The organism is Actinospica robiniae DSM 44927 (assembly GCF_000504285.1).
GTDB lineage: Bacteria > Actinomycetota > Actinomycetes > Streptomycetales > Catenulisporaceae > Actinospica > Actinospica robiniae.
In genome coordinates this window covers 3,332,398-3,390,068 of sequence record NZ_KI632511.1, presented here as the reverse complement: position 1 = coordinate 3,390,068, position 57,671 = coordinate 3,332,398, and the positions used below count along the sequence as shown (strand labels likewise).

The 57,671-nt window shown below is 69.6% G+C and carries 43 protein-coding genes (2 of these 43 only partly in view); 23 read left to right on the top strand and 20 right to left on the bottom strand.

Translation table 11 applies throughout. The annotated features are described in order from the left end of the window. The 3 genes in view from ACTRO_RS14420 to ACTRO_RS14410 are tightly spaced (at most 36 nt apart) and all read left to right on the top strand, a layout consistent with a single transcriptional unit that may run on beyond the window. Positions 1–410, top strand: the 3' end of a protein-coding gene (locus tag ACTRO_RS14420) for a carbohydrate ABC transporter permease (protein ID WP_034263591.1). 550 nt of this gene lie to the left of the window's left edge; 410 of the gene's 960 nt are visible here — the last part of the coding sequence; the start codon falls outside the window, past its left edge; the stop codon is at positions 408–410. Positions 411–446: 36 nt separating this feature from the next. Continuing rightward, positions 447–1,292, top strand: coding sequence for a carbohydrate ABC transporter permease (locus ACTRO_RS14415; protein WP_034263590.1), 846 nt, complete (start codon positions 447–449; stop codon positions 1,290–1,292). Then, entirely contained in the window at positions 1,292–3,178 is a 1,887-nt protein-coding gene (locus ACTRO_RS14410) for a DUF5107 domain-containing protein (RefSeq protein ID WP_034263589.1), read from the top strand. The genes ACTRO_RS14415 and ACTRO_RS14410 overlap by 1 nt, the downstream gene beginning before the upstream one ends. Positions 3,179–3,280: 102 nt before the next feature. On the opposite strand, the gene ACTRO_RS14405 is transcribed toward ACTRO_RS14410, so the two are convergent. Beyond that, positions 3,281–4,546 (bottom strand): alpha-L-fucosidase, encoded by a 1,266-nt coding sequence (locus ACTRO_RS14405; protein ID WP_034263588.1) that lies wholly within the window; start codon positions 4,544–4,546, stop codon positions 3,281–3,283. A gap of 105 nt (positions 4,547–4,651) precedes the next feature. Here ACTRO_RS14405 and ACTRO_RS14400 point away from each other — a divergent pair, with 105 nt between their 5' ends. Next, the gene (locus ACTRO_RS14400) at positions 4,652–5,506 is read left to right on the top strand and encodes an AraC family transcriptional regulator (protein WP_051450831.1); all 855 of its coding nucleotides are present in this window, start codon (positions 4,652–4,654) and stop codon (positions 5,504–5,506) included. A gap of 1,549 nt (positions 5,507–7,055) precedes the next feature. Here the strand turns inward: ACTRO_RS14400 and ACTRO_RS50325 are convergent. Continuing rightward, positions 7,056–9,632 carry an RICIN domain-containing protein gene (locus tag ACTRO_RS50325; protein WP_051450830.1) on the bottom strand — a complete coding sequence of 859 codons (2,577 nt, stop codon included), beginning with the start codon at positions 9,630–9,632 and terminating at the stop codon, positions 7,056–7,058. Between the two features lie 191 nt (positions 9,633–9,823). Here ACTRO_RS50325 and ACTRO_RS14390 point away from each other — a divergent pair, with 191 nt between their 5' ends. Then, positions 9,824–10,660 (top strand): helix-turn-helix domain-containing protein, encoded by an 837-nt coding sequence (locus ACTRO_RS14390; protein WP_034263587.1) that lies wholly within the window; start codon positions 9,824–9,826, stop codon positions 10,658–10,660. Positions 10,661–10,748: 88 nt separating this feature from the next. Here ACTRO_RS14390 and ACTRO_RS14385 read toward each other — a convergent pair whose 3' ends face one another. Beyond that, positions 10,749–11,096 carry a VOC family protein gene (locus ACTRO_RS14385; RefSeq protein ID WP_034263586.1) on the bottom strand — a complete coding sequence of 116 codons (348 nt, stop codon included), beginning with the start codon at positions 11,094–11,096 and terminating at the stop codon, positions 10,749–10,751. A gap of 142 nt (positions 11,097–11,238) precedes the next feature. Further along, positions 11,239–12,042, bottom strand: a complete 804-nt coding sequence (locus ACTRO_RS14380) for a VOC family protein (protein WP_034263585.1) — start codon at positions 12,040–12,042, stop codon at positions 11,239–11,241. 143 nt (positions 12,043–12,185) lie between these two features. Between ACTRO_RS14380 and ACTRO_RS14375 the strand changes: the two genes are divergently transcribed. From ACTRO_RS14375 to ACTRO_RS14345, 7 genes are all read left to right on the top strand, one after another. Further along, the gene (locus ACTRO_RS14375; RefSeq protein ID WP_051450829.1) at positions 12,186–13,220 is read left to right on the top strand and encodes a LacI family DNA-binding transcriptional regulator; all 1,035 of its coding nucleotides are present in this window, start codon (positions 12,186–12,188) and stop codon (positions 13,218–13,220) included. A 225-nt stretch (positions 13,221–13,445) separates the two neighbouring features. After that, entirely contained in the window at positions 13,446–14,825 is a 1,380-nt protein-coding gene (locus ACTRO_RS14370; protein WP_051450828.1) for an ABC transporter substrate-binding protein, read from the top strand. Positions 14,826–14,921: 96 nt separating this feature from the next. Further along, positions 14,922–15,875, top strand: a complete 954-nt coding sequence (locus tag ACTRO_RS14365) for a carbohydrate ABC transporter permease (RefSeq protein WP_034263583.1) — start codon at positions 14,922–14,924, stop codon at positions 15,873–15,875. A gap of 3 nt (positions 15,876–15,878) precedes the next feature. After that, a complete protein-coding gene (locus ACTRO_RS14360; protein WP_034263582.1) occupies positions 15,879–16,772 on the top strand; it encodes a carbohydrate ABC transporter permease in 894 nt (297 codons plus the stop codon). A 126-nt stretch (positions 16,773–16,898) separates the two neighbouring features. Then, positions 16,899–18,572: a glycoside hydrolase family 13 protein gene (locus ACTRO_RS14355; protein ID WP_051452387.1), complete on the top strand. Its 1,674-nt coding sequence runs from the start codon at positions 16,899–16,901 to the stop codon at positions 18,570–18,572. Between the two features lie 12 nt (positions 18,573–18,584). Next, on the top strand, positions 18,585–21,188 hold the full coding sequence (locus ACTRO_RS14350) for a discoidin domain-containing protein (RefSeq protein WP_051450827.1): 2,604 nt from the start codon (positions 18,585–18,587) through the stop codon (positions 21,186–21,188). Positions 21,189–21,293: 105 nt separating this feature from the next. After that, the gene (locus tag ACTRO_RS14345) at positions 21,294–25,388 is read left to right on the top strand and encodes a discoidin domain-containing protein (protein WP_051450826.1); all 4,095 of its coding nucleotides are present in this window, start codon (positions 21,294–21,296) and stop codon (positions 25,386–25,388) included. Between the two features lie 66 nt (positions 25,389–25,454). Here ACTRO_RS14345 and ACTRO_RS14340 read toward each other — a convergent pair whose 3' ends face one another. The 3 genes from ACTRO_RS14340 to ACTRO_RS14330 form a co-directional block, all read right to left on the bottom strand. Further along, positions 25,455–25,892, bottom strand: a complete 438-nt coding sequence (locus ACTRO_RS14340; protein WP_051450825.1) for a VOC family protein — start codon at positions 25,890–25,892, stop codon at positions 25,455–25,457. Between the two features lie 76 nt (positions 25,893–25,968). Further along, positions 25,969–27,630 (bottom strand): TROVE domain-containing protein, encoded by a 1,662-nt coding sequence (locus ACTRO_RS14335; RefSeq protein WP_034263581.1) that lies wholly within the window; start codon positions 27,628–27,630, stop codon positions 25,969–25,971. Positions 27,631–28,411: 781 nt separating this feature from the next. Next, on the bottom strand, positions 28,412–29,047 hold the full coding sequence (locus ACTRO_RS14330; RefSeq protein ID WP_034263580.1) for a DUF4126 domain-containing protein: 636 nt from the start codon (positions 29,045–29,047) through the stop codon (positions 28,412–28,414). A gap of 404 nt (positions 29,048–29,451) precedes the next feature. Here ACTRO_RS14330 and ACTRO_RS14325 point away from each other — a divergent pair, with 404 nt between their 5' ends. After that, positions 29,452–30,720, top strand: coding sequence for a serine hydrolase domain-containing protein (locus tag ACTRO_RS14325; protein ID WP_034263579.1), 1,269 nt, complete (start codon positions 29,452–29,454; stop codon positions 30,718–30,720). A 1,476-nt stretch (positions 30,721–32,196) separates the two neighbouring features. Here the strand turns inward: ACTRO_RS14325 and ACTRO_RS14320 are convergent. From ACTRO_RS14320 to ACTRO_RS14305, 4 genes are all read right to left on the bottom strand, one after another. Continuing rightward, positions 32,197–33,834 (bottom strand): S53 family peptidase, encoded by a 1,638-nt coding sequence (locus tag ACTRO_RS14320; protein ID WP_169739895.1) that lies wholly within the window; start codon positions 33,832–33,834, stop codon positions 32,197–32,199. Between the two features lie 218 nt (positions 33,835–34,052). Continuing rightward, positions 34,053–36,320, bottom strand: coding sequence for an RNA polymerase sigma factor (locus ACTRO_RS45665; protein ID WP_084316257.1), 2,268 nt, complete (start codon positions 36,318–36,320; stop codon positions 34,053–34,055). 129 nt (positions 36,321–36,449) lie between these two features. Beyond that, the gene (locus ACTRO_RS14310; protein ID WP_034263578.1) at positions 36,450–37,427 is read right to left on the bottom strand and encodes an aldo/keto reductase; all 978 of its coding nucleotides are present in this window, start codon (positions 37,425–37,427) and stop codon (positions 36,450–36,452) included. Between the two features lie 63 nt (positions 37,428–37,490). Then, a complete protein-coding gene (locus ACTRO_RS14305) occupies positions 37,491–38,525 on the bottom strand; it encodes a zinc-dependent alcohol dehydrogenase family protein (protein ID WP_034263577.1) in 1,035 nt (344 codons plus the stop codon). 161 nt (positions 38,526–38,686) lie between these two features. On the opposite strand from ACTRO_RS14305, the gene ACTRO_RS14300 reads away from it, so the two are divergent. The 3 genes from ACTRO_RS14300 to ACTRO_RS14290 all read left to right on the top strand — a co-directional run bounded on the left by ACTRO_RS14300 (position 38,687) and on the right by ACTRO_RS14290 (position 42,677). Further along, positions 38,687–39,619 carry a helix-turn-helix transcriptional regulator gene (locus ACTRO_RS14300; protein ID WP_051450823.1) on the top strand — a complete coding sequence of 311 codons (933 nt, stop codon included), beginning with the start codon at positions 38,687–38,689 and terminating at the stop codon, positions 39,617–39,619. A 123-nt stretch (positions 39,620–39,742) separates the two neighbouring features. After that, on the top strand, positions 39,743–41,392 hold the full coding sequence (locus ACTRO_RS14295) for a Na+/H+ antiporter (RefSeq protein ID WP_245594377.1): 1,650 nt from the start codon (positions 39,743–39,745) through the stop codon (positions 41,390–41,392). 76 nt (positions 41,393–41,468) lie between these two features. Beyond that, positions 41,469–42,677, top strand: coding sequence for a hypothetical protein (locus ACTRO_RS14290; protein WP_157436190.1), 1,209 nt, complete (start codon positions 41,469–41,471; stop codon positions 42,675–42,677). Positions 42,678–42,701: 24 nt separating this feature from the next. Here ACTRO_RS14290 and ACTRO_RS14285 read toward each other — a convergent pair whose 3' ends face one another. Next, the gene (locus tag ACTRO_RS14285; protein WP_157436188.1) at positions 42,702–43,382 is read right to left on the bottom strand and encodes a hypothetical protein; all 681 of its coding nucleotides are present in this window, start codon (positions 43,380–43,382) and stop codon (positions 42,702–42,704) included. Positions 43,383–43,601: 219 nt separating this feature from the next. Then, positions 43,602–45,185: a bifunctional NAD(P)/FAD-dependent oxidoreductase/class I SAM-dependent methyltransferase gene (locus ACTRO_RS14280; RefSeq protein ID WP_034263574.1), complete on the bottom strand. Its 1,584-nt coding sequence runs from the start codon at positions 45,183–45,185 to the stop codon at positions 43,602–43,604. 129 nt (positions 45,186–45,314) lie between these two features. Here ACTRO_RS14280 and ACTRO_RS14275 point away from each other — a divergent pair, with 129 nt between their 5' ends. After that, positions 45,315–45,905, top strand: a complete 591-nt coding sequence (locus tag ACTRO_RS14275; protein ID WP_034263573.1) for a helix-turn-helix domain-containing protein — start codon at positions 45,315–45,317, stop codon at positions 45,903–45,905. 19 nt (positions 45,906–45,924) lie between these two features. Here ACTRO_RS14275 and ACTRO_RS14270 read toward each other — a convergent pair whose 3' ends face one another. From ACTRO_RS14270 to ACTRO_RS14260, 3 genes are all read right to left on the bottom strand, one after another. Continuing rightward, positions 45,925–47,160, bottom strand: a complete 1,236-nt coding sequence (locus ACTRO_RS14270; protein WP_051450822.1) for an MFS transporter — start codon at positions 47,158–47,160, stop codon at positions 45,925–45,927. Further along, complete coding sequence (locus ACTRO_RS14265; RefSeq protein WP_034263572.1) at positions 47,157–47,735, bottom strand: winged helix-turn-helix domain-containing protein; 579 nt, start codon at positions 47,733–47,735, stop codon at positions 47,157–47,159. The genes ACTRO_RS14270 and ACTRO_RS14265 overlap by 4 nt, the downstream gene beginning before the upstream one ends. A gap of 147 nt (positions 47,736–47,882) precedes the next feature. After that, the gene (locus ACTRO_RS14260; RefSeq protein WP_034263571.1) at positions 47,883–48,368 is read right to left on the bottom strand and encodes a hypothetical protein; all 486 of its coding nucleotides are present in this window, start codon (positions 48,366–48,368) and stop codon (positions 47,883–47,885) included. A gap of 277 nt (positions 48,369–48,645) precedes the next feature. On the opposite strand from ACTRO_RS14260, the gene ACTRO_RS14255 reads away from it, so the two are divergent. From ACTRO_RS14255 to ACTRO_RS14245, 3 genes are all read left to right on the top strand, one after another. Then, on the top strand, positions 48,646–49,641 hold the full coding sequence (locus tag ACTRO_RS14255) for a hypothetical protein (RefSeq protein ID WP_034263570.1): 996 nt from the start codon (positions 48,646–48,648) through the stop codon (positions 49,639–49,641). Between the two features lie 110 nt (positions 49,642–49,751). Then, on the top strand, positions 49,752–50,306 hold the full coding sequence (locus tag ACTRO_RS14250) for a dihydrofolate reductase family protein (protein ID WP_034263569.1): 555 nt from the start codon (positions 49,752–49,754) through the stop codon (positions 50,304–50,306). Positions 50,307–50,316: 10 nt separating this feature from the next. Then, entirely contained in the window at positions 50,317–51,243 is a 927-nt protein-coding gene (locus ACTRO_RS14245; RefSeq protein ID WP_034263568.1) for an RNA polymerase subunit sigma-70, read from the top strand. Between the two features lie 30 nt (positions 51,244–51,273). Here the strand turns inward: ACTRO_RS14245 and ACTRO_RS48070 are convergent, their stop codons facing one another. Further along, positions 51,274–51,450, bottom strand: a complete 177-nt coding sequence (locus ACTRO_RS48070; protein WP_169739894.1) for a hypothetical protein — start codon at positions 51,448–51,450, stop codon at positions 51,274–51,276. Positions 51,451–51,492: 42 nt separating this feature from the next. Then, positions 51,493–52,068, bottom strand: coding sequence for a TetR/AcrR family transcriptional regulator (locus tag ACTRO_RS14240; protein ID WP_034274824.1), 576 nt, complete (start codon positions 52,066–52,068; stop codon positions 51,493–51,495). A gap of 84 nt (positions 52,069–52,152) precedes the next feature. On the opposite strand from ACTRO_RS14240, the gene ACTRO_RS14235 reads away from it, so the two are divergent. Beyond that, positions 52,153–52,518, top strand: a complete 366-nt coding sequence (locus ACTRO_RS14235) for a DUF2218 domain-containing protein (protein WP_034263567.1) — start codon at positions 52,153–52,155, stop codon at positions 52,516–52,518. Between the two features lie 66 nt (positions 52,519–52,584). On the opposite strand, the gene ACTRO_RS14230 is transcribed toward ACTRO_RS14235, so the two are convergent. Then, complete coding sequence (locus ACTRO_RS14230) at positions 52,585–54,165, bottom strand: IS1182 family transposase (protein ID WP_084315930.1); 1,581 nt, start codon at positions 54,163–54,165, stop codon at positions 52,585–52,587. A gap of 227 nt (positions 54,166–54,392) precedes the next feature. Then, positions 54,393–55,559, bottom strand: coding sequence for a permease (locus ACTRO_RS14225; RefSeq protein WP_034263566.1), 1,167 nt, complete (start codon positions 55,557–55,559; stop codon positions 54,393–54,395). 318 nt (positions 55,560–55,877) lie between these two features. Between ACTRO_RS14225 and ACTRO_RS14220 the strand changes: the two genes are divergently transcribed. Both ACTRO_RS14220 and ACTRO_RS14215 read left to right on the top strand, forming a co-directional pair. Beyond that, positions 55,878–57,128: a mannosyltransferase family protein gene (locus ACTRO_RS14220; protein ID WP_157436184.1), complete on the top strand. Its 1,251-nt coding sequence runs from the start codon at positions 55,878–55,880 to the stop codon at positions 57,126–57,128. 128 nt (positions 57,129–57,256) lie between these two features. Continuing rightward, positions 57,257–57,671: the 5' portion of a WXG100 family type VII secretion target gene (locus ACTRO_RS14215; protein ID WP_034263564.1), read on the top strand. It continues 320 nt past the right edge of the window; 415 of the gene's 735 nt are visible here — the first part of the coding sequence; it begins with the start codon at positions 57,257–57,259; its stop codon lies off the right edge, out of view.

Here is a 57,671-nt window from a genome sequence, read left to right as displayed (position 1 = left end):
TGGTGTGGACCGCCACCGGCTACTACACCGCGATCATCATGGCCGCCGTCGACCAGATCCCGACCTACCTCTACGAGGCCGCGGAACTGGACGGCGCCAACGCGTGGCAGCGCTTCCGCCACGTCACCCTGCCGATGGCCTGGGACGTCATCTCGGTCTGCGCGGTGCTCTGGACGGTCAGCTCGGTGAAGGTCTTCGAGCTGATCCTGACTTACGGCGGCACCAACTCCTCGCAGCCCCCGGTGCAGACATGGAACACCGCGATGTACATCTACGCCGAGGCGTTCCCGCAGGCCTCGGCGCCGCAGCTGGGCCTGGCCACGGCCGCCGCCATCGTCAGCCTGCTGCTGGTCGCCGTCATCACGGTGCTGCTGCGCCGGGTGATGCGGCGCGACCGCATCGAGTACTGACGAGCGCCCGACCGCATCCGAGAAAGGGCACCATCCGTGCAAACCCGGCGTAAGAGAACAGGGCCGGCGACGAAAGTCGCGACCTGGCTGATCTGGCTGTTCGTCGCCGCCGACCTGGTGTTGATCCTCTGGGTCTTCATCTCCTCGCTGCGCAGCGGCACCGACGTCATGAACCACCCCTTCGGGCTGCCGACGCACCCGAAGGCCGGCAACTACGGCCAGGCCTTGAACGCCGGCGGGTTCGGCCGCGCGGCGCTCAACAGCGTCTTCGCCGCCGTCGCCTCCTCCGCGCTGGCCCTCGTGCTGGCCGCGCCGTGCGCCTATGCGCTGGCCCGCCGCCGCTCGCGCACCTCCAGCGCGCTAACCATGACCTTCGCCATGGGCCTCGGCGTGCCCGGCCAGGTGCTGGTCGTCCCGCTGTTCGTCGGCCTGGCCAAGGTCGACCTGACCGACAGCCTCTGGGGCCTGATCCTGGTCTACGTCGGCCTGGCCATGCCCTTCACCGTGTATCTGCTCACCGGCTTCTTCGCCGGCGTGCCGCAGGTGCTGGAGGAGGCCGCGGTCCTCGACGGCGCCGGCCCGCTGCGCACCTTCGTGCGGGTGATCGTGCCGGTCGCCCGCGGCGGCCTGATCACCGCGTTCCTGCTGCAGCTGATCAGCGGCTGGAACGAGACGCTGTTCGCGCTCGTCCTGCTGCACAGCCAGAACAAGGTCACCCTGCCCGTGGCGCTGGTCAACTTCGTCGCCGCCGAGCAGCTCGACGGCCAGAACTGGGGCGTGCTGTTCGCCGGCGTCTGCATCATCCTCGCCCCGATGCTCGCGCTCTTCTCGTGGCTCGGCACTCGCATCATCCAGGGCATGACGGTAGGAATCGGAAAATAATGAGCTCGTCTTTACGCACCGGCGTCCTTCGGATCGAAGGCGCCTCGGACCCGGTCGCCGGCGTGCTGCCGATCCTGCGCGGCATCACCCCCGTCGCCGTCGAGAGCGACGCGCTGGACGAGGAGATGCGCCGCAACCTCGGCTACGGCAATCCCAGCGCACTGATCCCGTACACGCGCCAAGGCGAATACGACCGGGTACGCGGCGAGCGCGAGCTGCCGAGCGTGGTCCTGGAGAACGAGCACCTGACGGCCACGTTCCTGCCGGGCTACGGCGGGCGGCTGTGGTCGCTGGTGCACCGGCCCACCGGCCGGGAACTGCTGCACCGCAACGCGATCCTGCAGCCGGCGAACCTGGCCCTGCGCGACGCCTGGCTGGCCGGCGGCGTCGAGTGGAACTTCGGCACCACCGGGCATTGGCCGCTGACCTGCGAGCCGCTGCACGCGATCCGGGCCACCGCGCCCGACGGCACTCCGGTGCTGCGCATGTACGAGTTCGAGCGGCTGCGGCGGATGGTCGTGCAGATCGACGCCTGGCTGCCGCCGGGCTCGCCCGCGCTCTACGTCCACGTCTCGCTGCACAATCGGAACGCGGAGGAGACGCCGGTCTACTGGTGGTCGAACATAGCCGTGCCGGAGACCGCGCACACACGCGTCGTCGCGCCGGCGGACCGCGCGTTCCAGTTCGACTACGTCAGCGAGATGAAGCACGTGGAGTTCCCCGTGCTCGACGGGGCCGATCGCAGCTATTCGGGTCGGGTCAGCCGGGCAGCGGACTACTTCTTCGACACCCCGGCCGCACAGCGCCGCTGGATAGCGTCGCTTGACGAGACCGGATCAGGGCTCGTGCAGACCTCCACGGACCGGCTGCGCGGACGCAAGCTCTTCTGCTGGGGGACGGCCAGCGGCGGGAAGCACTGGCAGGAATGGCTCTCCGGCCCTGAGGGGAACTACCTGGAGATCCAGGCGGGCCTGGCCCGCACTCAGCTGGAGCACCTGCCCATGCCGGCCGGCGAGACCTGGTCGTGGGTCGAGGCCTACGGGATGCTCGCGGCCGATCCGGCCGCCGTGCACGGATCCTGGGACGAGGCCCGCGAGGCCGCGGGCGCGGCGCTGGAGGCTCTCGTGCCCTCGTCGGCCCTGGAGCAGGCACTGGAGTGGGCGGCCGGCTTCGAAGAGACGTCCGAGTCGCTCTCCGCCGGTTCCGGCTGGGGCGCGCTCGAGATCGGGGTGGGGGAGCTCGACCCGTTGCCCGGACTGCCTTTCGGCGCTCTCGGCTCGCTGCAGCAGCCATGGGCGCAGCTGGCGTCCACCGGCCGGCTCCCGGTCAGCGACCCGCCCGCGGCACCGATCGCGGGCCCGCGCTGGCGTGAGGCGCTGGAGAAGAGCGCGGACGACTGGCACGCGTTCTACCACCTCGGCCTGCTGCGCCTGGCCGACGGCGAGCAGGACGCCGCGTTGGACGCCTTCCGCAGCTCGGTCCGGCAGTTGGCGACGCCGTGGGCCTTGCGGGCCCTGGCCTTCCTGGCCACGTCCGTCGACGAAGCCGCGGACCTGATGGAGCAGGCGCACCAGTTGCGCCCGGACCTAAGAGAACTGACGTTCGAAGTCCTCGATGCTCTTCTCGCCGCCGGCCGCCCCGCGCAGGCACTGGCCCTGATCGAAGCGCTCTCGGACGTCGACCGGGCCCACGGCCGCATCCGCCTGTCAGAAGCGAACGCAGCCCACGCGGGCGGCGACGACGAGCGCGCCCGACGCCTGCTGGCCGAGGGAATCCACGTCGACAACGTGCGCGAGGGAGAGTTCTCCCTGGATGCGCTCTGGCTCGCAGTCCATCCCGGCACCCCGGTTCCGGCCGAGTACGACTTCCGGATGACCGACTGCTGACCCCTCGGCGGCCGTCCGGATCCACGGCTTCGGACGAGCCTGTAAGCGCCGCGCCCCCGGTTCTGGACGGTAGATCCCGGGGGCGCGGCGCTCACGTTTCGGTCAGTAGTGCCCCATACCGCGGTAGAGGTCGAGTTCGCCGTCCAGTTCCACGGCCAGGACGGTGGCGTGCGGGTCCGCGTCCGCGGCCGTCGGCGCCTCGATCCAGTGCAGGCCTGGGAACTCGTCGAATCCTCCGTAGACCCGGTGGGCGAGTTCGGTGCCGCTGCCGAGCACGCTGACGCGACGGATCGGCGTGCGCAGGCCCTTGATGGCCACGCCGGCGCGCGGCACGGCGAAGCAGATGAGGTAGAGAGTCCGGCCGTCCGCGGACAAGGTGGACGGGCCGTGATGGTGTCCGGCGGGCAGGCCCGCGCGTGTGCCGTGGACGGCGTCCGCGTGCTTGGCGATCCAGGCGCCGAGTCCTTCCAGGCGCTCTACCTGCTCCTGCGGGATGGTTCCGTCCTCGCGCGGGCCGACGTCGAGGAGCAGGTTTCCGCCCATGCCGACGGTCTCGGCCAGGTAGCGCACGAGCAGGCCCACCGACTTATGGTTCGTGTCGGCGTGCCGATAACCCCATGCGTCGTTGATGGTCAGGCACAGCTCCCACGGACCGTCCGGAGCGACGACCGGCAGAGACAGCTCGGGTGTCGCGTAGTCGGCGTGGGTCCGGATGCGCCCGTTGAGTACGGTCTGGGGATTCATGGCGAGGATCGTGTCGCCGAGTTCTTGGAAGCCCCACTGCTCGTCGGTGCGCTCCCACTCGCCGTCGAACCAGAGCAGGTCCGGACGGAAGCGAGTGATCAGATCCCGAACCTGGTCGTGGTACTGGCTGCGGAAGCGCTCCCACCGCGCCGGATCCTCTTCGCCCTCCGGGGGAGTGTTGAGGGGGTTGCCGGCCGGCTTTCCGGGATCGCCGTGCTTGACGGTGGCGTAGTCGGGATGGCTCCAGTCCGCGTGGGAGAAGTAGAGCCCGACCTTGAGCCCCCGTTTGCGCAGGGCGTCGGTGAAGGGCGTGACCAGGTCGCGTCCGGCAGGAGTCTGCTCGATCACATTGAGGTCGCTGTGCTGGGCCTCCCAAAGCGCGACGCCGTCGTGATGCTTGGAGGTGAGCACGGCGTACTTCGCGCCGACGCGGGCGAAGAGTTCGGCCCAGGCTTCCGGATCGTAGTTCGCCGCGGTGAAGCCGGCCAACTGTTTCATGTACTGCTCGCGGGGCACCTCGCCGGTGAACATGGACCATGACTCGGCCACGCCGTCGACGGCGTATATCCCGTAGTGGATGAAGATGCCGAACTTGGCATCGGAGAACCACGGTTGCAGCGTCATGAATGCTCCAAAGGCTGGAGAGAGGTGGTGGGGATGCGCTCAGCCTAGGAACGCGATCATGCTGTGTACATTGGTCTGGATCACCATGGCTGGTAGATTTTCACCATGCCCGTCGGCCCGGCACCGGAGCCCTCAGGGCTGGTGGATCTTCGTCTGCACGAGCCACCCGCGATCGCGCAGATCGGGATCGGCGTGCACGGCATCGCATCCAAGCGCGACGTCTTCCTCTTGCCGGACCTGTGGCAGTTCCACCTGTACCGCTACAGCGCCGAACTCGTCATCGGCGGGATCGAGCATCAGATCAAGCCCGGTATGACGAGCCTGGTACCGCCTGGCACCACGGTCGAGTTCCGCTACCGAGGGCGGTCCGAGCATCACTACGTCCACTTCCGGCCCGCCGCGACCGGGGCGCCCGTGAGGGTCCGGCTCGTGCAGGATGCCGCGACGATCGCTCCGCTACTGACGGATCTGTTGCAGGGCGCAGTGACCGCTGACCCCGCCTTCCCGGCCCGCGCGACCGCCGATGTGTGGGCAGCGCTGTGGCAGGTGAGCACGCTCGCCGCGGCGCCATGTCCGGACCAGCCACACCCGGCCGTAGCGGCGGCGCTGAAAGTCATCGAGGCTGAACTCGCCGAACCGCTGTCCGTCGCCGATATCGCCGAAGCCGTCGGGCTCTCGCACAACCACCTCACCCGGCTCTTCCGCGCGCACACCGGCGAGACCGTCGTAGCCCATATCCGCAGACGCCGCATGCGCCGAGCGGGCCACCTCCTCCAGGCCTCCACCTTGCCGATCGCAAGCATCGCCGCCGCGGTGGGCATCCCCGATCTCCAGGCGTTCAACAAGGCCTGCCGCCGCGAGTTCGGACTCTCCCCCCGCGCGCTGAGAGAGGCGGGGGAACGTGGCGCAGCGCCCCGGCCGCCGGCCGCGAAAACCGACATGACTGGACTACACGGATGACGGTGACGCTCACAGCGTTCCGCTCCCCGGCCAGGAGGAGGTCGGGTTGGGGTGGTCGTGGTGGTGTGGGCGGCCGCTTCGCGTCGCCCGGTTTGTCTGACCACCCGCCCACCCGTTGCGTTGGTGGGGTGGGCTGGGGTTTCAAGATCTCGCCTCCGGCGGGGACCCTTCCCTCGGAGAGTGTGCCGGGGTCGCGTGGGTGCTGGCGTTGGTGGGGCGGGTTGGGGTTCGGGGTGGTGGGGTGTCGGGGGTGTGCTCTCTCCTCGGTCGGTCCCCGGAGGCAATCAGGGACCTGTCGGGAGGTCAAGCGGCGGCGGCCTGCGCTGATGGTGAATCATGCATGGCGCCGCTTGACCTCCCGGCAGAACCCTGATCGGGCTTCGCCTGCCCGACCGAGGAGAGAGCACACCCCCTGAGGGTCCGGTGCGAGCTGCGCTCGGGCCGATTCCCGTCCTGTGGCCCGGTCGCGCGCGGTGCGGAAGAATCCTGCATCGCCTTGGCCCGAGCATCTCGATCCTCGATCCGCGCGATCGAGTCCCGTGTCGCGGTCGCGCTCGGGGCGGAAAGATTCTGCATCACCTTGACCCGGCCATCCCGACCCTCGATCCGCCCGAAAGGTCGGCGCTCGGGTCGCCCTTGATGTCGGATCCTGCACGGCCTCGGGGCGATCGACCCCGATCCCGGATCTCGCAGCAGAATCCCGCAGGCCGGCCGTGCCCGATGCGGAAGGATTCTCCATCACCCTCGTCCGATCGGCCCGGAGCTCACGCAACGCGCAAGATCGCGCGGCACGGTCGCACGCCGAGGACAATTCCTGCACCGTCTTCAGCCACACCCCCGCCGCCATCTGCCCAGCCACCGCGCCCACCACCCCTCCCGTCGCAAGTCCCGATCCCCCGTACATTTCCATGCTAGACACCACCACCGACAAAAGCCGCGTATCCGGCCTTTGCCGGTTAAAGAAAATCCAGGATATTTCCGGGGAACTCGGGCGCGCTCCCCGACGTTGAAAGGAGAAGAGAAGAGAAGAGAAGCGCAGCCCAGAACAGCGATGCATGATCGTGCATCAAGCGCGACCGGGCCACCGGCGGGACTCGGCCCGAGCGCAGCTCGTACCGGACCTCAGGGGGTGGGCTCTCTCCTCGGTCGGGCAGGCGAAGCCCGATCAGGGTTCTGTCGGGAGGTCAAGCGGCGCGATGCAAGATCGAGCATGAGCGGAAGCCACCGCCGCTTGACCTCCCGGCAGGTCCCTGATTGCCTCCGGGGACCGGCCGAGGAGAGAGCACACCCCCGGCACCCGACCACCCCGAACCCCAGCCCGCCCCGCCGATGCCAGCACCCCACAGACCCTGGCACTCTCTCCGAGGGAAGGGCCCGCGCCGGAGGCGAGATCTTGAAACCGCAGGCCGCCCTGCCAACGCAACGGGTGGGCGGGTTTACAGGCGAAACGGACGACGCGAAGCGGCCGTCCCCGCGCCGCCAGATAAGCCCGCGCCCCCGGGCCTGTGGCAGCAGGTCCGGGGGCGCGGTGTTCATGTCTGACGAAGTACTACGAGATGCTCCACTGCTGGAGCGGGGAATCCGTGTCGGCTTCCTGCGTCACGAGTGCTCCGTCGTCGGTCGAGGCGGTGGTCATCAGCAGGCTGCTGTTCGCCGCGGTGAGCGAGTACGTGCCGTTCGGCTGCAGGGCCACCCTCCACTCCTGGTTGCTGCCGTCCGAGCAGGGCCACTGCACGATGTCTATGCCCGCCGCCGTCGAACCGTAGTTGACCGAGACGCACTGGCCGGAGACAGCGCTCGCGATCTCGTACGCGCCGTCGGCCTGCTTGGTGAAGACCCAATCGGTCTCGGTGAGGCCGCTGAGCTTCGTCGTGGTCAGCCCGAGGTCCTCCTCCGTGCTGCCGCTCGGGTCGTCCAGGCCCTGGGTGCCGATGGCGATGGTGTGCGTGCCGTCGAGATCCGGCGTGGCGGGGTTGACCACCCAGCTGAAGGACGCCTTGCTGCTCGCGGTGTGCGAGGTCGCGGTGAAGGTGACGGTGCTGCCGGTCGTGGCCGTCGTCAGGGTGCCGGAGATGAGGCCGGAGGGGCTGATCGACAGGCCGGCCGGGAGTCCGGTGGCGGTGTACGTCAGGGGCTTGCCGGCCGAGTCGGCCGCGGAGAGCTGGAGCGAGACCGCGGTGCCGACCGTGCTCGTCTGGGTGCCGGGGTTGGCGGCGAGCAGGGACTCGGGCGCGGTGCCGGTCGCGGTGAGCTTCAGCGTCTGCTCGGCGACCGTGCGTCCGCCGCCGACGGTGCTGCCGGTCGTGTCGGTCCAGTTGCGGCTCGGCGTGGTCTCGGCCCGGCGGGAGCTGACCGAGGACAGGCCGATCACCAGGCCGCTGTAGCGGTTGACGATCCGGAACGTGCCGGCGACGTCGGTGTCCGGGAGGACGAACCACTGCTGACCGACGGTCGGGCCGGCGGCCAGGAGCGTGGTGACGGACGGCGCGGTGCCCCAGGCGCGCTGGGACGTGGTGCTGGAGTCGACGCCGAGGGCCTTGCCGGTCGAGGCGTTGATGATCCGGTACGAGCCGTCGCCGTTGGGCGCGAAGGCCCAGGACTCGAGCTTCGAGCCGGTGGCCGAGGCGTCAGACGTCGTGGCCGAGCTGCCGGAGACCTGCGCGAGCACCCGGCCGTTGCCGTTGGCGAGCTTGTAGGTCTTGGTGGTGTCGATCACGGCCGCCGGCGCCGAGCTGCCGATGGTCTCGTTGGCGTACTCGCCGTCGCCGCTGTTGCAGGCGATCGAGCAGTAGGACCGGAAGGACTGTCCGACGATCTCAGAGCTCGTCTTGTTGACGCTGTCGATGAACCAGCGGTACCAGGAGTCGGAGGTGTAGCTGCCGGAGTTGCCGATCAGCGTCCACTTCTGCGTCGAGAGGTCCGAGGTCACGTAGAAGCGCTGCGAAGTCACCGACCAGGTCTCGGGCTCGCCGATGTAGAGGCCGAGGTAGGCGTCGTAGGTGATGTTCATGAAGCCCAGGTACGAGTCCGACGGGAGCACGCCCGCCGCGATCTGCGCGTCCGTGGTCCCGGTGTTGTCCGGGTTGTAGTCCTGCGTGGTGGACGTGTAGCCGTTGGGGTTGGTCGAGTCGACCGGCACCATGTTGCTTTCCAGGCCGCCGACACCCGGCTGCGACCAGGAGCCGTTGTACCACTTCTCCCAGCAGCCGGTCGCCATCTTCGCCGAGATGGGGCAGCGGGCGACGTGGCCGAGGCCGATGGTGCTGCCCGACTGGCCGCCCTTGTTCACGATGCGCGAGGCGTAGTACATGTAGAAGTACCCTGACGCCTGGTCGACGTAGAGACGCGGGTCGCCGTCGCCGTAGTCGTAGGTCTGGTTCGGGAACGCCGTGGTGTCGCCGCGGGTCGTCGAGTACGGCGAGGTGATGGCGTGGCCTTCGATGGTCCAGGTCTTGCCCTCGTCGTGGGAGACGGCGTAGTCGATCGAGTCGTAGTGCAGGCCGTCGCCGAAGGGCTGGCCGGTGAACTCGTTGTGGACCAAGCCGTACCAGTCGCCGGTGTCCGGGTCGACCCAGGTCCCGATCAGGTCGCAGTAGTTGGCCAGCGGGTAGCTCGTGCTGGCGGTCGCGGTGACGCCGGTCGCGCTGTTCTGGCAGCGCCAGACGGTGTTGTTGTTGGCGTCACTGGAGTTCGCCGGGTTCACCGCGGTGCTGAGGGCGGTGTCCTCCGTGGCGGTGTCGATGTTCGTGCCGCTGAAGAACTGCCACTCGTGCGGATCGGTGGTGCCGTAGAGGGACGCGGACTCCTGATAGTAGAACGTCCCGTCCTTGTCGATGTACGGCGAGGCCGGAGTGTCCGTCGGGTTGGAGAATCCGCCGGTGGAGCCGATGGAGACGGTCAGCGTGGCGCCCGTGGCCGGGTCCGATCCCGTCGAGCTCTTGCCGGGCTTCGACGGCTTGGAAGGCTTGGCCGGCTTCGAGGGCTTGGCGGGCTTTCCGTGGGCCGGCGCGGCGGGCGAGGCCGGCTTGGCCGTCGCCGCCGAAGCCGTGCTCACGCTGCCGAAAACCGCCGACACGGTCACAGTCGCCGCGATCACCGCGGCCAGGGTTCTGCGGGGTCGTCGCACTGGTACTCCTTGTCTCGGGGAGACTGCCGAGGGTGCGGGCCCGTGGCGGAGTGATCAGGACTGCCGTCGACGACATCGTGCATGATCCGCCATTGGACCCCTGCTGTTGGTCCATGGTGGTGTCATGCCTTGTTCATGAGCCATGTACGGGTTCCGGATACACTTGGATTCTCGTCGACAGGAGCACTGAGATGTCGTCCGTCTCGCACTACCTCACTCCGCCGGTGGAGGTAAGGGCTCTGGGGCTCGCCGTCACCGGTGTCGGGTGCATCTCCGGGCAGCGCCAGGCGCGAGTAGGGCGCACCCTCGCCGGCTACGCGGGCGTGCTGCTGACCGAGGGATCCGGGAGCCTCGAGCTGCATGGACGACATGGGCGGCACGAGTTGAGTGCCGGCTCGTTCTTCTGGCTGCCCCCGGGCATCGCGCACAGCTACGGCCCCGGCCCGGACGGCTGGTCCGAGTACTGGATCCTGTTCGAAGGCCCGGCCGCGGCGCGTTACGAAGAGCTCGGATATCTCGGCGGCGGGCCGGCCGCGATCGACCCGGCCGAGCCGGACGCGGTGCGCTCCCGGCTGGCCGGTCTGCTGGCGCTGGCCGGCGAGCCCGAATCACTCGACGGCCACCTCCGCGCGGCCGCCGAACTGCACGCGCTGATCTGCGCTGTCGGCACGACCCGGGTCGCCGAGACCGCGCCGGAACCGGCCCGCCGGGACGTCGGCCGCCGGGCGCTGGCCCTGTTCGACCGGGACGCGCACCGCCCGATCGGCATCGGCGCGGTCGCCCACGAGCTGTCCGTCTCCCGGGACACGCTCGCCACCGCGGTCAGGGAACTGACCGGCTCCACGCCGACGGAGTACCTGACCCGGTTGCGGCTCAACCGCTCCAAGACGCTGCTGGCCGACACCGACCTGCCCGTCTTCCGGGTGGCCAAGGACGTCGGCTTCCCCGACCCCGCCTACTTCACCCGGGTGTTCACCAAGTACACCGGGGTGGCCCCGACCGCCTTCCGGCGGCAGCAGCAGTCCTGAGACCACTGAGACCACCCCGCCGGCCGGGACACTGGCAGTCCACGGCCGGCGACCGCGGCGTACTGACGACGCCGCAGGTATCGCGGGTTCAGGCGCCCGCGCTCCGCAGGCCGATGGTGTTGCCGTCGGCGTCCTTGACCGCGGCGATCTGCGAGCCGCCGCCGACGTCCGTGGGCTCCTGCAGGACCGTCGCGCCGGCGGCGACGAGCGCGTCGAAGCGCGCCTTGATGTCCGCGACGTCGACGTAGGGGACCGGGCCGGTCATGCCCTGGTCGAAGCCGTTCGGGTTCAGGCCGATGTTCTGCCCGCCGATGCTCCATCCGACGTAGTAGGGAGTGTCCTGCTCCGGCGGCGCGCCGAGGAGGGCCGTGAACAGGGACTTGGCCTTCTCCACGTCCTTGACCGGGTAGATGATCGCCTTGAAGTTGTCGGCCATGGGGTTCTCCTCGTTGATCGCGCCGCCGGCACTTCCGGCGGCGCAATCAACCTACGGTGGCCGGCCGGGGATCGCTTCTTCAATCCTGATCGGTCTTATCGGTCTGATCCGCCGGGCCGCCGGACCGGTTCGATCACCCGGCCTACATCGTGGGCGCGGGCTTGAGCAGGTTGAAGCGGGCCCCGAACGGGTCGGCCAACGCGGCGAGCCGCCCGGGCGCGGCGTCGGTCGCGGGCATCAGGACCGAGCCGCCGGCCGCGACGGTCCGGGCGAGCGTCGCGTCCGTGTCGGCGACCATGAAGTACGGGACCCAGGTCTCCTGCTGGACGGGCATCTCCGGGCTGATCTGCATCATGCCGCCGAAGGCGTCGGTGCCCACGCCGGGGTTCGTGGTCCACATGTCGTAGGTGCCCTCGGGCATCGTGTACGCCTCCGTCTGCCAGCCGAACAGGCCGCCGTAGAAGCGCTTGGCGGCCTCAGGGTCCTGGGTGTAGAGCTCGACCCACAGCAGGCTGTCGTCCTGGCAGGCCCGCCCGAGTCCGGTGAAGCCCTCCGGCTGCCAGAGGGCGAACTCCGCGCCGCTCGGATCGGTGAGCTGGGCGAGGAAGCCCTCGCTGCCGACCTGCATGCGCGGAGCCCGGACGCTGCCGCCGAGCGACTCGCAGCTCCCGATCGTCGCCTCGATGTCCGGGACGCGGACGTAGACCGTCCAAGCCGACTTGGCGGACGGATCCTGCAGCGCGCCGATGCCGCCGACGGTGCCGCCGTCTTTGCTCAGCATGAGGTAGCGGCCCTGGTCCGGATCGTCTTCCGGTGCCTGGTCGTTCGTCATCGCTTCGGAGCTCCAGCCGAAGACGGTGCCGTAGAACTCCGCCGAGGCGTCCGGGTCGGGGGAGCCCAGATCGATCCAGCCGGGCAGGTTGGGGGTGCCATCCGTGGTAATCATGACAGCGAGTCTTGCACCATCCACCGACAGTGACGCGTTAGCGGAGCCGTGCCGCCCTTTCCCCTGCGAGCGCGCTGGGTGCGGGGATTTGGTTCTTGCAGATCTATGGCACTTTTTGCAGTACCGGTTGTACGCTGACCGTCGTGACGAAGAGGCTGAGTGATGTGGCCGCGTTCGCCGGGGTGAGCGTGGCCACGGTGCGGCGGGTGTTGGGGGACAAGCCCGGGATATCGCCGGGCACCCGGGCGGCGGTGCTCACCGCGCTGGACGTGTTCGGCTTGGACCGGCCGGCGGCGTTCCGGGGGACGGTGAAGGGGGGCCTGGTCGGGCTGGTGGTGCCGGACCTGCAGAACCCGATCTTCCCGGCGCTGGTGGAGTCCGTCTCGATCGGGCTGGTCAAGCTCGGATTGATGACCTGTCTGTGCACCCGCACCGCCGACGGGGTGTCGGAGGCCAACTACATCGAGCTGCTGCTGCGGCGCGACGTGGCCGGGATCGTGTTCATCGGAGCCAGTTACGCCGACGCAGGGCCCGAATACGGGCGCGAGCTGCGCGAGCGGGGGATCCCGATGGTGCTGGTCAACGCCGCGGACGAGAACGAGGGGGTGGCCCGGGTCTCGGTGGACGACGAGGCGGCGGCCGAGCAGGCGCTGGCGCACCTGTCTTCGTTGGGGCACACCAGGATCGGGCTGATCCTCGGGCCGCAGGGGCACGTGCCCTCGGCGCGCAAGCTCGGCGTCTACGTCCGGCACATGCGCACCTCGCCGACCGACCAGACGTGGCGCGACCTGGTCGTGCACGTGCCGTTCTCGATGGAGGGCGGGGGAGCGGCGATGACGCGGCTGCTCGGCCTGGGCGTGACCGGGGTGGTGTGCGCGAGCGACGCGCTGGCGCTCGGCGCGATCCGGACGGTCCGGCGGCGCGGGCTCAGCGTGCCGGAGGGCGTGTCGGTGGTCGGCTTCGACGACTCGACCTACATGTCCGTGGTCGAGGCCCCGCTGACCACGGTCCGCCAGCCGGTGCGGGCGATGGGCGCCGCGGCCGTGGAGCTGCTCGAGACGCAGATCAACGGCCAGTCCGTGCCCAGCGAGGAACTGCTGCTCGAGCCGCAGCTGATCGTGCGCGGGTCCACCGGGCCGTGCCGGCCGCAGGCTCGTGCCGGTGATGCCAAGTCGTGATTTTGTGATCTAGTGCAAGATTACGACCGCGAAAGCTCGATTTTCTGCACTGATCTATAGACAACAGGCGCGCGCCCTCGTACTCTTCCAGCTACGCCCCGACGGCCGGAACGCGCGCCGGCCGCGGTATCGCACCGCCTGCTCCACCTTCAGCGACCCGTTTCGCGCTCGCCTCGCGGCCTCCGGCCCGGGTCACGCGCATCCGTTTCGGAGGAACACCAGAGTATGCACGTCTTCCAGCGAAGCAAGGCGCTCACCATCGCCGCCACGGCGCTCGCCGTCGCCGCCACCGCCACCGGCTGCAGCAGTTCTAAGAGCTCAGCGGCGGCCAACGTCGACTCGAATGCTCCGGTCACCATCACCGTCGGCTGCGAGCCGCCCACCTCGCAGGCCCAACCGCGGGCCAACTGGCTCGCCGACGTCGCGGCGTTCGAGAAGCTGCACCCGAACATCACCGTCAAGAGCGACGACGCCAACCCGTGTGACGATCCGACCACGTTCAACGCCAAGCTCGCCAGCGGCAACATGGACGACGTCTTCTACACCTACTTCACCGACGGGCCCAACGTCGTCGCCTCCGGCCAGGCCGCCGACATCCAGCAGTACGCGAGCCAGATCAACAACTACTCCTCGATCCAGCAGTCCCTGCTCGACGTCTACCGCGACGGGCAGAGCTCCTCGGGCGACCTGTACGGCATACCCACCGGCAACTACAGCCTCGGCCTGGTCTACAACAAGGCGCTGTTCAAGAAGGCCGGCCTGGACCCGGACCAGCCCCCGACGACCTGGGACCAGGTCGAGCAGGACGCCATCGCGATCACCAAGCTCGGCGGCGGCGACATCGGCTACGCCGACTACAGCGCGCAGAACACCGGCGGCTGGCACTTCGTCGCCGAGCTCTACTCGCGCGGCGGCACGGCGGTCAGCGCGGACGGCAAGAGCGCGAACTTCGACAACGCCGCCGGCCAGTCCGTGCTCGAGTTCCTGCACAAGATGCGCTTCACCGACAACGTGATGGGCACCAACCAGGGCCTGGTCTACAACGACCTGCTGCAGATGATGGCCTCCGGCAAGCTCGGCATGTACGTCGGCGACCCGAGCACCCTCACCTCCATGCACAGCCAGTACGGCACCGCCTACGACGACCTGGCGGTCGGCCCGATGCCCGGCGCCACCGCGACGCTGCTCGGCGGCTCCGGCTACATGTTCAACAAGAAGGACACGCCGGAGCAGATCGAGGCTGGCATCAAGTGGGTCAACTACGAGTTCGAGACCTCCGGCATCGGCCAGTTCGACTACCAGCGCCTGTCCTCGCAGAACCAGCCGGTGGGCCTGCCCGAGCCCGACCTGTGGCAGGGCGCGGTGGCCACCGCCGACAACACGGCCAAGGCCAAGTACGCGAACATCCCCACCACGAACTTCACCGCGTACGTCAACGCCCTGCCGTCGATGAAGCTCATCATCGAGCCCCCGCAGGCGCAGGCCATCTACGCCAAGGGCGACGCGGCGATGTTCGCGGTGCTGAGCAAGCCGAACGCGGACATCCCGGGCCTGCTCAAGACCTTCGCGGCCGCCACGAACACCATCCTGGCGAACGCCCAGTAGGGCAGGAGACGGACCGCCGGTCCGGGCCGAACGGCCCGGACCGGCGGGTGCGGGGCGCAAGAGCAATGAGGCTTGAGTAGGAAGAGCGAGAGACCCATGGCAACGACCATCAACGTGTCCGCGGCCACCGCGTACGACGCCCGCGCCGCCGCCCGCGCCCGCCGGCGCCGGGTGCCGCTCGGCCGGCGGCTGCGCAAGCACGGTACCGGCTACCTGTTCATCCTCGGCGCGGCCGTGTGCTTCGCGCTCTTCTCCTGGTGGCCCATGGTCCGCGAAGTGATCATGAGCTTCCAGAAGACGAACTTCGCCGGCCAGACCAAGTGGGTCGGCTTCGAGAACTACCGGCACGTGTTCGCCGACCCCGACTTCTGGGCGGCCTGGCGGATGTCGGGACTGTTCACGCTGTTCGCCCTCGTGCTCGGGTTCGCGGTGCCGCTCGCGATCGCCGTCGTGCTCAACGAGATGCGGCACGCCAAGGGCTACTTCCGGCTGCTGGTGTACCTGCCCGTGATGCTCCCGCCGGTGGCCGGGGCGTTCCTGTGGCGCTGGTTCTACCAGTCCGACGACTCCGGCCTGTTCAACATGGTGCTGCACGATCTGCACCTGCCGACGATCCAGTGGTTCCAGAGCTCGCACGAGCTCGCCGTGCTGTGCCTGGTGCTCTTCTCCACCTGGGCCAACATGGGCAGCTCGGTGCTGATCTACCTCGCCGCGCTCCAGGGAGTGCCCGGGGAGCTCTACGAGGCCGCGGAGCTCGACGGCGCCTCGATCCTCAAGCGGGTCCGGCACGTGACGCTGCCGCAGCTGAAGCTGATCATCTCGCTGATGCTGATGCTCCAGGTCGTCAACACCATGCAGGTCTTCCTCGAGCCGGACGCCATCTCGCACGGCGTCAACGGCACCGTCAGCGTCGTCTACCAGATCTACGACTACGCCTTCAGCTCGCTGAACTTCGGCAACGCCGCGGCCCTGGGCATCCTGCTGATGCTGGTGCTGATGATCTTCTCCGGCATCTACCTCAAGCTCGCCCGATCCGTGGAAGAGGACTGACCGATGGCCGCCGTCGACACCGCCACCCGCACGCTGATCTCCCGCGCCCAGCTCAACCGGCCGGCCGGCAAGATCGCGTACTGGACCACGCTGTGCGTCCTGATCTTCCTGTTCGCGCTGGTGTTCCTCTTCCCGCTGTACTGGCTGCTGAGCGGCGGGCTCAAGTCCGCGCAGGAGTTCGCGCAGATCCCGCCGACGCTCACCCCGGCGCACCCGCGCCCGGGCAACTTCGCCAAGGCCTGGGACGACGCGGGGCTGGCCCGGCTGCTGTGGAACACCACGTACTACGCCGCGGGCGCGCTCGTCTTCCAGCTCGTGTTCGACATCGCCGCGGCGTACGCGTTCTCCAAGCTGCGGCCCGCCTTCGGCAACGTGATCATGTTCGGGATGATGGCGACCCTGATGATCCCGACCTCCGTGCTCGCGCTGCCGGCCTACCTGACCGCCAACAGCCTTCCGTTCCTGCACTGGAGCCTGCTCAACTCGCCCTGGGTGATCTGGCTGCCCTCGGTGGCGAGCAACGCCTTCAGCATCCTGCTGCTCAAGCGGTTCTTCGACTCGATCCCGTCCGAACTGCTCGCCGCCGCGTCCATCGACGGCGCCGGGCCGCTGCGGGCGCTGTGGTCGGTGATCCTGCCGATGTCCCGGCCGATCCTGGGCGTCGTCTCGATCTTCGCGGTGGTCAACGTCTGGAAGGACTTCCTCTGGCCGCTGCTCACCCTGACCGACACCTCGGCCCAGACCATCAACATCGGCCTGTTCCAGCTGTCCGTGGGCCTGCCGGAGAACATCCTGATCGCCGCGCTGGCCATCGCCAGCCTCCCCACGATCGCCTTCTTCCTCGTCTTCCAGCGCAACATCATGTCCGGCCTGACCGCCGGCAGCCTCAAGGGCTGATCCGCCCGGCGCCCGCCCCGCGCCGGGCGCCACCCGAAGCCGTCCCCACGCCGGCGGCGCCGCACCGCCGCCGGCGGGCACTGCCCCCTTGCCTCATGCTAGGAGATCCACACCTTGACTACTCATCTGTCCGCCCCCGGCGCCTCCGCCGCGTCGACCGGATTGCTCACCGAGCCGTGGTGGCGCGGCGCGGTGACCTACCAGGTCTACATCCGCAGCTTCGCCGACGGCAACGGCGACGGCGTGGGCGACCTGCGCGGCCTGCGCCAGAAGCTCGGCTACCTGGCCGATCTCGGGGTGGACGCGATCTGGCTCAACCCGTGCTTCCCCTCGCCGATGGCGGACGCCGGCTACGACATCTCCGACTACCGCGACATCGAGCCCTCCTTCGGCACCCTGGCCGAGATGGACGCGCTGATCGCGGACGCGCACGAGCGCGGCATCAGGATCCTGCTCGACATCGTGCCCAACCACTGCTCGGACCGCCACCCGCGGTTCCAGGAGGCGCTGGCCGCCGCGCCCCGCTCGCCGCAGCGCTCCTGGTTCTGGTTCCGGCCCGGCCGCGGCCCGAACGGCGACGAGCCGCCGAACAACTGGCGCTCGCACTTCGGCGGCCCGGCCTGGACCCGGGTGACCGAGCCGGACGGGACCCCGGGCCAGTGGTACCTGCACCTGTTCGCCTCCGAGCAGCCGGACTTCAACTGGGAGAACCCGGCGGTGCGCGAGGACTTCCTGCGCACCCTGCGGTTCTGGTTCGACCGGGGCGTGGACGGCTTCCGGATCGACTCGGCCGCGCTGCTGGTCAAGGACCCGCTGCTGCCCGACCTCGACCCGCAGGCGCCCGCCGACGCCGAGCACCCGCACAACGACCGGGACGGGATCCACGAGATCTACCAGGAGTGGCGCGCCGTCGCCGACTCCTACGAGGAGCCCCGGGTGCTCTTCGGCGAGGTCTGGATCGCCGAGCCCGGGCGGTTCGCGAAGTACCTGCGGCCGCAGGAGATGCACGCCGCGTTCAACTTCCCCTTCCTCCAGTGCGCCTGGGACCCGGCCGCGCTGCGCACGGTGATCGAGCGGACCATGGCCTTCCACCGGCCGGTCGGCGCGCCCGCGACCTGGGTGCTGTCCAACCACGACGTCACCCGGCACGTCACCCGCTACGGCCGGGCCGAGACCACCTTCGACTTCGACGACCGCGGCCACGGCCGGCCGGTGGACTTCGAGCTCGGCCGGCGCCGGGCTCGGGCCGCGGCGCTGCTGTGCCTGTCCCTGCCCGGCGGCGCCTACCTCTACCAGGGCGAGGAGCTCGGCCTGTGGGAGGTCGAGGAGATCCCGGACGAGCTGCGCGACGACCCGATGTGGCACCGCACCGCCGGGGAGAACCCGGGCCGGGACGGCTGCCGGGTGCCGCTGCCCTGGTCCGGCGGGCAGGCTCCGTTCGGGTTCAGCGCGGACGCCGACGCGCAGCCGTGGCTGCCGGTGCAGCCCGCGTCGTGGCGCGACTACAGCGTCGAGGTGCAGCTCGGCGACCCCGGCTCGATGCTCGAGCTCTACCGCACGGCGCTGACCGTGCGTAAGACGGAGCCCGGATTCAGCAGCGAGCGCGAAGCGCTGCGCTGGCTCGAGAGCGGCCCGGACGTGCTGGCGTTCCGCCGGGGCGAAGACGCCGCGTGCATCGTGAACCTCTCCGCCGAACCGGTCGCCCTTCCGGCCCACGAATCCGTGCTGCTCGTGAGTGCCCCGCTGACCGAGGACGGGCTGCTGCCCTCGGACAGCGCCGTCTGGCTGCGCCTGTCCTGAAGGAGTGCTTTGATGAACCAAGCTCATCCCGGACGTCGAGGCTTACGCCGCCTCTGCGCCTTCGCGGCCCCGCTGCTCATCCCGCTGTCGGCGGCCGGCCCGGCCCTGGCCGCGTCGCCGTCCTCCACCCCCTCGTCCTCCGCGTTTCCCGTTTCGCAGGCCGGCGCTTCCGTCCCGTTCACCGAGTACGACGCTGCGACCGGGTCGAACGTGCGCACCAACGGCACCGTGCTGGCGCCGGACTACCAGTACGGCTCGCTCCAGGCCGAGGCCACCGGCCGTCAGGCCGTGCAGCTCGTCGGGCAGGGCAAGTACGTCTCGTTCACCCTGACCCACGCCGCGAACGCGGTGGACTTCCACTATGCGATTCCTGATTCGCTCCAGGGCGGCGGCATCAACGCTCCGCTGAGCCTGTACGTCAACGGCAAGCAGACCACTGCGCTGTCGCTGACCTCTGAGTTCTCCTGGCTCTACGGCCGCTATCCGTACACGAACTCGCCCTTCGTCGCCCAGCCGGACGGCGAGGTCCCGCACGACTACTACAACGACGTGCGCTACCAGTTCGCCTCCACCCTCCCGGCCGGGACGGTGGTGACCCTGCGCGTCGACGCCGGCGACGACGCGCCGTGGTACGTGATCAACACCGCCGACTTCGAGACCGTCGCCGCCCCGATCGCCCGGCCGCGGACCGGCTACATCGACGTGACGCAGGCTCCGTATAACGTCGACGCCACCGGCGCGTCGGACGTCACCGCGGCACTGCAGAACGCCATCGACACGGCCTCCGCGGCCGGCGAGGGCGTGTACCTGCCGCAGGGCACTTACAAGATCAGTGCTCCGTTGAACGTCGACAACGTCAAGGTTCTCGGTGCCGGTGAGTGGTACACCGTGCTGACCGGCACCAACGTCGAATTCAACGGGAGTCAGAACCCTGCGAGCACGAACGTCGAGGTCTCCGACCTCGCCATGTTCGGGAACATCGACGCGCGCAACGACAGCGACACGCAGGTCACCGCGTTCAACGGCGGCTTCAGCAACTCCTCGATCCACGATGTGTGGATCCAGAACGAGAAGGTCGGCGTCTGGATCTCCGGCCCGAGCACGAACCTGAAGCTCGAGCGGCTGCGCATCCAGGACACCACCGCCGACGGCATCAACCTCGACTCCTATGCGGGCGCGGTCACGGACACCGTGGTGGCGAACAACTTCCTGCGCAACACCGGCGACGACGGCATCGCCCTGTGGTCGCAGAACTATGCGGACACCGACGACCAGGTCGTGCACAACACCGTCGATTCGCCTGGTCTGGCCAACAACATCGGCGTGTACGGCGGCGGCTCCGGCGACCTCGTCGCCGGGAACCTGCTGCAGGACACGGTCCAGTTCGGCGCCGGCATCGGCGTCGAGCAGCGCTTCAGCTCCGTGCCCATGTCCGGCACGCTCAACGTGCTCGGCAACCGGCTCGAGCGCGCCGGCCAGTTCGATCCGGGCTGGGACTACGGTTCCGGCGCGGTGCTGTTCGAGGCGAACGACGCGAGCATGGCCTCCACGGTGAACGTCGTCGGCAACGAGATCCTCGACAGTCCGTACGAGGCCTTCCAGTTCCAGCACGCCGACGGCACCGACTACAGCATCTCGGGCGCGAACCTGGTCGGGAACATCGTCCGTAACGTCGGCACGTTCGTGCTCCAGGCACGGGCGCCCGGCTCGGTCTACGTCGCGGGCACCGTCGCGACCGGCGTCGGTGACGCAGGGGTCTACAACTGCGACTCTGGTCTAGCGATCACCCGCGGGCCGGGCGACATCGGCTGGAGCTCGACCACCTGCGGCATGCCGAAGCAGAGCCCGCTGTGGGTCTACCCCGGCACGACCACCTTCGAGGCGGCCGTGGTCGGGCAGGCCTCGCCGGTGCAGCGCGTGGCGATCGCCAACACCTCGAGCACCGCGACCAAGCTCGGCGCGATCACTCCGTCGGCCGGCTTCACGGTCGCTGCCGATCCGCAGCACCCGTGCGGCACGAGCCTCGACGCCGCTTCGGTGACCGACGCGAACTCGTGGTGCATCGTCGATGTCTCCTTCACCGCCGCTCGGACGGGTGTGACTCAGGGCTCGCTGAAGGTCGCCAGCAGTCAGGGCTCGAAGACGGTGCAGCTCTTCGGCGACACGGACGCCATCGGCGGCGACGGAGGCGTGGCGCCGCCGGAAAACCTGGCGCTCACCGCGACGCTCAGCTCGAGCAGCGCGCTGCAGTACTTCCCCGCCTCCAACGCGAACGACGGCAACGACGGCTCGTACTGGGAGAGCCAGGACGGCACTGACTGGCCGGCGACGCTGACCGCCGACCTCGGCGCGATCCAGCCGACCGGCTCGATCGTGCTGACGCTCCCGTCGAACTGGGGCGCCCGCACGCAGACCATCACCGTCCTCGGCTCGCAGGACGCAACCACCTACACCACGCTCGTGCCGTCGGCCGACTACACCTTCGACCCGAGCACCCAGAACACGGTGACGATCCCGCTGCCCGCCACCACCCAGGAGCAGTACCTGCAGATCTCCGTCACCGGCAACACCGGCTGGCAGGCCGCCCAGATCTCGGAGTTCGAGATCTTCGGCTGAGTCCGGCCGCGCAGCACCCCACCCATGGCACCACCCATGGCACCACCAACGCACCATCCATCGCGCAGCCCATCCGTGATCAACGATGATCAGAAGGCGAACGCTATGACGAACCCACGCGCCAGGAGCCGGTTCCGGCTCCTGGCGACCGTGGCCGCGACGCTGCTCGCGGCCCCGGTCTACGCCCTTGCCGGGGCGAGCGCCGCGCACGCGGCCACCACCACCCCCGGCGCCTCCACTCCCTTCACCGAGTACCTCGCCGCGACCCAAGCCGCCACCAACGGCACGGTCCTGCCGGTCGACTACCAGTACGGCTCGCTCCAGTCCGAGGCGACCGGCCGGCAGGCCGTCGAGCTGATCGGCAGCGGAAAGTACGTCTCGTTCACCCTCACCTCCGCCGCGAACGCGGTGGACCTCCACTACGCCATCCCCGACTCCGCGACCGGCGGCGGCATGACCCAGCCGCTCGACCTCTACGTCGACGGCACTCTGGCCACCGCGCTCTCCCTCACCTCCGACTACTCCTGGCTGTACGGCGCGTATCCGTACTCGAATACGCCGAGCGTCGGTGTGCCGGGCGGCGGGAACACCGGCTCCGAGGTGCCGCACGACTTCTACGACGACGTGCGTTATCAGTTCTCGTCGACTCTCCCGCAGGGTACGGTCGTCAAGCTGCAGGTCGATGCCGGGGACAACGCCCCCTGGTACGCGATCAACACCGCCGACTTCGAGACCGTCGCCGCCGCGATCGCCCAGCCCACCGGCTATCTCAGCGCGACCGCCTCGCCGTACAACGCGGATCCGACCGGCGTGAACGACTCCACCAGCGCCCTCCAGTCCGCGATCAACGCGGCATCCGCGGCCGGCAAGGGGCTCTACCTTCCGCAGGGCACGTATAAAGTCGGCTCCCCGCTGAGCGTGGACAACGTGACGATCGAGGGGGCGGGGGAGTGGTACACCACGCTCACCGGATCCAACGTCGAGTTCGCCGGAAACGAGAACCCGGCCAGCACGAACGTGAGCATCTCGAACCTGTCGGTCTTCGGGCAGGTCTCCGACCGGGAGAACTCGAGCTCTGACTACACCGCGTTCCAAGGCGGCTTCTCGAGCTCGACGATCAACGACGTGTGGGTCCAGAACGAAAAATCAGGTGTCTACGACATCGGGCCGGCCAACGGCCTGACCGTCGAGAACAGCCGCTTCCAGGATCTGACCGCCGACGGGATGAACCTCTACGCCCTCGACGGCGCCGTGACCGGCTCGACGATCCAGAACAACTTCGTCCGCAACTCCGGCGACGACGGCATCGCGCTGTGGTCGGCCGCCGCGGCGAACACCGGCGACACCGTCGCCCAGAACACCGTCGACTCGCCGGGGCTGGCGAACAACCTCGGCGTCTACGGCGGCGGATCCGGCGATCAGATCACGAACAACCTCCTGCAGGACACCGTGCAGTTCGGCGGCGGCATGGAGATCTCGCAGAACTACGGTTCCGTCGCGTTCTCCGGCACCCTCACCGTCAGCGGCAACGAGTTCCTGCGCACCGGCCAGTTCGACCCGGGCTGGGACTACGGCACCGGCGCGATCTGGATCTATCCGAAGGAGGGGAGCATCAACGCGACGATCGACATCACGGGCAACACGATCAAGGACAGCCCATACGAGGCGTTCATGTTCCAGAACTCCAACGCGTACTCGGGCTCTGCGACGCTCGACGCGCCGAGCAGCGGCAACAGCGTGAACGGCGTGGTCTTCACGAACAACACCGTCACGAACGTCGGCACCTTCGTCTTCCAGGACCAGGCGCCCGGCTCGGCGACGGTCTCCGGAACGACGGCCACCGGCGTGGGCGTCGCCGGGATCTTCAGCTGCGGCAGCGGATTCACGCTCAGCCAGGGCAGCGGCAACTCCGGACTCAGCGGCTCGGTCTGCCAGATGCCGACTTCCAGCGCGGTGTGGGCATATCCCGGCGTGACCACCTTCTCGGGAGCGAGCGTCGGGCAGGCGTCCGCCACCCAGCGGATCGCGGTCATGAACACCTCCAGCGCCGCGACCACCCTCGGCACGATCACCTCGAGCAGCGGATTCACCGTGTCGAAGGACTCGACCAACCCGTGCGGATCGAGCCTGGACGCCGCCGCGGTCTCCGACACGAACTCCTACTGCATGGTCGATGTCTCCTTCACCGCCCCGGCTTCCGGCATCACCACCGGGACGCTCACGATCCCGAGCAGCCAGCCCGGTCCGGTCACCGTGCAGCTGATCGGCAGCACCGGCGGCAACACCGTCACCACCCCGCCGACGATCAGCCCGACCAGCCTGACCTTCGGTTACGTGAGTTCGGGTTCGACCAGCGCGGCGCAGACCGTCACCATCACCAACCCGGGATCGTCGGCCCTGGCGATCTCCTCCGTCACCGCAAGCGGCGCGTTCAAGCAGACCAACACCTGCGGCAGCGTGCTGGCAGCCGGCGCATCCTGCACGGCCTCGGTCACCTTCGCGCCGACCAGCGGCGGAGTGCAGAGCGGCGAACTAGCCGTGGCGAACAGCGCCACCTCCACACCGATCGGGGCCACCCTCAACGGCACCGGCGTCACCGCGAGCACCAACCTGGCCGCGTCAGCCACCCTGTCGGCCGGCGCCTCGGCCTCCGGGTACGCCGCAGGCAACGCGAACGACGGCGACACCAGCACGTACTGGGAGAGCGCGGACGGCGCGGCCTACCCGCAGACGCTGACCGCGAACCTGGGATCCGCGACGGCGCTCGGCTCGGTCACCCTCGAACTGCCGCCGTCGAGCTCGTGGACGACGCGCAACGAGACGCTCTCGGTCCTCGGCTCCACCAACGGCAGCAGCTACAGCACGCTGGTGCCCTCGGCCGCCTACACCTTCGACCCGTCTACCGGAAACACCGTCAGCTTCAACCTTCCGTCCGGGACGAACGAGCAGTACCTGCAGCTGTCCTTCACTGCCAACACCGGATGGACCGCAGCGCAGCTGGCCGAGTTCGAGATCTTCCCCGGCTCCGGTTCGTCCGGCTCCAGCGCCTCGCTCACGGCCTCACCGTCCTCGCTCTCCTTCGGGAACGAGAACGTTGGCTCGACCAGCGCGGCCCAGAGCGTGACCATCCACAACACCGGCACAGCAGCGGCGTCCATCTCCGCCATCGCGGCCGGCGGCGTCTTCGCCCAGACGAACACCTGCGGCACCTCGCTTGCCGCAGGTGCCGGCTGCGCGGTGAGCGTGACCTTCACGCCCACCGCCAACGGCGCGGCGAGCGGAGCCGTGACCGTCACGAGCAACGCCACTAACAGCACCCTGACGGTGGCTTTGTCCGGCACGGGCACCGGAGGCACTGCGGCGCCGGTGAATCTGGCTCTGAGCCAGCCGATCACCGCGAGCAGCGCGACGTCGGGGTTCCCGGCGACGAACGCGGTCGACGGAAACGCTGCCACCTACTGGGAGAGCACGGATGGAGCCTGGCCGGCGACCCTCGCCGTGGACCTGGGCGCCACCGACTCGATCAGCTCGGTCGTCCTCGACCTGCCTTCGGGCTGGGGTACACGTACCCAGACGCTCTCCGTCCTCGGCAGCACGGATGACAATACGTGGACGACGCTCGTCGGTTCCGCGACTTACACCTTCAACCCGTCGACGGGCGACGCGGTGACGATCAGCCTGCCGTCCGGTGCCTCGGACCGGTACGTGGAGCTGAGTCTCACCGCGAACAACGTCCAGAACGGCGCTCAGGTCGGGGAGCTCCAGGTGATGGGCCAGCCGAACCCGGACCTGGCGTTGAACAAGTCCGCGACCGCGAGCAGCACCTGGTCGAGCTACTACGCGGCCTCAAGCGCCGTCGACGGAAGCGCGGGCACTTACTGGGAAGGCACCGACGGCGCCTGGCCGACGACGCTCACCGTGGACCTCGGCGCAGCCCAGACACTCGGCCACGTCGTCCTCGACCTGCCCTCGGGTTGGGGCGCGCGTACCCAGACGCTCTCCGTCCTCGGCAGCACGAATAACAGCACCTGGACGACGCTCGTCGGCTCGGCGACCTACACCTTCAACCCCTCAACGGGTGACGAGGTGACGATCAGCCTGCCGCACGGCACGTCAGACCGGTATGTGGAGCTGAGCTTCACGGCGAACAGCGTGCAGAACGGCGCGCAGGTAGCCGAGTTCGCCGTCTACGCGCAGTAACCCGAAACCTGACATATCGGCACCCGGATGCCGAGAGTCGTCGCGCTCTCGGCATCCGGGTCTCTATCAGGCCTCAAACATTTCTTCCGGAGGCTGGAGCACGCAGAACTCGTTGCCCTCCGGATCTTCGAGGACGTACCAGCACCACCCGTCCTCGCGCAGCATCTCGCCCGTCGTGTGCCGGGCGCCGGCGGCAAGCAGCCGCGCGGTCTCCGCGCCGAGATCGCGGTGGCGCAGGTCGACGTGCATCCGGTTCTTGCCGAGCTTGGGCTCGTCGACCCGCTGGAGCAGCAGTTCGACGCCCCTTCCGTCGGCTGGCAGCAGACGGTGGTAGCGCGCCGTCTCGCCACCCCCGCCATCCTCCGCCTCGCCCGCATCGGCATCGCTGACATAGCCGAGCGCGCTGCGCCAGAACGCTGCCGTGCGGTCCAGGTCCACGCAGTCGAGCACGAGCGCCAGCACGGTGTCCGGCTTTCCGTTATACCGGGTGGGTTCACGGTCCATCGCCCCATTGTGCCGCCCGGCCTGGCGACTATTCGACTCGTTCACGCGCGCGCCTCCTGCCTCCCGCTCGGCGCGGCTAGCGCAGGAAGCCCGTCACGACCTGGGGGAGCGTGGCATCGAAGCCGGCGATCTGCAGCACGCCTTCGTCGCGCGGGTCCGCGATCGAGTGACCGGCAGCCGACAGCGACGCCACCACGCACCGTGCGGCCGGGTTGAGCTCCGACCGGTAGGCCGTGAGTGCCTGCGACGCGTGCGTGCGGCCGGCCCAGGTCTCGTTGTCCGTCAGGACGAGCACGCCGTCGACCTCGAGACGCTGCTCCTGCGCGTACGAGAACGGCAGCGACAGGTCCGTTCCGCCACCGGACGGCTGCCACGCATCGATCTCCCGCAGATTCGTGCGCGGCGTGATCCGTGACGCGTGCACCGCGGTGTCGACATCGATCACGTACGCGTTGCCGCGCTCGATCCGGGCGAGGATGGTCGCCATCGTGCACGCCACCTGGTACGTCGTGCCCAGCGGCGAACCCGACGCCATCATCGACCTGAACGTCATCGAACCCGATGAGTCCACGGCGATCAGCAGACGCTTGTTCGAAGGCTCGACGTGGCCGAACGACAGGTCGAACGCCTCCTCGAGTGAGTCCTTGATCTCCGGCACCGGGGTCCACTTCTGCGCGGGTACCTTCGAGTTCGGTCGCGAGACACCCGAGCCGTAGACGCGCAGCGCGAGGTACACGTCGAGCGGGTGGATCCGGCCGGCCGCGAGGGCGTTGCGGTCGGTCAGGCGCGCCGCGGCGCGGCGGGTCGCCTCACCCATCGGCGTCAACGTCCCGATCCGGGTCATCCGGGCGAGGTTGCGGATCAGCGCGGTCATCCCGACCGTGTCGATGAGCGCGTCCCACACCTCCGGCTCGGTCAGCACGGCGTCGGGCAGGAACTCCCACGGCACGCCCCGCCGCGTCACCACGTCGACCGCCTCGGCGGGCGAGGCGACTGCCTTCGCGGTCAGGAACGCGTCCACCGACGGCAGCAGCTGCCGCGCCTCGTCCTCGCCCACGTTGCCGGTGATCCACCCGAACAGCGCCCGGCGCTCGGGCGACTCCGCCTTCGGGTGACCGATTCGCAGCACGTCGCGCAGAGAGAACGACTCACCCTGCGGCGTCTTTCGGGCGGCGGCCTTGCACGCCTGGAACGCCACTCGGTCCGGCGGCTGCGAGGTGAGCAGGTCGCCGAGCGCGCCGCGCACCACGCGGCCCGTCTTCGGTGCGGTGCCACCCCTGCTCGGCTTGCCGTGCAGCGCCTTCCAGTATCCGAAGAAGATCGCCTGATGAAAGGTGGTGCGCGCGACCTTCGGCAGCGCGACCCGGGCGGCGCGCCGAGTCTCCAGATCCCCGCGCGTGATCGCGGTCGCGAGCAGGAACAGCGCCGGATGGTTGCGCGGCGCACGCGCAGGCCGGCCGGTCGAGACGTCCACGGCCAGGGCCACAGCACGCCCACCGTCGGCCGCGACCGCGTCGTCGACGACCCGCACGTTCTGCAGGGTGTGCGCCTGCTCGCCGACGTAGTAGGTTCCGCCGGCCGTGCCGAGAATGAGGAAATCCTCCAGCTCGCGCCACAGGTCCTTCGCGAACGTGTAACCGCCGGCGTGGTTGCGGACCATCTCGGCCTCACGGCCGGGGATCGGCTGCGACTGCGGAGTGCGTACCGCGTCGACGGCCGCGAGCGGATCGCGGGACATTTCTTCTTACACTCCAGACAAAACTCGACCCGCCGCGAGGGCGGATGTGGATGAAGCGGGGGAGCGAGGGGTGAGCGGATATGTTTGCGGGCCACTGCGTTTCGCCATCGACCACTCGGCCACCGCTGCCGGGGGCAGCGGACGGGATTCGAACCCGCGATAACCTGTCGGTTAAAATAAGCAACAGCCTTCGACCCGCTCGGGAAAGCGAGCACGCAGGCGGGGGCGGATGTGGTTGCGGCCGCCGGGTATTGGCGTGCTCTGCCTGGCTGAGCTACCGCCGGGGCAAGCCCGGCGAGCGGGGCTCGAACCCGCGACCTCACCATCTCAGATAACCGACGACCCTCGACCCGACCGCCGCCTGCGTGAACGATATTCAGTTGTCGAATGCCGCGGCCGCGTGACCGGGAACGAAGCGGGTGTGTGCACGACGGGCACCGGCGTCTTCTGCCACAAAGGGCAACCGATGGTCATCCACCCCGCTCCACGCCCGATCCCGCGGACGCGTTGCCCCGACGATAGCGCACCGGGAACCGTGGCCACGACGGGTTTTCGGCGAGTTGCACGCACCGCGTATCGCGTCGCGGAGGTGGCATCAGAAAGCTTATTGTCAGCGATCAGGCCGCTGCCATTACGGCGGTCTTGCGCCTCGCGCTTCGGCTTTCGCCGAACCCTGCTCAGTGGCCTGATTCACGTGCCCGCCGGCTTGGCAGCGGGCCGGCTGAGGGGTCGGGCGGCTGGGTCGGCCGCTTACGCGGTTCGCCCGGCTTGGTCCTCCAGCCTAGGCGGTCGCATTGCCGATGGCGCCGGGGCCGCCGGCTCGGGTCCCGCCTCGGCGGCGTTCGCGGAACTTCCGCCAGCCGCGCCGGACTAGCTTGAAGGCTGCGATCGCAGTCACAGTCCCTGCGGCCAAGAGCACGGCCGCGATCGTGGCGGCGATCCAAGGGTGCGCGAGTGCGAGGACGATCAGCAGGATCGCGGCCAGGTCCTCGGCCAGCGAGATCAGGATGTTGCTGAACGGCTCCGGGCTGGTGTTCACCGCCAGCCGCAGCGTCGCCTTGATCACATGGCTGGCCAGTGCCGTTCCGCCGCCGACGACCGCCGCGAGGGTGGTGTTCAGCGCGCTGCCGTTGGCGGCCGCGTCGTGGCCGATCAGCCCGGCGACGAGGGCGCCGAGCGGCGGGCGGATCACCGTGTGCAGGGCGTCCCAGGCCGAGTCGACGTACGGGATCTTGTCGGCGATGAATTCGAGGGCGAACATCACCGCGGCGGCCGCCAGGACGGGAGTGTGCTGGAGCTGCGGCGGGGCCCCGTGCACCAAGCCCAGCCGCCCGAGCAGCCCCATCGCCAACACGACGCCATAGGCGTTGACGCCCGAAGCCCAGCCGGTAGTGAAGACGAGTGGTAGCAGTCCCATGGCGCGTTACCGTACCGGCCGCGGCGCGGCCGTGCCGAACTCGGGCAACGCGGGTGCCGTCTGCTTTCCGATGACTGCTGGCTGCTGCAGCTGCTGCTGCTGCTGCCGCCGCTGTCCGCTACCGCCGCTGTCGGGGCTGGGGTTCGGTGTCGGCTGCCCCCGTCTAGCGCCCGGTGCCGGCTGCTGCGGCTCGGGTCCGGTACCAGTTGCCACGCTCGGCGCTCGACGTCGGCTGCCACGCTCGGCGCCCGATGCTGGCTACCACTGCCGGGTCCGGTGCAAGCGCCGAGAGTCGAGGTCCCCGCTACGTCCGCGTGGATGGACGCGGCGGCTATCCGCCGTCGGGGTGATCATGGGAGTGTCCTGCGCCGAGGCGCGAGAGCGGCCTGCGCAATCTAGGTCGCATGCCTCGTAGGAGAACCGCGCTGCTCTGCGCCGCCCTTGCCCTCGCATCCACTCCGCTGCTCGCGGAGAGCCCTGCGCACGCCGCCGCCGGCAGCCACGTCGTTTCTGCCTCCCGGCCCGCAGGCCGAAGCTCCGGAAACTGCGTCGCCTCCCCGAACACGGGCGGCGCTCGCGCTCGGGCCGTGCTCGACGCCGTCGAGAAGCTTCGGCGCGACCTGAAGCTGCGGGCGGTCGTGGCACGGGTGACGCAGGATGGACACGACGTGTGGACCGGCGCGGTCGGGCCGTCCATGACCGGTGTCCCGGCCCGCCCGGACATGCGCTTCCGCGCGGGCTCGGTGGGCATTGCCTTCATGAACGTGATGCTGATGCAGTTGGTCGACGAGGGGCGCGTCAGCCTCGACGACCCGATCTCGCGCTGGCTGCCCGAGGTGCCGCATGCCGGTGAGATCACCCTCAGGATGCTCGGCGAGGCCACCAGCGGCATCCAGGACTACGTCAAGAACGCCGGCTTCCGCGCTGACCTGCTGGCGCACCCGTTCAAGCAATGGACGCCCCAGGAGCTGGTCTCCATCGCCGACCCGAAGGATCTGCTTTATCCGCCGGGCAAGAATTTCAGCTACTCGCACGCCAACTACGTCCTGCTGGGCGCCGCGCTGGCGCGGATCACCCACACCAGTCTCGACCAGCTGCTGAAGCAGCGCATCTACCGCGCCTTCGGACTGCGTGCGACATCGAACAGCTACACGCCCGACATCCCCACCCCCGTGCTGCACGCCTTCACCACGGGTCGCGGTGTCTACGAGGACTCGACCTTCTGGAACCCCTCCTGGACGACGGCCCCGGGCGCGGTGATCACCATGGACCTCTGCGATCTGGCCCGAGCGGGCGCGGGTGTCGGCTCGGGCCGCACGCTCACCCCGCACGGGTATCAGACCCTGCTCGACCCCGGCACGGTAGGGCTCGGCACCCCTCGGCCGTACACACCGGGCGGCGAGTGCCCGGTCGACATCTGCATCCCGCAGACCAAGGCTGCGCACTTCGGCCTGGGTTCGATCGTGGTCAACGGCTGGGTCTTCCAGAACCCTTCTTTCACCGGCTACGCCGCGGTTATGGCGTACCTGCCGTCCGAGCGACTGACGATCGCGGTGACCACGACGTCCTCGCCCACCACCTCGCCCGACGTCGTCAACCCCAGCGAGAACGTTGCCGCGGCGATCTCGCAGACCCTCGTGCCCAAGAACCCCCTGACCTTCGCTCCCTTCTAGTGATTAGAGCGATTTGATGATCGACTGAGTGTTGGTGGGATGTGGTGGCTTGTCGGGGCGGTGTGGTCGTCAGGCTGTGGGCGGCCGCTTCGCGTCGCCCGTTTTGTCTGCCCACCCACCCACCCGTTGCGTTGGCGGGGTGGGCTGGGGTTTCAAGCTTTCGCCTCCGGCGGGGGCCCTTCTCTCAGAGAGATTGCCGGGGCTTCGTGGGTGCTGGCGTGGCGGGGCGGGCTGAGGTTCGGGATGGTGAGGTTGCGGGGGCGCGCTCTCTCCTCGGTCGGTCCCCGGAGGCAACCAGGAACCTGCCGGGAGCTCAAGCGGCGGAGATTTCCGCTCATGCTCGATCTTGCATCGCGCCGCTTGACCTCCCGACAGAACCCTGATCGGGCTTCGCCTGCCCGACCGAGGAGAGAGCCCGCCCCCTGAGGGAGCGGTGTGAGCTGCGCTCGGGCTGGGTCCCGGCCCGTGGCCCGGTCGCGCTCGGTGCGGGAGGATTCTGCATCATCGTGATGCGAGCATCCCGATCCTTGATCCGTGCGATGGGGTCGGTGCTCCGGTCGCGCTTGCTGCTGAATCGTGCATCGCCTTGGTGTGGTCGGCCTCGATTCCAGATCTCGCTGCCGGATCCCGCAGGCCGGCCGCGTTCGATGCGGAAGGATTCTGCATCGCCCTGATCCGAGCATCCCGAACCTCGATCCGCGTGAAGGCGCCGTGCTCGGGTCGTGTGGCGCTGTCGCATGCCGAGGGGAAATCCTGCGCCACTTTCGGCCCCACCCCGTCCACCTCCCTCCCGTCGCAAGCCCCGACAACCCCTGTACTCTTCCATGCTAGACGCGACCATCGACAAAAGGCGCGTATTCGGCCTTTGCCGGAAAAGAAAAATATGGGAGATTTCCGGGCACTCGGGCGCGTTCCGCGGCGTTGAACGAGTAGAGAGAAAGAGCAGCCCAGAGCGGCAATGCAGGATTCTTCCGGATCGAGCGCGGCTGGGCCACGGGATGGGACTTGGCCTGAGCGCAGCTCGCGCGTTCCCCTCAGGGGGTGGGCTCTCTCCTCGGTCGGGCAGGCGAAGCCCGATCAGGGTTCTGCCGGGAGGTCAAGCGGCGCGATGCATGATTCACCATCAGCGGAAGCTGCCGCCGCTTGAGCTCCCGGCAGGTTCCTGATTGCCTCTGGTGGCCGGCCGAGGAGAGAGCACGCCCCCGGCACCCGACCACCCCGGACCCCAGCCCGCCCCGCCAACGCCAGCACCCCACAGACCCCGGCAATCTCTCCGAGGGAAGGCCCGCGCCGGAGGTGAAAGCTTGAAACCGCAGCTAGCCCCGCCAACGCAACGGGTGGGCGTGGTCAGACAAAACGGGCGGCGTAAAGCGGCCGCCCGCGCACGACGCCCACCCTGACCCGACAAGACACCACGCCCCACGAGCACTCAGCCGATCATCAAATCGCGATAGTGGCTGGTCGCTGGCGGCTAGGTCAGCGGCTGGAGAACGTCGCCTGCTCGGTGATCAGCATGCTGCGCAGGCTGAGCGTGTGCGATCCGGCCGGGAGCTTCAACGCCGCCGGATCCAGCCCGTAGGCGACGTTCCCCTTCGCATCCGCGGTGAGAGTCGCGACCGTGTGCCCGTCTATTCGGAGGTCGACCGGATGCTCGGGGAGGAACCCGGAGGCGCTCAGCTGCGACGTGGTGCCGGCGGCTATGTCGGCAGAGGCCAGATGCACACCGTGTTCGAGTGCTGTGAGCGCTGCGGCGGCTCTGGCGCTCGGCGCGTCCGCGCCGCGCTGGGCGCGCACGGCGGTGACCAGGGCCGGGACGAGCGCGGCGGCGTCGACGGTGCCCCAGCCCGTCGCCTCGTCGAACCCGGGGTGCGCCGGTAAGCCTGTCCGCTCCGTCGTGCTGTTGCTCCCGGTCACGATGTCGGTAACACCGTCGCCTGCGCCGTGCGGGCCGAGGACGCTGTAGAGCGCGTCATTGATCGGACCCACCGGTCCGCCGTTGACCTGCGCGGCCAACGCGAGCACGCCCGCGAACAGCGGCGCCGCCTGCGATGTGCCGGCCATCGCGTCCATGGTTATGTCAGGAACCTGACGCTTGGCGCCCGGCACCACGCCGTCCTGGTATGCGGGCCGGCCGTAGATGGCCGAGGATCCGGCGCCCTCGTTCGGCCACACGGCTCCGGGGCCGAGCCGCACCCCCGCGGCCGAGACGTCCGGCACGCTTCCGCCCACCGCGGTGACCCACGGAGAGTCGTCCCAGGTGGCGGTCTCCGGCGCGCGGCTGAGGTCGCCGCACTGCCGCGACGAGTCGGGCAGAGCTTGAAGGACGCCGCAGTCGCCGGTGGCCACCGTGACCGGTATCCCGGCGGCCGCTGCCGCTAGTTCCCCAGGGTCCTGCGCGGTGACTTCCGCCGTGCCGTGACTGTAGGTCAGCTCGCCTGTCCCGTCACTTATGGACACGGCATCGGCGAGGTGATGCTCGGCCACGTATTCGAGGGCTTGCATCATTTCCGGCGGCGCGACCTGGCTCGCCGCGTCGTCCTCGCGTTCGCTGTCGGGCGGCGCGACGACCACCAGGATCTTGGCGTAGGGAGCGATGGCGTGCACGGATATGACATCGAGCTCCGCCTCGCCTGCCCAGGCGCTGCAGGACCCGTAGCTGCCGAGCGCCACCATCGCGGCCGGGCACTGCGCGGGCAGCCGGCCCTGCCCGGTCGGATAGATCGTCTGGATGACCGGATCCGGCAGCCCTACGGCGTTGTCGACGGCGTGGGTGACCTGCGCGAGGGACGGGTCATCCCACCCCTCGATGACCGCGACTGTGGTGCCGCTGCCGTCGATGCCCGAGGTCCACAGCTTGCCGGCGTCGTACCCGACGACACCGGAGAGCTTGATCGCGTTCTTCACCGGCGGACGCCCGGAGGACGAGTTCGCCAGACGTTTCAGCGCCGCGCTGAGGACCCTGACATGTTCTGGATCGGGCACGATCCGCGGCAGCGGGGTCGACGAGGGCGGGGATGCGGCAGGAGCCGTCGCCCGACCGGTCGCCGCCACCCGCGCCTGCGGAGCGGCCGTGCAGGAAGCGACCAAAGCCCCTGCCGCCAGCAGGAACACCATCAGCCGCAGTCCCCGCCCTGTGCGCCGTGCGCGCCATGTGTGCCGTGTGCGCCACGTATTCAAATGAGTGTGCTTCCCCATACCGCCCCGCCTCCCCGTGATGCCCGTTGAGATATACACGCGTGGACGGCGGCGGCGGTTGCAGCAGAGTTCGGCGACGGCTACACGAGATTCAATCGAGGCCTGCACCTACATCTGCTGCCGAGTCTGAGTACTCCTCAGCTCATCGGCATGACGCGCGCGATCACGATCGAAGTACTGGTGCTGCCCGCGGCCGGGTAGGCGGCGCTGCCGTCCGGGAACGGCTTGAACGACATGTACGCGTGGTCGCGCACATTGATCGTGAACTGGCTGCCCACGGCGGCGCCGGTGCCGGCGTTGTAGACCTGCGCGGCCATCTTCGAGCCGGATCCCCAGGCCAGCAGCATCCGGCTGCCGTAGCTGACCAGGTGCGGATGGCTGGTGTCGGCGGAGGTCGTGACGGCCTTGTCGGCGGAGCCGGTGCTGAAGTGGTCCAGGCGCGCGTGGCCGCCCTGGCTCCAGGCGACCCAGTACCCGGCGTTACTGGACAGGACGACGTCGCCGCCGAACAGGGTGCCGTCACAGGTGCCCGAAGCGACCGTCCGGTAGGCCGGCTGTGCTATCCGGCAGTCGTTGTCGGTGGCGCAGACCATAATGAAATGGCCTACTCGCGGATCCCAGACGATGTGCGTGTCCCAGCTGTGGCTGCAGCCGAGTGCGAAACTGTCGTGCCCGGACAGAAGGCTGCCTGTCGGGCCGACCACCTCCATCCGGTCGCCTTCGTGGATGTCCACGCAGCTGCCGTTCTGCACCGTGATCGCGTCGGCGAAGTACGCCGCGTAGTCGGTGCCGTTGGAGGCGAGCCGGCCGTGGTGCTGGTACCACCAGACGAAGCGCGCGCCGCTGTCGTATCCGCCCAGGCTGCTGCTCAGGTTCGTGACCTGCTGCTCCCAGACCTCGTGTCCGGAGTTGTCGAAGCGGACCATCCACATGGTGTTGCACGGGCTGGAGGTGCCGCCGCACAGCGGGCCGGTGTGGCAGTCGCCCTTGCGCGTGAGCAGCAGCACGCCGCCGTTGGCGTCGGCCGCGACGTCTTCGAGGTCGATGCCGGTGAAGCTGGTGGGGGTGCCGATCAGATGGTCGTCGCAGTCGAGGTTGCCCAGATACACCTTGCCGTTCGTGCCGAGCCAGGCCAGCCAGGAGCGGCCCGACGGGGTGGCCGCGATCGCCATGGGCAGCGGCTCGGTGTCGGACTGGCCTCCGTAGCCGGTCACTGATTCCCCGACCGTGATCGTGGTCGTCTTCACCACCGGCGAGGTTCCGGCCGCCCGCGCGCAGTCGCCGTTGGCTTTCGGCGACGTCGTCGGCGACGCGGAGGCCTTCGCCGCGCTGGGCGACGCGCTGAGCGTCGCGGCCACGGTCGGATCGGCGCTGGCTGTCTTGGTGACGGTGATCGTCGCCGAGGTGTTGGCGGGTGCGGAGCGCGTGGCCGCGTAGACCGTGCCCGCCACAGCAGCGACGACCACCACGGCGGCGATCACCTTTGCCGAGCCGTGCAGCGCGAAGCGCCGTGCGGTGCGGTGGCCGTGCTTGACGGCCCGTCGACTGTGTGACGCCGGGTGCTTGGGCTTCAGCGCGGCGGCGGGCGCGTGTGCGGCACGTGCGAAGTGGGCCGCGAGCAGGATCGGAACCGGAACCAGGCTGAGCCCGGCGAGCAGCCTTTCCGCGGGCACCAAGCCCTCGCGGTGCACGGCGCACGTCACGCAGTCGCGGATGTGGCGGGCGAACAATTTGCGCCACGCCGACGAAGGCCGCCCATCCCAGCGGCGTGCCAGCGCGTCGAACTCCCGGCACCACGGCGCCGCCTGGATCGCCCGCACGACCGTCCTGGCCGTCTCCAGCTGCGCCTTCATCCGCTGTACGCGCACCGAGACGTGGCCCGCGCTCAATCCCAGCGCCGCGACGAGGTCCGCGCGGGTCAGCTCGCCCGCGGCCTCCAGCCACCACAGCGCCAGCAGCTCCCGATCGTCCTCATCCAGCCATCGCGTGGCCAGAGCGGTTTCCCGGCGCTGGTCGGTGAGGGCGAGCCGAAGGATCGTCAGGTCCACGAAGTCGGCGCCTGGATCGGCGGCGTCCAACTGCGCTTCCGGGTCCCGCTCGAAGCCGGCGGACTGCGCCTGCCGGGACCTCCAGCGGTCGCGCACCAGCCGCGTCGCGATCGCGACCGTCCAGGAGCGGAACGCGGCCGGGTCGCGTAGCTCGCGCAACCGGTCCACGACGCGGAAGAGCGTCTCCTGGACCACGTCGTCGACATCGTGGTTTCCGTCCAGGGCGCGCCCCACGATGTTGTAGAGCAGCGGGAGATACCGGTCCACCAGCACGTCGAGCGCGGCTTGGTCGCCGTTCTGGGCCGCCACGACCAAGGCCGCCTCGTCGGACGCGCCGCCTGCATTCCTGTCGTACACCGTTGCTCCGTCGCTCCCTGTCGGATTCCGTTCGGACGACTAGGAGACGGCCCACGGCCCCGCGAAAAAACAGAAACGCGGAGAATCTACCGCCCCGGCACGGGACCGGGGCGGCGGGAGGTGCGAGCGTCAGCGTTCGATCATCTTCATCTGGGCCTCGTTGTGGTGCGCTCCGGCGGGGTCGCCGAGGGCGGTGAGCCCCTCGATCTGCTCGGCCGTCAGCTCGAGGGCGTCGGCGGCGACGTTCTCCTCGATCCGGCCGACCCGGCGGGTGCCGGGGATCGGCGCGATGTCGTCGCCCTGGGCGAGCAGCCAGGCGAGGGCGACCTGCGCGGGGGTCGCGCCGGCCTCGCGGGCGACGGCCTCGACCCGGTCGACGAGCCGGCGGTTGTGCTCGAAGTTCTCCTCGGAGAAGCGCGGGTTGTCCTGGCGCGAGTCGTCGGCGCCGAGGTCGTCCCGGGTGCGGATCGCGCCGGTGAGCAGGCCGCGCCCGAGCGGGGAGTAGGCGACGAAGCCGATGCCCAGTTCGCGCAGCAGCGGAAGGATCACCGGCTCCTGGTCGCGGGTGAACAGGGAGTACTCGGACTGCAGAGCTGTGACCGGGTGCACGGCGTGGGCCCGGCGGATCGTGTCGGGACCGGCCTCGGACAGGCCGTAGTGGCGGATCTTGCCCTCGGCCACGAGCTCGGCCAGGGTGCTCACGACGTCCTCGATCGGCGTGTTCGGGTCGACCCGGTGCTGGTAGTACAGGTCGATGTGGTCGGTGCCGAGCCGGGAGAGCGAGCCCTCCACCGCGGTGCGGATGTTGGCCGGGCTCGAGTCGAGGTTCCGCGGCCCATCGCCGGCGTGCGAGACCAGGCCGAACTTCGTGGCGAGCACGACCTGCTCGCGCCGGTCCTTGATGGCGCGGCCCACGAGTTCCTCGTTGATGTAGGGCCCGTAGATCTCGGCGGTGTCGACGAGGGTGACGCCCAGGTCGAGCGCCCGGTGGATGGTGCGGATCGACTCGTCGTCATCGAGGTCGGCGCGTCCGTAGGAGCCCGCCATCGTCATCGCGCCGAGGCCGATGCGCCCGACGTCCAGGGTGCCGAGGGTGATGTGCTTCATTCTTTCAGCCTTCCGTTTTCCGGTGCGGGTCGCTGCTGATCAGGGAACTGTGAGCGGACGCCGTCACGGGACGATCATGACTTTGAGGGCTTCCCGGTCGGCCATGGCGCGGTAGCCGTCGGGCACTTCATCGAGCTTGACCGTGCGGTCGAAGACGCGTCCGGGCTCGATCTTCCCGTCCAGGATGGCCGGGAGCAGCTCCTCTATGTACGCGCGGGCCGGGGCGACGCCGCCGGTCAGGGTGATGTTCCGGAGGAACCCGGGAAACCCGAAGGCGACCTTCTCGTACTGCGGCGCGCCGACCCGGCTGATCGTGCCGCCCGCCCGCACGACGCCGAACGCGGTGTCCAACGCCGGCTCCAGCCCGACGCATTCGAGCACGGTGTGCGTGCCGTCGCCGCCCGTCAGCTCCCGGACGCGCTCGATGGCTGCGTCGCCGCGCTCCTCGACCACGTCCGTGGCGCCGAACTCGCGGCCGAGGTCGGTGCGGTCCTTGTGCCGGCCCATCAGGATGATCCGTTCGGCGCCGAGCAGCTTGGCCGAGAGCACCGCGGACAGCCCCACCGCACCGTCGCCGATGACGGTGACGGTCGTGCGCTCGTTCACCCCGGCGGTCTTCGCGCAGTGGTAGCCGGTGGGGTAGACATCCGAGAGCGTCAGCAGCGAGGGGAGCAGCACGGTGTCCTCGCCGACCGGCAGCTTCACCAGCGTGCCCTGCGCCTGCGGAACGCGCACGGCCTCGCCCTGCCCGCCGTCCACGCCGTCGCGTCCCCACGATCCGCCGTGGCGGCACGACGTCTGCAGGCCTTCCCGGCAGAAGTCGCAGGTGCCGTCGGACCACACGAACGGCGCCACCACGACGTCGCCGCGGGCGAAGCCCGAGACCTCCGAGCCGACCTCCTCGATCACGCCGAGGAACTCGTGCCCGATCCGGTCGCCGCCCTCGACCCGCGGCTTCGAGCCGTACGGCCACAGGTCGCTGCCGCAGATGCACGAGCGCAGCACCCGCACCAGCGCGTCGGTCGGCCGGCGGATTACGGGGTCGGGCACCTCGCCGACGCGGATGTCGCCGGCGCCGTGGATCAGGGTCGCGCGCATGGGGGTCCTCATCTTTCGTTCACCGATTGCCCTCGCTGTCCCCAACCCTGCCATCTCCGCCCTGGGAAAGCCCGCCACCAGGGGGTTCCTGCTGTGACAGGTACCGGCAGAGCCCCCCTGGACCGGCCATCGCGCTGCCCCGAGGACGTACCTTGGTAGGTATGGACGCACGCCGCGAGTTCGCCGACTTCCTCGCCTCCCGCCGGGCGAGGATCACGCCCGAGCAGGCCGGCCTGCCCGTCTACGGCGGGACCCGGCGGGTGAGCGGCCTGCGCCGCGAAGAGGTGGCCCTGATGGCCGGGGTAAGCGCCGATTATTACGTCAAGCTCGAGCGCGGCAACGCCCGCGGCGTGTCCGACTCCGTCCTCGAGGCCCTCGCCCGGGCGCTCCAACTCGACGAGGCCGAGCATGCCCACCTGCTCGACCTGGCCCGCACCCTCAACGCCTCCGGCCGCCTGCCCAAGCGCGGGCCGAAGCCGCAGGTGCGTCCCTCGATCCAGCGCGTGCTGGACTCGATGGCCACCGCCCCGGCCTACGTGCGCAACCGCCGCCTCGACATCCTGGCCGCCAACCGGCTCGGGCGCGCCCTGATGTCGCCGGTTTTCGACGACTCCCATCGCCCGGCGAGCCTCGCGCGTTTCATGTTCCTCGACCCGGCCGCCCGCGACTTCTACCTCGACTGGGAGCCGATGGCCTCGGACATCGTGGCCATGCTGCGGTCCGAAGCCGGCCGCGACCCCTACGACAAGTCCCTGCAAGACCTCATCGGGGAGCTGTCCACCCGCAGCGAGCTCTTCCGCACCCGCTGGGCCGCTCACAACGTGCGCCTGCACCGCACCGGCGTCAAGCGCCTGCAGCACCCGGTCGTCGGCGAACTCACCCTCGACTTCGACGCCATGGAGCTGCCCGCCGACACCGGACTGGCCATCATCGCCTACAGCGCCGAGCCCGGCAGCCCCTCCGCCGACAACCTCCGGCTGCTCGCCAGCTGGGCCGCGACCCTCGATCAGGACGGGGCGGAAGCGCACACGCCGTCAGATGCCGCCGCGGACACGGCTCTCGGCGGTTCGACGCGCCGTCGCGGCGAGTCCTGACCCGGCGGCCGGCTACCGGCGCCAAGCCGACCGAACCGCGCCGGGCCGGAGTACTCCACCGCGCGCCCGGCCCCCTCCCGGACGAACAATGGGCAGGGAGCGTTGAGCTGACCGTCGCCGGCGTTGCCGAGCGACGCTGCGGGTCGCCGGCGTCGCCGACCGTCGCGGAGAGGAGATCCCACCCTGCTCGGCCTCGACCTGCTCGTCGCGCTCGGCGCCGCGATCGTCGCCGCCGACTACGCCGCCGGACGCCTGCGCCTGGCCACCCCCATCCTGCTGCTCGCCGCCGGAGTGCTGCTCGGGTTCATCCCCGTCCTGCGCACCGTCACCCTCCCGCCCGAGGCCGTGCTCGTCCTGTTTCTGCCGGCGCTGCTCTACTGGGAGGCCCTGACCACGTCCCTGCGCCAAGTGCGCCGGGATCTGCGTGTCATCGTGCTGCTGAGCACCTTCCTGGTCATCGCCACCGCGGCCGTCGTCGCGGCGGTCGCGCACGCCCTAGGCCTGCCGTGGGGGCCGGCCTGGGTGCTCGGCAGCGCCCTCGCGCCGACCGACGCCACCGCCATCGCCGCTCTCGGACGCCTCCTGCCGTACCGCAGCCTTACCGTGCTGCGCACTGAGAGCCTGATCAACGACGGCACCGCGCTCGTCGTCTACGGACTCGCCGTCGGCGTCACCGTCGGCCAGGAACACCTCGGCCTGGCGCACGTCACTTGGCTCTTCGCGCGCTCCTACCTGGCCGGCATCGCCGCCGGCGCGCTCGCCGCCCTCCTCGGAGCCTGGCTGCGCCGGCACATCACCGAACCGCTCCCGCACAACACCGTCGTCGTGCTCATCCCGTTCGCCTCCTTCCTGTTCGCCGACGAGATCGGCGGCTCCGGCGTCCTCGCCGTCGTCACCGCCGGGCTGATCATGACTCAGATCGGGCCGCGCGTCGGCACCGCCGCGGCCCGGCTGCAGACCCAGGGTTTCTGGACGCTCTCGACCTTCCTGCTCAACGCCGCGCTGTTCGTCCTCGTCGGGCTGCAGGCCCAAGCCGCCGTGCGCGGCCTTTCCAGCATCGACCTGGCCCGCGCGTGCGCCGCCATCGCCGCAGTCTGTGCGGTGTTGATCGCCGTGCGGATCACCTTCCAGTTCGTCAGCGTCTACGTCATCCGCGCCCTCGACCGGCGTCCGGCCCAGCGCCTGCGCCGCGCCAGCCACCGCATGCGCATCATCTCCGGCATCGCCGCGTTCCGCGGCGCCGTCTCCCTCGCCGCCGCCCTGGCCGTGCCGCAATCGCTCGGCAACGGCCAGCCCTTCCCCGACCGCGACGTGATCGTCTTCGTCACCTTCGGCGTCATCGTGCTGGGCCTGGTCACCCAGGGCATCGCGCTCCCGCTCGTGCTGCGGTGGGTCCACCTGCCCACCAGCACAACGCTCGACGAGGAACGCCACTTCGCTGAGACCACCGCCGTCCAGGAAGCCCTCGACGCGCTCCCGGACACCGCCGCGGGCCTGGACACCGACACGAAGATCACGGAGCGCCTCACCGGCGAGTACCGCAAGCACCTGCGCATCCTCGACGCCCGTGCACCCGAGGCCGCCGCCGAGGACCCGGCGCTGCGGTACGACCAGCAATACAGGGCCCTGCGTCTGGCGCTTCTGTCCCGCAAGCGCGCGACCGTTCTGAGGCTGCGCGACGCCCAGCGCATCGACGACGAAGTCCTGCGCCAGATCCAAGCCCAGCTCGACCTCGAGGAAGTGCGCCTGAGCGGCACGATCATCAGCGAGTAGGTTCCATCGCTTCGGCTCGCGCACCGGAAGCGATCCTGAATCACACGGCAGCGCACAAGCCACTACTGTGTACGCCATGACTGCGAACGGGGAACACATCGCAGAGCTCTTAGCCGAGCTCGAGGTCCGGGGAGGACGCTCGCACATCGAGGTGCGAGCGGAGTTGGCGGGGTACGGGCGTGAAGCCGTCGAGTACCTGCTCGGGCTGCCCCCGGACCGGGGCGGGGTGCTGTGGGGCTGCTACGAGCATTTCGGCGTCGAGGCACTGGAACCGATGGTTCAGCGCCTCCAGTGCGAGTTGACCGGGCAGGATCGAGATCGCGTGCTGTACGCGATCGGGAAGCTGAACGTACCCGACCGCGCCGTGTTCCTGCCCTACCTGGAGCACCCGGTCGCAGCCGTGCGCGAGGGCGGACTCAAGGGGTTCGAGGATCGCCGAGAGGTGGCACTCGAATATAAGGACTCGATACTGCCTTTGCTGGCCGACCCGGACGAGAACGTGCGCATCGGTGCGTACAACGCACTCGGTTCGGGCGGGATGGAAATCCTCGATTTCATAGCAGAGGCAAGGCGCGTCGCCCCACAGCGCGCGCGGCCCTACCTGCGCGAGATGCTGCTGGAGATGGTCGGTTTCCCGGGCGTCGACGCGCGCGACCAAGCAGCGATCCGCCGCTTCATCGACGTACGTGCGATCGGCGAGCAGCCGGAGTCCATGCACCTGTGCGGGACATGGCTCGCGGTCCCGACCACGGATCAGGATGCTGTCCTTGAAGCGTTCGGCCTGTCCGACCCGATGCCCGTCACGATTCGCCTCGGCGCCGCTGCGTGGAACCGCGATCATCACGACTGGTACGAGCACAACGACTGCCGCCGCGCATACGTGACCCCGGCCTTCGACGGCTGGACGCTGGTCTTCGGCAAGTCACCGGAAGCCGCGCATTCGAGCGGCAACGAGGCGCACCGCGACGCCTTGTGCGACGAGGCCGTCCGCCTGAGCACCCGCTTCGGTGAAGCGCACTGGTACGGCGCGAGCTGCGGCGACGGCTGGACGGCCTGGTGCATCGCGCGAGACGGACAGATCGCAAGGTTCTTCGACAACTTCGAGGAGGAGGGCTCGGCCATCGGCGAGCCGGAGAAGGCCACGCACTCCACCCAGGTGGCAGCCGAGCTGTCGGTGAATCCTGAAAGCCTCGGCCCGCACACACGTGTGCAGGGCCGAGGCGTGCTCGCACTGACCTCGTGCGGCCGGGAACGCGGCGCACCGACCGGAGTGCTCGAGGTCTGAGTCCGCGTTCCTTCCGGGCTCAGATCACTCTGCTTCCCAGCGCCAGCCGTTGTTGTCGACGCACTTGATCGGATCGCCCTCTTCGTCGATGCCGCTCATGCCGTGGTCGGCATTGGAGCAGAACTGGCCGGGCTTGTAGCAATGGTTGGTACTGCTCAGCGGGTGGCAACTCGGCTTCTGCGCGGTGGTCTTCACCGGCGCCGGGGCCTTGGTCGTGTGGACCGGGGCGGCCGACGTGCGGTGGACCGGGACGACGGCGGGGGCCGTCGTCTTCCGCGGCGCCGTCGTGGCAGGAGCGAGCGACGTCGTCGCGACGGACGAGGGCGTCGCAGGCTGCTGACTGACAGCCGACGGTGGTGTCGGCGACGAGGACGGATGCGACAGAGACGACGATGACGGCGATGAAGGTGACGCGCCGACCGCCGTCGGGCTGAGCACGGTCGTCGTGGTCGGCGGCGGATTCGCGCTGGCCAGCGCGATGATCACGGCGACGCCGATGACGGCCGTGACGATCCCGCGCCGACGCACCGACCAGTCCGGACGCATCCAGAGCAGGGCGAGGCCGACCGGGAAGAAGAAGATCAGCAAGATCACGATATAGACGGTCTGCCGGTACCAAGGCTCCGGCGACGGTGTCGCAGGCGCCTGACGACGTCTCGGCGGTTGATGGAAACTCACGAATGCCCCCTCGGCGAACGAGCCCAACCTCTGTGCAGCAGCCCGACGCTAGACCTCCCCGCAGTGAAAGAAGTGGCGAACGCCTGGCTTGTAATCCGAGCGCGACGCGTGTGAAGCCGGACCGTAATCGCCGAGTCGCTCAGCGCGGATCCGCGCGACAAAGAGGCCCGGGCGGGTCGACCTCGTCGTCATGCGCGAGATCGACCCGCCCGGGCCCTTGCCTCTGTGGGGGCTGCCGCACCGGGCTCAGCGGCGGCGCGCGCGGAGGACTTCGTCGTGCACGTGGTGTCCGGCGGACGCGGCTCCGGCCGGGCGCGGGCGCTTCTCCCACGTCTCGATCTGCCACTCGGGGGAGTCTCCGAGTGCGGCCGCGACGTCCTCCACGCGCAGGTAGGCGTCGGGGTCGAAGGGTCGGCTGTGGCCATGGTCGTTGCCCGCGTCGCGCAGGGGCTCGAGGTCGTGGCCGACGAAGAGCAGGGTGCCGCCCGGCGCGACCGCACCGATCAGGTTTTTGATACCGCGACGGTCGCGGGTGCGGGGAATCGATGCGTAGTGCGCAGTGACGAGGTCGAACGCGGCGGGCTCGAAGGCGTCCTGCGCGTTCGCATCGGCCTGTCGGCAGGCGACGTCCAGCCCGTGGGCCGTGGCCGCGGCGTGCAGCCGATCGAGCGCGCGCTGGGAGATGTCGGCCGCGGTCACGTTCCACTTCTGCTCGGCCAGCCAGATCGCGTCGCCGCCTTCGCCGGCGCCGACGTCGAGGACGCGTCCGGGCGTCAGGGAGCTGATCTCGCGGACGAGCGTGCCGTTCGGATTGCCGCTCCAGATCTGCTCTCCGCCATAGCGGTGGTCCCAGTCGGACTGGTTCGCCGACGTGCGCGCGGCCGTCTCCAGATCCTCGTCGGCGAGGCTCATGGCGATCATCGCTCCGACGCGGCTGCCGTCCGCGGCCGATGGCAGCACCTGCCGGCTCGGGTCGGTCAGGTTGCCGGCGGCGTAGAGGCCCGGCACCGACGTCGCGCCGGTCGCATCGGCCTCCACGAACTCGCCCAGACCGCTCGGGTGTTCCTGCGCGCGCAGGCCGAGGTCCGCGAAGGGTTCAATGCGAGCGGTGAACCGCGTGCTTACCACGATCGCGTCGGCGTCGATGCGCCGCTGATCACTGAGTTCGATGCCTGTGACGCGCCCGTCATCCCCGGCGACGACGCGGCTGACCGTCCCTTCGACGACGTTGACGCCGCCGCGTCGCAGCAGGTCGAGAGCGGAGGGCTCGATGTCGGCGCCGCCGTGCACGACCACGGTGAAGGCGGAACTCAGGTGACGGAAGAGCGTGGCCGGATGTAGCCCGGCGGAGTGGGTGAGCAGCTGCACGATGCGCTGGTCGCGCACCTCGTAGCCGTGGCAGAACGGGCAGGAGATGACGTCCGTGCCCCAATGCTCGGCCAGGCCGTCGATGTCGGGCAGTTCGTCCCGCACACCGGTCGCGGCGAGCACTCGACGCGCCAGGATCGAGTGGCCGCCGGCGAGCTCGAGCACGAAGCGCCCGTCGTCGGTCCGGGTGACGAGTTCGACCCGGTCGGACAGGACCTCGGTGCCGAAGCTGCGGACCTCCTCCCGGCTGAGGGCCGCGAACGCGGACGGCGGCAGTCCCTCGTGCCCCAGGTAGCTGTGCATGTGCGTGGCCGGCGCGTTGCGCGGCTCACTGGAGTCAACGACGATCACCGATCGCCGCTGCCGTCCGAGCTGCAGAGCGGCGGCCAGGCCGGTCGCGCTGCCGCCGACGATCGCCACGTCGCAGTGGCGCTGGATACGGGGGGCCTCGTTCGTGTGCATGTCCTCCACGATGCGCCCGGAGCGGCTGCTTTTGCAAGGTGCCTTGCAGTATCCGCAAGATCGAACTAGGCTGGCCGGGACGAGGCAGGTTCGGGAAGACGGGTTGGCACGGGAAGGAGAGCCGCGCCCATGGCGGAGTCCGGCGACATCGAGCAGGTGGTGCGCACCCGGCTGCGCGCCCTGCGCACGGCTGCGGGCCTCTCCCTCGACGAGCTCGCCGCTCGCACCAACCTCAGCCCTTCGACGATCAGCCGGATAGAGACCGGCAAGCGATCGATCGGCCTGGACGTCCTCGTCCCCCTCGCCGCCGCACTGCACGCCGACCTCAACGCCCTGCTCGAGGCCGACGGCGACGACGACGTGGTCATCCGCCCGACCCCGAGCAGCTGCCGAGACCGCACCACCTGGATGCTGAGCCGCCCCTCGAGCAGCACCGTCGCGATCAAGATGCGCCTCGAACCCGCCCAGCACCCGCTCCAGCAGAAGGTCCACCCCGGCCACGACTGGCTCTTCGTCCTCCACGGCCGCATCCGCCTCCTGCTCGGCGAGCGCGAGATCCTTGTCGAGACCGGCGAGGCCGCCGAGTTCGCCACCATGACCCCGCACGCGGTCACCGCCGTCGACGGCCCGGCCGAGATCGTCATGATCTTCGACCGAGCCGGGGAGATCGCACACGTGCATCGCGAAGGGCGTGCGGGGGACGAAGCAGACGGGGCCTAGGCCTCGGGCAGGGCCTACGTCATTCCGTTACGGCGTCGGCGGTTGAGAGCAATGACGGGGTCTGCGGTGCGTCCGTCGCGCTGCCCGACAACCAGAGCATTGCGACGACTCCGCCGAGCAGTGACAACACGCCCTGGGCATTGAGCAGCCAGGCGATGCCGATGCGGTCGCCCAGCACGCCTGCCGCGACCATGCCCGCGGCCTGCCCGACGGCGAAGGCCGCCCCGAACACCGCGAACACCTGGCCGCGCTCGCCTTCGGCCGTCGCCAGTTGGAGCGCGGAGACCAGACCCGAGACCATGCCCACGGCCGGAACGCCGATCGCGACGAATAAGGCCACGTAGATCGGTTCCCACGAGGTGGCGTGCGGCAGGTTCCAGATCGTCAACGCGATCGCGCCGAACAGCAGGCAGGACCAGGCGGTCAGCCGGCCGGGTCGGGCGTTGCCCGATCGGGCGAGCAGGAGGCCACCCGCGACGGCGCCTATCGCCTGGACGCCTCGCAACACGCCGTTCTCCGCCGCCGTGCCGTGCAGGGTCCGCGCGACGAAGACCACGAACAACACGATGAAGAGCCCTTGTGCCATGGCGGTGAGCGCGACCACGGTCAGACCCGCGCGGATCGGGCGACGCGCGAGGAGCTCGCTCATCCGCGATTTCCCGTTCTGCGCCGCCTTTTCCGATTGCCGGGCGACCACCGTCGCGGTGTGCACGCTGCGTATCAGGGCCGCGCATATCAGGAAGCTGAAGGAGTCGCCGACGACGATCGTCCACACGCCCCCGCCGGCCAGGGCCACGCCGCCCAGCGACGCTCCGATGAGGCGGCCGAGGTTCTGGTTCAGGCCGATCAGCGAGTTCGCGGTGACGAGGTCCTGCTCGGGCACGAGCGTGGGCAGCAGGGCGTTCTTGGTCGTGTCGAAGACGGAGGCCAGCGCGGCCTGGGTGGCGATCACGCCGTAGAGGATCGGCAGGTGGGCGCCGGCGAGGAGCGGGAGCAGGAACGCGGCCTGGATCAGCGAGACGGTGACCAGCAGCATCGCGCGATTGCCGCGCTCGGCGAGGCGGGCGGCGAGCGGCGTCACCACGAGCACGGGTATCAGCTCGATGAGGAAGGCGAAGGCGGTGCCCAGGGTCGAGCCCGTCGCCTGGTAGACCAGGACCGGCAACGCGACCAGAAGCATCCAGTCGCCGACGTCGGAGATGAACCCGGCCACCCACAACCGGCGGAAATCCCGTTGCGCACGCAGGACGTTCACGACTCCGGTCCCTTCGGGAACGCGTGGAAGCCGACCGTGGCCAGCTCCGCGCCGGCCGGACGCTCGTCGCGGACGGCGGCGATGAAGGGGCGCAGAATCGCGTCGATCTGCCGGGTCACCTCGGTGAGCTCTTCGGGCGTGACGCGCAGCGTGTAGGCGCCGAACGACGACGCGTCCTGCCAGGCCCGCTCGAGCGTCGGGAAACGGGCGAGGGCCTCGCGGGTCTCCTGATGCGCCTGCTGCAAGGTCAGCGCCGCCAGCGTCGCGGCGTTGCGCCCGGCCGCGCTCTGCGGATCGGCGGCGAGGTCGATCTCGAAGCCGGTCACCAGCGCCCGCCACGGCCGCTCGCGCCCGTCGGCCGCGTCCCGCGCCGCCGACTCCACCCACCCGAACCTGGCCAGCGTCCGCAGGTGGTAGCTGCTGTTGGACGGCGTGTCTCCGACCGCCCGCGCCGCCTGCGACGCCGTGGTGGGCCCGGCGGAGATCAGATGGTTGAGCAGTTTGGTCCGCATCGGATGGGTCAGCGCCGCCAACGCCTCGGGATCGTCGATGCGGACCCGGTTCTCTTCGGTCATCGTGCGCCCTCCGTGAAAACTCTGAAAGAGCCTTTCAGGTCTAGTGAACCACGCCGGGCGCAGTTGTGAAAGGCTCTTTCAGAGTTTTCCGCGGCGCGCCGGACTCAGCGGCGGGCGGCGGGCGGGCGGCGGCGGACCGCGGACGAATCAGCCCCCTGCGGCCAGGTTCGGGTTGGCGGGCCCGCCGATGACGGTCCATACGCTGCCGTTGCCGGAGTAGAGCTCCACGTCCGTCGACGCGCTGCCGCTGTCGGATTCGTCGAGAGTGACGCCGTAGAGGCCCGTGGTGCTCTCCGCCATCGCGTACAGGCCGTCGCCGTCGTAGTCGATCTGGCTGATCTGCGTCCAGCTGCCGGGGGTGCCGTTGTACTCGTAGATGTCGCCGGTGGTCGGGTTCGTGTCGAAGACGCCCGCCGAACCGGCGTAGACCTCGCTCGCCGGGCCGCCGATGATCGTCCAACCCTGCGACAGTCCCATCCACTCGGCCACATGGTCGCCGGTCGGGCCGATGGCGAAGACGGTCTGTTCGGTCCACGGGATGTAGATCGCGCTCGCGCTCGCGGCGGTGAGCACGGGCGAGACCACCGCGGCCGCGAACGCCGCGACGGCGGCGGCCGATCGCTTGTAGAGCATGGTGATTCCCCTCCCTGAACCCCGCTGGCGCGGGATCTCCCAGGCAGATGGTCCTGGTGCGCCGCGGAATCGTCGTGAGTGGCGCGTACTCACCTGGGGCGGCGCGGCGGGGATCGAAAGTTTCAGAGCCCTCGCGCTTGTTCGCCGGAGGCTTCGACAAGGTCGCCGATCGAGTCGTCCGGCCCGCGTTGACAGTGTTCGAACACACTCCTACTTTCCGGGGCAACCGGACGCCATCCGGAATATCGGATAACACCCCACGCCCCAGGAGGATGGCATGCTCCGCATTCGTAGGCTCGCCGCCGTCTCACTCGCCGCAGCCTTGATCCCGGCCTGGGCGGCCGTCTCCGCCCAGGCCGCACCCACAGCCCGGGCCGTCGCCCCGAGCCACACCACCACACCGCTCATGCTGATGCGGCCCGCGACCGACGACCCCGGCCTGCGCGGGAAGCTCGCTCCCGTTACCGGCGTCGTGCCGGGGCTCACCGGCCCCGCGGCGCAGCGCCTGGTCGGCCCCGCCGCCACCGCGTTCCGCGCCGAACACGCCGTCGCCTCCCGCGAAGGAAGCCAGGCGGCGCTCGCCCCCGCGGCCACGTCGCACGCCACCACGATCCACAACGCCTGGGGCATCTTCCCAGGCAGCAACGCCGACACCGGGATGATGGCGGACCAGAGCATCGTCCCCAACCTCACCCTGTCAGGGCAGGAATTCCTCTACGCCCCGACCCTCAAGGCGCCGGACGGCTCCTGCGCCGAACTCACCACGGCCTACACCCCGAGCGGCGCCTTCCTGTGGGCCTGGGACTGGTGCGTCGCCATCGACGCGGCCAAGACCGTCCCGCTGAACGCGTCGTTCGTGAGCACCTACACGACGACCGTCAACGGCCACCCCGCCTACACCATGTACGAGGCCCAATCGAGCGCGGCCACCAACACCTGGTCGATCTACCTGTACAACTACACCACCCACGCCTACGACCTGTTCTACCGCCAGTCCGGCACCGACCAGAGCGGCGCCCCCGAAGGCTGGGACGTCTACGAGGTCTACACGACCCCGGCCACGACCGGCGCGAACGGACCGTACTGCTCCAAGATCGCCGGCGACACCTTCGAGAGCAGCCACATCCAGATCTACTACAGCGGCGCCTGGCACGCGGCCACCACGAGCAACGCCCCCGGGCTCCAGCCCATCCCGTCCGGAAGCGCGCTCGGCTGCTCCAGCCTGAAGTTCTCGGTGCCGACCGCCAACAGCGATTGGGTCGTCGCGAACTGACGGTGGCTCGTGCGGGATGGAGCCGGCGCCGCGCACCGATTCCTTTCCGATCCTCGCCGAGTCTCCATTCCACGGGCCGGAAGACGTCCGGCCGGTGGAATGGAGAGATCATGCGTAAGCTCATCGCAGGGGCTTTCGTCACGCTGGACGGCGTCGTCGAGGACCCGGGCGGCTTCGGCGAGCTGGAGCGGGGTGGATGGGCGCTGCCGTACTTCGACGAGACGGCGCGGGGGAGGGCGACCGACGGCTTGCGGGCGAGCGAGACCTTCCTGCTGGGGCGGCGGACGTTCGAGATCATCGAGAAGGCCTGGTCCGGCAACACCGGCCCGTACGCGGAGGCGATGCACGCGATTCCCAAGCTCGTGGTGTCGAGCACGCTGAGCGGCCCGCTGCCGTGGAACGCCACCGTGCTGGCCGGGGACGCGGCGGAGACGGTCGCGGGGCTCAAGCAGGGCGGCGGCGGGCCCTTCATCATGTACGGCAGCTTCACCCTTCTCGGCACCCTGCTGCAGCACGACCTCGTCGACGAGCTGAACCTGACCGTGCACCCGCTCGTCCTCGGCGAGGGCAGGCGGCTGTTCGACAGGGCCCTGCCGCGCCCGCTGCATCTGGTGTCGACGACGCCGAGCGAGACCGGCGTCGTCACGCTGACCTACGCCCAGTAGACGCGGCCGCATGAACGACTTCGCAGCCGAGACGGAACGGTATCGGCGGGAGCTGCTGGCGCACTGCTACCGCATGCTCGGATCGGTGGACGATGCCGAGGATGCGGTCCAGGAGACGTACCTGCGTGCCTGGCGCGCGTACGACGCATTCGAAGGCCGGTCGTCGGTGCGCAACTGGCTCTACCGGATCGCGACGAACGCCTGCCGCTCCGCGCTGACGCACCACAGCAGGCGTTTCCTGCCGTCAGGCCTAGCCGGGCCCGCCGACGATCCGATGGCGCCGACCGTCTCGGCTGCGGAGACGCGCTGGGTTCAGCCGATCCCGGACTCCATGCTCGACCCGGCCGCGATCGTCGCCGGGCGCGAGGGCCTGCGCATCGCGCTGATCGCGGCGCTCCAGGCGCTGCCGGGCCGCCAGCGGGCGGTGTTCATCCTGCGCGACGTGCTGGGGTGGTCGGCCGCGGACGTCGCGCAGGTCATGGATACGAGCACTGCGGCGGTGAAGAGCATGCTGCAGCGTGCCCGGGCCCGGCTGGCCGAGGAGCCGCCCGATCTAGACCGGCCGAGCGCGCGGGACGGGTCGATCGGGCTCGACGGCGTGCTCGCGCACTACATCGCCGCGGTAGAGCACGCCGATGGCGCGGCCCTCGAGCGTCTCTTGCGCGTCGACGCCCGGATCGAGGCGACTCCCTGGCGCACGTGGTTCTCCGGCCGCGCGACCTGCGTGCCCTACCTCACGCACCAGGTCCTCGGCTCCCCGGGCGACTGGAGGCTCCTGCCCACGCGCGCGAACGGGCAACCCGCGGCGGCCGGCTACTACCGCGGTAGTGCCTACGGAATCCTCGTGCTCGACCCGACGCCGACCGGCATCGGCCGCATCACCGCGTTCGGCGACGCTGCTCTCGTTCAGAGATTCGGCTTCCCCGCAACGCTTTGATCGCGGCCGGCGCCGCGGCGACGGGACCGCCTACGACTTGCGGTTGCCGAGCAGCCGCGCGACCAGGCCGCCGCTCTTGCGCGTGTCCTGCGGCGCGCAGGAGCACCGGTCGGACTGCGGGATGCCGGCGAGGACTTGCTCGACGTGCTGGCCGCAGCCGGCGTAGGTGGCCTTGCCGCAGGACTTGCAGGTGGCGCGCTGGCACATACGCTGCTCTCTTTCGTGATTCTTCGGATGGTGGCGGGAAAGTCAGGCCGGGGGCCGCAGCCCGGCGAGGACCACCTCGACGAGCCGGTGCACGGACGGCTCGTCGGGGAGGGCCGAGGCGGCGGTCAGCGCGTGGAGAGTGTAGCTCGCGAGGTGTGCCGGGGCCGTGTCGTCGCGCACTGCGCCTGCCGTTGCGGCGGCCGTCAGCAGGTCGGTCACCAGGGCGAGCAGCTGTTGCTGCGCTGGTTCCAGGTGGGTGCCGCGGTGCAGGAAAGCGGCCAGGTCGCCGGGATGCGCGCCGCGGTGGCGGGAGATGAAGGCGTAGGCGGTCAGCACGGCGTGGAGCTGCGCGTCCGGGTCGCCGTGCTGGGCGCGGATCGTGGCCAACTGTGCCAGGTGCTCGCCGACTTGCCTTTCGTGCCAGGCCAGCAGGATGGCGTCGACGTCGGGGAAGTACTTGTAGAGCGTGGCCCTTCCGATCCCGGCGTGCTCGGCGATCTGGGACATCGTTACTGCCGCCAGGCCGCGCTCGCCGACCAGCTGCCATGTCGCGTCCAGGACCGTCTCGCGCACGGTCTCGCGGTGCGCGGCGATCGTCTCGTTCCACAGCTTCGGCACCACCGCAGTGTACATCGCGACGTATGTGTGACACTCTGACTTGATGAAGACAGTCTGTATTGATAAATGGAAAGGGCCCGCGTGATGCCCAGCGGCGAAGCCCGCATACCGACCGAACGCGCCGCGCGCTACCTCGAGCAGTTGTGCAGCCACCTCGGCTCGATGCCGCACATGCGCCACCTGCCCTCGTCCTTGGCCGCCTCGCTCCACGGCGGCGGAATGCCGCGTGTCGAGAGCGTCGAGCAGCGCGCCGGCCACGCGGTGATCCGGTTCGCCGATGGGTCCTGCGGTCTGACGGCGCACGAGGACGCGCTGGTTCTGCGTGCCGAGGCCGCCGACGACGCCGCGCTCGAGCGGCTCAAGGGCGCGATCGCGGACCGGATCGCGAAGATCGGCCGACGTGACGGGCTGGGCGTCGACTGGTCGCCGGCCGGAGCGGCGCCGAGCTAGAAGCGTCATGAAAATCTTCGTGTTCTGATGTGGTGGCCTGGCGTAGCCGGCCCGCCGCTCGCTTGTTCACGCTGGTGTGGGTAGCTGCCAGGCTCCGTCTGTGCGGGTGAGGCCGAGGTTGATGAGGGTGCGCAGGTTCAGGGCGGCGGCGCGGGTGTGGATCCAGGTGTTGTTGGGGATGGTGCCGCGGTAGCGCAGGCGGCGGTTGTTCCCGGCGACGAGCCAGGCGACGGCCCGTTCAACGGGTGGGCGCCAGCGGCGGTAGGCGGCCTGCCAGTCGGGGTCGGTGGTGGCCTGGCGTCGGGCGGCGGTCTGCTGGTCGTGGTGGGGTCGGATGGTCAGCACCCGGCCGGCCTTCGCTTTCGTGCACTGCTCGCGCAGCGGGCAGGTGGGGCACTGGTCGAAGACCGCTTTGCGCTGATGGTGGATTCCACTGGGTGGAGTGAGCGGGATGGTGTGCCCGGCGGGGCAGGTGACCTGTCCGGTGGTGTCGATGGCGAAGTCGTCGAGGCTGAAGCCGCCGGGTACGGCCGTGGTCAGCGGCGCGGGTTTGAGGAACAGGCGGTGTCCGCGCTCGAGCAGGGCGGCGCTGGCGCTCCCGCTGCTGTAGGCGGTGTCGCCGTACAGGTCCAGGCCGGTGGCCTGGTCGTCTTCGTTGATCAGGTCGAGGGCGACGGCGGCCTCGTGGTGCTCGGGCCCGGAGCCCGGGCGGATGGCGAGGGCGGTGTAGATCCCGGTCTCGGGTTCGATGGCGAGGTGGGCTTTGTATCCGTCCTGCTTGTGGGTGCGGGTCTTGTGCACGTGCCGTGATTCGGGATCGACGGTGGAGATCACGCGGTTCTCGGCGGTGCCGCGGGTGATGCGCCAGCGCCCGTCGCGCCCGTCGGAGTCCTCCGCGGGTTCGACGTCCTGGCCGGCGACGAGGGCGAGCAGGCCGAGGGCGTCTGCGGGCTTGGGGCCGTGCTCGCGCTCGGGCAGGGCCACCAGCAGCCGGATCGCGTCGGTCACCAGCGCGTCGACGAGTTCGGCCCGGGCCTGCGGGTCGTTCCAGGCGATCGCGGGTTTCCCGGGATCGGCGTAGTCGTGCGCGGTGCACACGGCCGCGACCACGTCCGCGGCACCGGGCACCTCGCGCGCGACGCGCCGGATCGCGGCGATGATCTGGGTGACGGTGTCCTGGGTGGCCACCGCGTCATCCAGCACGGTGGAATCCAGCGCCCGGCGCACCTTGCCCTTGAGGATCCCGGTCTCGGCCACCACCGCGCGCACGGCGGTGAAGATCCGCTGTGGGTCCGCGGAGCGCGACAGGCGTCGGCGGAAGTAGGCCAGCAGCGACGGGTCGAACCCGGTGTCATACAGCCCGAGCCCGCACGCGGCCTTCCACCGCAGGTCACAGCGCAGCTCCTGGACAGTGTCGAAGTCCGAGTGGCCGTTAAGGGCCTGGAGGGTGACGGCCGCGGCCAGGATCGCCGGAGGCATCGAGGGACGTCCGTTGCGCGAGGGGTACATGTCCGCGAACATCTCCGCCGGAAACAACGCCTCCCGGTGCTCGGCCAGGAACGCGAACACGCTCCCGGCCGGGATCAGCTCCCGGCACGTCGCCCACACATCTGGCCCGACCAGCTCACCCGTCCACTCACCCTGCATGACAGCATTCTGGCCCGGCCGCTACGCGGCCGGGCCAGAATGCATGATTTTCATGACGCTTCTAGGGCGCGTTTGAGAAGTATCGCCGGGGCCGCGACGCCTGCCACGCACGCTCGCCGCGTTGCCGGAGCGGTTACAGACGAGGCGAGTATGCGCCCGCCCCGGCGCCTTGCGATCGCACGCGTCAGACGCCGCGGCCTGATCCGACGCTACTTCTCCAACGCGCCCTAGTGTTCGTGCCCTGACGCGTGGTCGTGGGCCGGCTCGGGGCTGCCGCCCATCATCCGCAGCATGGCCATCCCGCCGGTGCGGCAGAACCGGATGACGAGCACGGCGGCGAACAGCAGGAACACGATGTTGAGGACGGTCGTGTAGTTCCAGCTCACGCCTTGGTCCGGGATCTTCGCGTCGGCCTGCGACGGGATCAGGCCGAGGCCGCCGAAGACGAGTTCGACGACGTATCCGGCCAGCACGGCCGCGACGTAGAACGTAGCGGCCAGGAACGCCGCCATCCGCGCGCCGTAGTACTTCCGGTAGATCGAGAGGATCGGCAGGATCAGCAGGTCGGCGAAGATGAACGCGACCACGCCGCCGAAGCTGATCCCGCCCTTCCACAGCACCACGGCCAACGGCACGTTGCCGATCGAGCACACGAACGAGACCACGGCCACCAGCGGGCCGATCAGCGGGCCCCACAGCTTGGCCGCCAGCGGGTGGCCGGTGAAGAAGAACGTGCGCCAGAACGAGTCCGGCACCCACGCCCCGATCGCGCCGGCGATGAGCAGCCCGAGGACGAGATCGCGCAGGATCGCGGCCCACTCCATGACGAACAGGTGCGAGACGGAGGTGAAGGCGCGTCGCGAGAGCAGCCGCCGGGTGAAGGACCCTTCGCCGCCGACGGACATGTCCATCGCCGCGTGCCCCTCCATCGACCCCGCGATCCCGCGCTCTGCCTGCCGGCGCGCCTCGTGCACCCGCCGCTCGCGCAGGAAGAACCGGAACAGCAGCGCCAGGACGATGATCATGATGGGACCGCCGGTGAACTCCGCCACCGTGAACTGCCAGCCCATCAGCAGCGCCAGGATCACGCCGAGTTCGACGACGAGGTTGGTCGAGGCGATCTCGAACGCCATCGCGGCCGTGAAGTCCGCGCCTTTGCGCAACAGCGAGCGCGCCAGCGCAACCGCGGCGTAAGAGCACGAGGACGACGCTGCCCCCAGCAGCGAGGCGAGCGCGAGCGTGCGAGGCCGGTCGTCACCGAGAACGCGCGCCACAGTGGATTTGCGCACCACGGCCTGGACCACTGCGGACAGGGCGAAGCCGAGGATCAACGCCCAGGTGATCTCCCAGGTCATCGACCCGGCGACGGCGAGGGCGTGCGCGATCGCGTGCATGGGGCGTGGTTCCTTCCCGTCGACGGCCCGGCCCACCGCCCAACCCTATACCCCGTGGGGGTATTCCTGCGGGAGCCCGCCATTGCAACTTGCAACGGGTTCGGGCGAGTGACTCTGTATTCTGATTTCCTGGCGCCATTCGACGTGCTGGGCGGCCCGGGGGAGCTCCCCGGCAGCGTCGATGCTCGTCAGGGCCCTGCGGCTGGGCGCAGGATCGCTCGACCGGGTGGCCGCGGCCACCATGGCCGGGTGGATCGGGAAAATACGTACGCGTTGCCTCTAAGAGATGGGCGGGTGGTCTTGCTACGCTCCCACATCATGGACACACGCGGACGGGACGACATATCAGAGGTCGCAGTCGAGGAGAGCGCGCCCGATACAGAGGTCGCGTCTGCAGCCGAGAGTGAGTCCGCGCCTGACAACGCCCCCGCGGCCGACAGCGGCGACGAGACCAGCCCGGCCCGGCCCGCCCGGCGAGGTTGGCGGCCGACTCGCGGCGACTGGGCTGCGATCGGCGTCACGTTCGGAGCGCACGCGGCGCTGCTGATCGTCGCCTACTACTCGTCCTGGATCCAAGGCGGGAACCACACTCCCAGTAAGCTGTACGGATCCTTCCAATTCTGGGACGCGTTGCGCTACGTCAACTATGCGCAGCACGGCATCTTCTCCGGGGCGTCCACCCCGAACGACGCCGCGTTCTTCCCCGGCTACCCGCTCCTGCTCGCCTTCGTCCACCTGTTCGTGCGCAACTGGCTCGCCTCCGTGCTGCTGCTCTCCCTGGTGGCGGGAGGCGCGACGGCCGTGCTGCTCAATCGGATCGCCGGCAGCACCAAGGCCGGGCTGTTCCTTTTCACCGCCCCGGCCGCGGTCTTCCTGGCCGTCGGCTACAGCGAGCCGATCTTCCTCGCCTTCGCCGTAGGCGCCTGGTACGCCGCGCAGCGCGGCGAGTGGTCGGCTGTACCGCTCCTGGCCGGACTGGCCGGCTTCACCCGGATCGACGGGCTGGCCCTCATCCCCGCCCTGGTCGTGTTCGGACTCGTCCGGCCCGGCAACACCACCCGTCTTCGCGCCGCGTCCGCCTCCGCAGCCGCGTTGTTCGGCCCGTTCCTCTACATGCTCTACCTCCGCCTGGTCACCGGCAGTTGGAACGCTTGGCAGCAGGCCAGCCGGGCCGGCTGGAATCTCAAGATCGACTGGCCTTGGGTCTCGCTCCGCGACAGCTACCGCAACGCCTACGAGAACCACTGGGATCCGGCGTTCTACCCGTGGTCGTGGTCTTTCGAGCTGGAGCTCGTGTGCTCGATCGCGGCCATCGCGCTGGTGATCGTGCTCCTCGTCCGGCGCGAGTGGCCTGAGGCTTGTTACTCCGCGCTGATCCTCGCCAGCATCATCTGCGTCAACTACCAGATGGGCGCCGACCGCGGCCTGCTCGTCTGCTTCCCCGGCTACGTGCTGCTGGCCCGCCTCTCGGAACGACGGCCGTGGATCGGGCAAGCCTACGTCTGGGTCAGCGCGCCCGTGGCCCTCCTCCTGACCGGCTTGTACACCACCGGAAACTGGGCGAACTGATACGCCGTCGGGTGGACAGGGCACGCGGGCGCCTGGCAGGCTGACCGTGTCAGGGGTATGGCAGAGCGATACAGCTCGCGGATGGGCAGCGCACGGACACGGGCTGCCGCACGGAGGGGCGCACACACATGGCCATCGAGCTTCCCCAACCGGTCGTGGACTTCCTCAACTTCATCGGGGTCGGCTTCCCGCAGATCAATGAGGACTCCGTGCGGTCGTTCGGAGCCCACGTGCGCGAGTTCGCGCAGAACATCCAGAGCACGCACGAGTCGGCGACCAGCACGGTCCAGCAGGTCGGCCAGGCTTATCAGGGTGCTTCGTACGAGCTGCTGGTCTCGCGATGGGCCGACATGAGCGACGCGCACATGAAGGAACTGGTCGAGGCGTGCAACACGGTGGCCACGGCCATGGACGTGGCCGCGGACTTCATCGTGGGCAAGAAGATCGAGGCCATCGCGCAGTTCGCGGTGATGGCGGCCGAGTTCATCGCCGACCAGGCGGCCTCCATCGCGACGCTCGGCCTGGCCGAGGCGGCCGAAGTGG

What these genes read in the sequence shown, in the direction of transcription:
- ACTRO_RS14410 (WP_034263589.1), top strand. Translation starts at nt 1,292, where the DNA reads ATGAGCTCGTCTTTACGCACCGGCGTCCTTCGGATCGAAGGCGCCTCG.
- ACTRO_RS14405 (WP_034263588.1), bottom strand. Translation starts at nt 4,546, where the DNA reads ATGACGCTGCAACCGTGGTTCTCCGATGCCAAGTTCGGCATCTTCATC.
- ACTRO_RS14400 (WP_051450831.1), top strand. Translation starts at nt 4,652, where the DNA reads ATGCCCGTCGGCCCGGCACCGGAGCCCTCAGGGCTGGTGGATCTTCGT.
- ACTRO_RS14390 (WP_034263587.1), top strand. Translation starts at nt 9,824, where the DNA reads ATGTCGTCCGTCTCGCACTACCTCACTCCGCCGGTGGAGGTAAGGGCT.
- ACTRO_RS14385 (WP_034263586.1), bottom strand. Translation starts at nt 11,096, where the DNA reads ATGGCCGACAACTTCAAGGCGATCATCTACCCGGTCAAGGACGTGGAG.
- ACTRO_RS14380 (WP_034263585.1), bottom strand. Translation starts at nt 12,042, where the DNA reads ATGATTACCACGGATGGCACCCCCAACCTGCCCGGCTGGATCGATCTG.
- ACTRO_RS14370 (WP_051450828.1), top strand. Translation starts at nt 13,446, where the DNA reads ATGCACGTCTTCCAGCGAAGCAAGGCGCTCACCATCGCCGCCACGGCG.
- ACTRO_RS14365 (WP_034263583.1), top strand. Translation starts at nt 14,922, where the DNA reads ATGGCAACGACCATCAACGTGTCCGCGGCCACCGCGTACGACGCCCGC.
- ACTRO_RS14360 (WP_034263582.1), top strand. Translation starts at nt 15,879, where the DNA reads ATGGCCGCCGTCGACACCGCCACCCGCACGCTGATCTCCCGCGCCCAG.
- ACTRO_RS14350 (WP_051450827.1), top strand. Translation starts at nt 18,585, where the DNA reads ATGAACCAAGCTCATCCCGGACGTCGAGGCTTACGCCGCCTCTGCGCC.
- ACTRO_RS14345 (WP_051450826.1), top strand. Translation starts at nt 21,294, where the DNA reads ATGACGAACCCACGCGCCAGGAGCCGGTTCCGGCTCCTGGCGACCGTG.
- ACTRO_RS14340 (WP_051450825.1), bottom strand. Translation starts at nt 25,892, where the DNA reads ATGGACCGTGAACCCACCCGGTATAACGGAAAGCCGGACACCGTGCTG.
- ACTRO_RS14335 (WP_034263581.1), bottom strand. Translation starts at nt 27,630, where the DNA reads ATGTCCCGCGATCCGCTCGCGGCCGTCGACGCGGTACGCACTCCGCAG.
- ACTRO_RS14330 (WP_034263580.1), bottom strand. Translation starts at nt 29,047, where the DNA reads ATGGGACTGCTACCACTCGTCTTCACTACCGGCTGGGCTTCGGGCGTC.
- ACTRO_RS14325 (WP_034263579.1), top strand. Translation starts at nt 29,452, where the DNA reads ATGCCTCGTAGGAGAACCGCGCTGCTCTGCGCCGCCCTTGCCCTCGCA.
- ACTRO_RS14320 (WP_169739895.1), bottom strand. Translation starts at nt 33,834, where the DNA reads ATGGTGTTCCTGCTGGCGGCAGGGGCTTTGGTCGCTTCCTGCACGGCC.
- ACTRO_RS14310 (WP_034263578.1), bottom strand. Translation starts at nt 37,427, where the DNA reads ATGAAGCACATCACCCTCGGCACCCTGGACGTCGGGCGCATCGGCCTC.
- ACTRO_RS14305 (WP_034263577.1), bottom strand. Translation starts at nt 38,525, where the DNA reads ATGCGCGCGACCCTGATCCACGGCGCCGGCGACATCCGCGTCGGCGAG.
- ACTRO_RS14300 (WP_051450823.1), top strand. Translation starts at nt 38,687, where the DNA reads ATGGACGCACGCCGCGAGTTCGCCGACTTCCTCGCCTCCCGCCGGGCG.
- ACTRO_RS14290 (WP_157436190.1), top strand. Translation starts at nt 41,469, where the DNA reads ATGACTGCGAACGGGGAACACATCGCAGAGCTCTTAGCCGAGCTCGAG.
- ACTRO_RS14280 (WP_034263574.1), bottom strand. Translation starts at nt 45,185, where the DNA reads ATGCACACGAACGAGGCCCCCCGTATCCAGCGCCACTGCGACGTGGCG.
- ACTRO_RS14275 (WP_034263573.1), top strand. Translation starts at nt 45,315, where the DNA reads ATGGCGGAGTCCGGCGACATCGAGCAGGTGGTGCGCACCCGGCTGCGC.
- ACTRO_RS14265 (WP_034263572.1), bottom strand. Translation starts at nt 47,735, where the DNA reads ATGACCGAAGAGAACCGGGTCCGCATCGACGATCCCGAGGCGTTGGCG.
- ACTRO_RS14260 (WP_034263571.1), bottom strand. Translation starts at nt 48,368, where the DNA reads ATGCTCTACAAGCGATCGGCCGCCGCCGTCGCGGCGTTCGCGGCCGCG.
- ACTRO_RS14255 (WP_034263570.1), top strand. Translation starts at nt 48,646, where the DNA reads ATGCTCCGCATTCGTAGGCTCGCCGCCGTCTCACTCGCCGCAGCCTTG.
- ACTRO_RS14250 (WP_034263569.1), top strand. Translation starts at nt 49,752, where the DNA reads ATGCGTAAGCTCATCGCAGGGGCTTTCGTCACGCTGGACGGCGTCGTC.
- ACTRO_RS14245 (WP_034263568.1), top strand. Translation starts at nt 50,317, where the DNA reads ATGAACGACTTCGCAGCCGAGACGGAACGGTATCGGCGGGAGCTGCTG.
- ACTRO_RS48070 (WP_169739894.1), bottom strand. Translation starts at nt 51,450, where the DNA reads ATGTGCCAGCGCGCCACCTGCAAGTCCTGCGGCAAGGCCACCTACGCC.
- ACTRO_RS14235 (WP_034263567.1), top strand. Translation starts at nt 52,153, where the DNA reads ATGCCCAGCGGCGAAGCCCGCATACCGACCGAACGCGCCGCGCGCTAC.
- ACTRO_RS14230 (WP_084315930.1), bottom strand. Translation starts at nt 54,165, where the DNA reads ATGCAGGGTGAGTGGACGGGTGAGCTGGTCGGGCCAGATGTGTGGGCG.
- ACTRO_RS14225 (WP_034263566.1), bottom strand. Translation starts at nt 55,559, where the DNA reads ATGCACGCGATCGCGCACGCCCTCGCCGTCGCCGGGTCGATGACCTGG.
- ACTRO_RS14220 (WP_157436184.1), top strand. Translation starts at nt 55,878, where the DNA reads ATGGACACACGCGGACGGGACGACATATCAGAGGTCGCAGTCGAGGAG.